Annotated in this window: 45 protein-coding genes (1 of these 45 cut by a window edge); 23 read left to right on the plus strand and 22 right to left on the minus strand. The window is 65.7% G+C overall.

Annotated elements, in window-relative coordinates:
* The 4 genes from phnC to Q0982_RS22325 form a co-directional block, all read right to left on the minus strand.
* On the minus strand, positions 1-264 hold the 5' portion of the coding sequence (gene phnC, locus Q0982_RS22310; RefSeq protein ID WP_299399926.1) for a phosphonate ABC transporter ATP-binding protein. 624 nt of this gene lie to the left of the window's left edge; only the first 264 of its 888 coding nucleotides appear in the window; it begins with the start codon at positions 262-264; its stop codon lies off the left edge, out of view.
* A 415-nt stretch (positions 265-679) separates the two neighbouring features.
* Positions 680-1,402, minus strand: a complete 723-nt coding sequence (locus tag Q0982_RS22315; RefSeq protein ID WP_299399928.1) for a response regulator — start codon at positions 1,400-1,402, stop codon at positions 680-682.
* Between the two features lie 69 nt (positions 1,403-1,471).
* Positions 1,472-5,065 carry a PAS domain S-box protein gene (locus Q0982_RS22320; protein ID WP_299399931.1) on the minus strand — a complete coding sequence of 1,198 codons (3,594 nt, stop codon included), beginning with the start codon at positions 5,063-5,065 and terminating at the stop codon, positions 1,472-1,474.
* Between the two features lie 351 nt (positions 5,066-5,416).
* Positions 5,417-5,719: a DUF1127 domain-containing protein gene (locus Q0982_RS22325; protein WP_299399933.1), complete on the minus strand. Its 303-nt coding sequence runs from the start codon at positions 5,717-5,719 to the stop codon at positions 5,417-5,419.
* Between the two features lie 875 nt (positions 5,720-6,594).
* Between Q0982_RS22325 and Q0982_RS22330 the strand changes: the two genes are divergently transcribed.
* The 3 genes from Q0982_RS22330 to Q0982_RS22340 all read left to right on the plus strand — a co-directional run bounded on the left by Q0982_RS22330 (position 6,595) and on the right by Q0982_RS22340 (position 9,245).
* Positions 6,595-7,275 carry a DUF1007 family protein gene (locus Q0982_RS22330; RefSeq protein WP_299399935.1) on the plus strand — a complete coding sequence of 227 codons (681 nt, stop codon included), beginning with the start codon at positions 6,595-6,597 and terminating at the stop codon, positions 7,273-7,275.
* A gap of 46 nt (positions 7,276-7,321) precedes the next feature.
* Positions 7,322-8,314 carry a nickel/cobalt transporter gene (locus Q0982_RS22335; protein ID WP_299399936.1) on the plus strand — a complete coding sequence of 331 codons (993 nt, stop codon included), beginning with the start codon at positions 7,322-7,324 and terminating at the stop codon, positions 8,312-8,314.
* A 205-nt stretch (positions 8,315-8,519) separates the two neighbouring features.
* Positions 8,520-9,245, plus strand: a complete 726-nt coding sequence (locus Q0982_RS22340) for a response regulator transcription factor (protein WP_299399939.1) — start codon at positions 8,520-8,522, stop codon at positions 9,243-9,245.
* Positions 9,246-9,457: 212 nt separating this feature from the next.
* Here the strand turns inward: Q0982_RS22340 and Q0982_RS22345 are convergent, their stop codons facing one another.
* Entirely contained in the window at positions 9,458-9,982 is a 525-nt protein-coding gene (locus tag Q0982_RS22345; protein WP_299399941.1) for a hypothetical protein, read from the minus strand.
* A 158-nt stretch (positions 9,983-10,140) separates the two neighbouring features.
* Complete coding sequence (locus Q0982_RS22350; RefSeq protein ID WP_299399942.1) at positions 10,141-10,926, minus strand: LuxR C-terminal-related transcriptional regulator; 786 nt, start codon at positions 10,924-10,926, stop codon at positions 10,141-10,143.
* A 332-nt stretch (positions 10,927-11,258) separates the two neighbouring features.
* Between Q0982_RS22350 and Q0982_RS22355 the strand changes: the two genes are divergently transcribed.
* The 3 genes from Q0982_RS22355 (at position 11,259) to Q0982_RS22365 (ending at position 13,775) form a co-directional block, all read left to right on the plus strand.
* Positions 11,259-12,089, plus strand: coding sequence for a CsgG/HfaB family protein (locus Q0982_RS22355; protein WP_299399944.1), 831 nt, complete (start codon positions 11,259-11,261; stop codon positions 12,087-12,089).
* Positions 12,076-13,212: a hypothetical protein gene (locus Q0982_RS22360; protein ID WP_299399946.1), complete on the plus strand. Its 1,137-nt coding sequence runs from the start codon at positions 12,076-12,078 to the stop codon at positions 13,210-13,212. The genes Q0982_RS22355 and Q0982_RS22360 overlap by 14 nt, the downstream gene beginning before the upstream one ends.
* 122 nt (positions 13,213-13,334) lie before the next feature.
* A complete protein-coding gene (locus Q0982_RS22365; protein WP_299399948.1) occupies positions 13,335-13,775 on the plus strand; it encodes a hypothetical protein in 441 nt (146 codons plus the stop codon).
* A 146-nt stretch (positions 13,776-13,921) separates the two neighbouring features.
* Here Q0982_RS22365 and Q0982_RS22370 read toward each other — a convergent pair whose 3' ends face one another.
* The 4 genes from Q0982_RS22370 to Q0982_RS22385 all read right to left on the minus strand — a co-directional run bounded on the left by Q0982_RS22370 (position 13,922) and on the right by Q0982_RS22385 (position 16,384).
* The gene (locus tag Q0982_RS22370) at positions 13,922-14,347 is read right to left on the minus strand and encodes a hypothetical protein (RefSeq protein ID WP_299399950.1); all 426 of its coding nucleotides are present in this window, start codon (positions 14,345-14,347) and stop codon (positions 13,922-13,924) included.
* Between the two features lie 10 nt (positions 14,348-14,357).
* Complete coding sequence (locus Q0982_RS22375) at positions 14,358-14,780, minus strand: cytochrome c (RefSeq protein ID WP_299399952.1); 423 nt, start codon at positions 14,778-14,780, stop codon at positions 14,358-14,360.
* Positions 14,758-15,252: an invasion associated locus B family protein gene (locus tag Q0982_RS22380; RefSeq protein ID WP_299399954.1), complete on the minus strand. Its 495-nt coding sequence runs from the start codon at positions 15,250-15,252 to the stop codon at positions 14,758-14,760. The genes Q0982_RS22375 and Q0982_RS22380 overlap by 23 nt, the downstream gene beginning before the upstream one ends.
* A 415-nt stretch (positions 15,253-15,667) precedes the next feature.
* Positions 15,668-16,384, minus strand: coding sequence for a Crp/Fnr family transcriptional regulator (locus Q0982_RS22385; protein ID WP_299399956.1), 717 nt, complete (start codon positions 16,382-16,384; stop codon positions 15,668-15,670).
* A gap of 346 nt (positions 16,385-16,730) precedes the next feature.
* Between Q0982_RS22385 and Q0982_RS22390 the strand changes: the two genes are divergently transcribed.
* Positions 16,731-17,954: an AGE family epimerase/isomerase gene (locus Q0982_RS22390; protein ID WP_299399957.1), complete on the plus strand. Its 1,224-nt coding sequence runs from the start codon at positions 16,731-16,733 to the stop codon at positions 17,952-17,954.
* Here Q0982_RS22390 and Q0982_RS22395 read toward each other — a convergent pair.
* The 6 genes from Q0982_RS22395 to Q0982_RS22420 all read right to left on the minus strand — a co-directional run bounded on the left by Q0982_RS22395 (position 17,951) and on the right by Q0982_RS22420 (position 24,550).
* Positions 17,951-19,438 (minus strand): mannitol dehydrogenase family protein, encoded by a 1,488-nt coding sequence (locus tag Q0982_RS22395; protein WP_299399959.1) that lies wholly within the window; start codon positions 19,436-19,438, stop codon positions 17,951-17,953. The genes Q0982_RS22390 and Q0982_RS22395 overlap by 4 nt on opposite strands.
* Positions 19,435-20,718 (minus strand): TRAP transporter large permease, encoded by a 1,284-nt coding sequence (locus Q0982_RS22400; protein ID WP_299399961.1) that lies wholly within the window; start codon positions 20,716-20,718, stop codon positions 19,435-19,437. Before Q0982_RS22400 ends, Q0982_RS22395 begins: the two co-directional genes overlap by 4 nt.
* Entirely contained in the window at positions 20,715-21,230 is a 516-nt protein-coding gene (locus tag Q0982_RS22405; protein WP_299399963.1) for a TRAP transporter small permease, read from the minus strand. Before Q0982_RS22405 ends, Q0982_RS22400 begins: the two co-directional genes overlap by 4 nt.
* A gap of 123 nt (positions 21,231-21,353) precedes the next feature.
* The gene (locus tag Q0982_RS22410; protein WP_299399965.1) at positions 21,354-22,334 is read right to left on the minus strand and encodes a TRAP transporter substrate-binding protein; all 981 of its coding nucleotides are present in this window, start codon (positions 22,332-22,334) and stop codon (positions 21,354-21,356) included.
* A 69-nt stretch (positions 22,335-22,403) separates the two neighbouring features.
* The gene (uxaC, locus tag Q0982_RS22415; protein WP_299399967.1) at positions 22,404-23,819 is read right to left on the minus strand and encodes a glucuronate isomerase; all 1,416 of its coding nucleotides are present in this window, start codon (positions 23,817-23,819) and stop codon (positions 22,404-22,406) included.
* 23 nt (positions 23,820-23,842) lie between these two features.
* Positions 23,843-24,550 (minus strand): FadR/GntR family transcriptional regulator, encoded by a 708-nt coding sequence (locus tag Q0982_RS22420; RefSeq protein WP_299399970.1) that lies wholly within the window; start codon positions 24,548-24,550, stop codon positions 23,843-23,845.
* A 229-nt stretch (positions 24,551-24,779) separates the two neighbouring features.
* Here Q0982_RS22420 and Q0982_RS22425 point away from each other — a divergent pair, with 229 nt between their 5' ends.
* The 4 genes from Q0982_RS22425 to Q0982_RS22440 are packed head-to-tail and all read left to right on the plus strand — an operon-like array spanning position 24,780 to position 27,513.
* Positions 24,780-25,475, plus strand: a complete 696-nt coding sequence (locus Q0982_RS22425; RefSeq protein ID WP_299399971.1) for a MarR family winged helix-turn-helix transcriptional regulator — start codon at positions 24,780-24,782, stop codon at positions 25,473-25,475.
* A gap of 18 nt (positions 25,476-25,493) precedes the next feature.
* Positions 25,494-26,168: a protoglobin domain-containing protein gene (locus Q0982_RS22430; RefSeq protein ID WP_299399974.1), complete on the plus strand. Its 675-nt coding sequence runs from the start codon at positions 25,494-25,496 to the stop codon at positions 26,166-26,168.
* Positions 26,168-26,806, plus strand: coding sequence for a TlpA disulfide reductase family protein (locus tag Q0982_RS22435; protein WP_299399976.1), 639 nt, complete (start codon positions 26,168-26,170; stop codon positions 26,804-26,806). The genes Q0982_RS22430 and Q0982_RS22435 overlap by 1 nt, the downstream gene beginning before the upstream one ends.
* Positions 26,803-27,513: a glutamine amidotransferase gene (locus tag Q0982_RS22440; protein WP_299399978.1), complete on the plus strand. Its 711-nt coding sequence runs from the start codon at positions 26,803-26,805 to the stop codon at positions 27,511-27,513. The genes Q0982_RS22435 and Q0982_RS22440 overlap by 4 nt, the downstream gene beginning before the upstream one ends.
* A gap of 30 nt (positions 27,514-27,543) precedes the next feature.
* Here Q0982_RS22440 and Q0982_RS22445 read toward each other — a convergent pair whose 3' ends face one another.
* Positions 27,544-27,864 (minus strand): hypothetical protein, encoded by a 321-nt coding sequence (locus Q0982_RS22445; RefSeq protein ID WP_299399980.1) that lies wholly within the window; start codon positions 27,862-27,864, stop codon positions 27,544-27,546.
* 154 nt (positions 27,865-28,018) lie between these two features.
* On the opposite strand from Q0982_RS22445, the gene Q0982_RS22450 reads away from it, so the two are divergent.
* Positions 28,019-28,255 (plus strand): DUF2061 domain-containing protein, encoded by a 237-nt coding sequence (locus tag Q0982_RS22450; protein WP_299399982.1) that lies wholly within the window; start codon positions 28,019-28,021, stop codon positions 28,253-28,255.
* 105 nt (positions 28,256-28,360) lie between these two features.
* On the opposite strand, the gene Q0982_RS22455 is transcribed toward Q0982_RS22450, so the two are convergent.
* The 4 genes from Q0982_RS22455 to Q0982_RS22470 form a co-directional block, all read right to left on the minus strand.
* On the minus strand, positions 28,361-28,621 hold the full coding sequence (locus tag Q0982_RS22455; protein ID WP_299399984.1) for a hypothetical protein: 261 nt from the start codon (positions 28,619-28,621) through the stop codon (positions 28,361-28,363).
* Positions 28,622-28,732: 111 nt separating this feature from the next.
* Entirely contained in the window at positions 28,733-29,857 is a 1,125-nt protein-coding gene (locus Q0982_RS22460) for an Ldh family oxidoreductase (RefSeq protein WP_299399986.1), read from the minus strand.
* Positions 29,854-31,419: a UxaA family hydrolase gene (locus tag Q0982_RS22465; protein ID WP_299399988.1), complete on the minus strand. Its 1,566-nt coding sequence runs from the start codon at positions 31,417-31,419 to the stop codon at positions 29,854-29,856. Before Q0982_RS22465 ends, Q0982_RS22460 begins: the two co-directional genes overlap by 4 nt.
* A 33-nt stretch (positions 31,420-31,452) precedes the next feature.
* A complete protein-coding gene (locus Q0982_RS22470) occupies positions 31,453-32,244 on the minus strand; it encodes a FadR/GntR family transcriptional regulator (RefSeq protein ID WP_299399990.1) in 792 nt (263 codons plus the stop codon).
* A gap of 221 nt (positions 32,245-32,465) precedes the next feature.
* On the opposite strand from Q0982_RS22470, the gene Q0982_RS22475 reads away from it, so the two are divergent.
* The 4 genes from Q0982_RS22475 to Q0982_RS22490 all read left to right on the plus strand — a co-directional run bounded on the left by Q0982_RS22475 (position 32,466) and on the right by Q0982_RS22490 (position 36,592).
* The gene (locus tag Q0982_RS22475) at positions 32,466-33,461 is read left to right on the plus strand and encodes a sialic acid TRAP transporter substrate-binding protein SiaP (protein WP_299399992.1); all 996 of its coding nucleotides are present in this window, start codon (positions 32,466-32,468) and stop codon (positions 33,459-33,461) included.
* A gap of 22 nt (positions 33,462-33,483) precedes the next feature.
* Positions 33,484-34,080: a TRAP transporter small permease gene (locus tag Q0982_RS22480; RefSeq protein ID WP_299399994.1), complete on the plus strand. Its 597-nt coding sequence runs from the start codon at positions 33,484-33,486 to the stop codon at positions 34,078-34,080.
* Between the two features lie 86 nt (positions 34,081-34,166).
* A complete protein-coding gene (locus Q0982_RS22485) occupies positions 34,167-35,441 on the plus strand; it encodes a TRAP transporter large permease (RefSeq protein ID WP_322097090.1) in 1,275 nt (424 codons plus the stop codon).
* A 173-nt stretch (positions 35,442-35,614) separates the two neighbouring features.
* Positions 35,615-36,592, plus strand: a complete 978-nt coding sequence (locus Q0982_RS22490; RefSeq protein WP_299400015.1) for a zinc-dependent alcohol dehydrogenase family protein — start codon at positions 35,615-35,617, stop codon at positions 36,590-36,592.
* A gap of 7 nt (positions 36,593-36,599) precedes the next feature.
* On the opposite strand, the gene Q0982_RS22495 is transcribed toward Q0982_RS22490, so the two are convergent.
* Complete coding sequence (locus tag Q0982_RS22495) at positions 36,600-37,157, minus strand: TetR/AcrR family transcriptional regulator (protein ID WP_299399999.1); 558 nt, start codon at positions 37,155-37,157, stop codon at positions 36,600-36,602.
* Between the two features lie 383 nt (positions 37,158-37,540).
* On the opposite strand from Q0982_RS22495, the gene Q0982_RS22500 reads away from it, so the two are divergent.
* The 7 genes from Q0982_RS22500 to Q0982_RS22530 all read left to right on the plus strand — a co-directional run bounded on the left by Q0982_RS22500 (position 37,541) and on the right by Q0982_RS22530 (position 47,685).
* Positions 37,541-38,368 carry a MipA/OmpV family protein gene (locus Q0982_RS22500; RefSeq protein WP_299400001.1) on the plus strand — a complete coding sequence of 276 codons (828 nt, stop codon included), beginning with the start codon at positions 37,541-37,543 and terminating at the stop codon, positions 38,366-38,368.
* Positions 38,369-38,402: 34 nt separating this feature from the next.
* Positions 38,403-39,620 carry a fumarylacetoacetate hydrolase family protein gene (locus tag Q0982_RS22505; protein ID WP_299400003.1) on the plus strand — a complete coding sequence of 406 codons (1,218 nt, stop codon included), beginning with the start codon at positions 38,403-38,405 and terminating at the stop codon, positions 39,618-39,620.
* 376 nt (positions 39,621-39,996) lie between these two features.
* Positions 39,997-41,748, plus strand: a complete 1,752-nt coding sequence (locus tag Q0982_RS22510) for a long-chain fatty acid--CoA ligase (protein WP_299400005.1) — start codon at positions 39,997-39,999, stop codon at positions 41,746-41,748.
* Positions 41,745-42,143: a MerR family DNA-binding transcriptional regulator gene (locus Q0982_RS22515; protein ID WP_299400007.1), complete on the plus strand. Its 399-nt coding sequence runs from the start codon at positions 41,745-41,747 to the stop codon at positions 42,141-42,143. Before Q0982_RS22510 ends, Q0982_RS22515 begins: the two co-directional genes overlap by 4 nt.
* Before the next feature lie 66 nt (positions 42,144-42,209).
* Positions 42,210-43,349, plus strand: a complete 1,140-nt coding sequence (locus Q0982_RS22520; RefSeq protein WP_299400009.1) for a thiolase family protein — start codon at positions 42,210-42,212, stop codon at positions 43,347-43,349.
* Positions 43,349-45,679 carry a 3-hydroxyacyl-CoA dehydrogenase/enoyl-CoA hydratase family protein gene (locus tag Q0982_RS22525; protein WP_299400011.1) on the plus strand — a complete coding sequence of 777 codons (2,331 nt, stop codon included), beginning with the start codon at positions 43,349-43,351 and terminating at the stop codon, positions 45,677-45,679. The genes Q0982_RS22520 and Q0982_RS22525 overlap by 1 nt, the downstream gene beginning before the upstream one ends.
* Positions 45,680-45,897: 218 nt before the next feature.
* The gene (locus tag Q0982_RS22530; protein WP_299400013.1) at positions 45,898-47,685 is read left to right on the plus strand and encodes an acyl-CoA dehydrogenase C-terminal domain-containing protein; all 1,788 of its coding nucleotides are present in this window, start codon (positions 45,898-45,900) and stop codon (positions 47,683-47,685) included.
* The last annotated feature ends 184 nt before the right edge of the window (positions 47,686-47,869 follow it).

The following is a 47,869-nucleotide window of genomic DNA, read 5'->3' on the forward strand; positions in this document are numbered from 1 at the left end:
GTTGAACTGCTGAAAGATCATCGCGCAGTCGGCGCGCCAGGCCAGCAGCTCCCGCCCTCTCAGCGCCGTGATCTCGCTTCCGCCGCAACGGATGGTCCCTTTGCTGGGCTCCAGCAACCTGTTCAGCAGGCGCAGCAATGTGGACTTGCCCGCACCGGAGCGGCCGATGATCCCCACCATCTGGCCCTCCGGTATCTCGAGGTTTACCCCTTTGACGGCCGTGATCTGGCCAAAGCTCTTTGAAAGACCAGTGATTTCCAGCATCCCCGCCCCTCGCTTCCGCAACCAGCCTCTGGTCGACAGTTTCTCCAAGAGATCCGGTTGTCTAGACCAATCGGATCCTCGACAATCTGCGTGAGGACAAGCCCCCCGTTCGCGGCCTTTTCATTTTGCGTTTAAGCCGCTTCGACACCTTGCCTTTGCCGGGCGCTGCGGTTTTCTCCGGCCAGCACCCTATCGCGCAAAGTCTATTCAGTTTCGTTAGCGGCCTAAGCTTACCAAGCTGGCGATGACACCTATGTGACGCCCCGGTCACGCTTCTGGGTCATTCCTGTGCCAGTGGCCTGTGCCAGTGGCCTGTGCCAGTGGCCTGTGCCAGTGGCCCGGTGTCATTGGCCCGGTGCCGGCGACGTTTGGCCGTGGCGAGCAACCGGAAGATGGAAAGGAGGGTCTGGCGTGCCTATGCCTTGGCTGTCGAGAAGATGTATCCGGCTCCGCGCACGGTCTTGATGACCTGTGGCTTGGCCGGATCGCTCTCGATCTTGCGGCGGATGCGGGCAATGCGGATGTCGATCGAGCGGTCGAAAGGCTCCCAGTCGCGGTTGTGCGCCAGGTTCAGTAGCTGATCGCGAGTCAGCACGCGGTTGGGATGGTCGGCAAAGGCCTTCAACAGGTCGAATTCCATGCTGGTCAGCGGCACTTCGGCGCCGGAGGCTTCAAAAAGCTTGTGAGAGTCCAGGTTGAGGGTGAATTCGCCGAAGCGCACCACCCTGGTCGGACCGCTGCTGTCTTCCGCGACGGGGTCGCCGTCGTGCCCGGCGCGGCGCAGCACGGCCTTGATGCGCGCCAGCAACTCACGCAGATCGACCGGTTTTGCGAGATAGTCGTCGGCGCCCATTTCCAGCCCGACAATCCGGTCGACCACTTCGCCGGCTGCGGTCAGCATGATGATTCCGACCTTTGTGCTTTCGCGCAGGTAGCGGGCCAGGGAAAGGCCGTCTTCGCCGGGCATCCGGATATCGAGCAGGACCAGATCCACGTCCTGACCGTCGATAACCTCACGCAGTTCCTCGCCGCCGCCAACGGCCGTGACCTGGAAATCGTGCAGCTCCAGGTACTCCTCGATGGTCTCCCGGATTCCCGGCTCGTCGTCGACGACCACTATGTGTTTGCGGCCCTGCATCTCAAAGGCTCCCTTACCCGCTCTCTCAATGGCACCCAGCGGCGCCTTGTTCTCAATGCCGTTCACGGTTCACTGTCGCTCCGGTGCTGCGGCCTGGTTGCCGGCCTCCTCCGAGACCGTGGTGTCGTCTTCCGCGTTGTTCTCCGGGTCATTCTCGCGCCCGAGAATCTGGTCGACAAGCGCGCGCACCTCTTCCAGCGTGAAGGGCTTTTCGAGGAAGGGGCGGTGCACGCGCTGCAGGAACACGCGGGCCGAGGGGCTCAGCGTGTCGCCGGAGACAAAGGCCGTGCGCTGCAGCAGTGCCGGATCACGGCGTTCCAATGCGGCGTAGAGACTGGGGCCGTCGAGGTGCGGCATGCGCACGTCGCTGAGGATCACATCGAAGCTGCTGCTGCTGAGCAGTTGAAGCGCCTTCTCTCCGGAGTCCGCCGTCTCCACCTCGTGTCCCTCGGCAAGCATGATATCGCCCAGCATCTGGGCGACTTCCGGCTCGTCGTCGATGATCAGGATGCGGGCCGTGGCGCCAGGCTGGTGCCGCCCGGTGCGGGTGGCCCTGGGCCGCTCTTCCGCCTGTTCCCTGGTGGCAGGCAGGGTGACGGTGAAGATCGCACCCTCGCCGACCTGGCTGTCGACACGGATCTGGCCGTGGTGGGCTTCGACGATGCGGTGGCTCACCGCGAGGCCGATGCCGGTGCCTTCACCGATGTCCTTGGTCGTGAAGAAGGGGTCGAAGATGCGGCCACGAATTTCCTCTGGAATGCCCGGCCCGGTATCGGCGAGTTCCAGGACGATCTCCTGGCGGTGATCGTCGTAGCGCGCTGCGATGCTCAGCTTGCGCGCGCCCTGGCTTTCCATCATCGCCTGCTGGGCATTGACCACGAGGTTGGTCACCACCTGGTTGAGCTGGTCCGGATCGGCCCAGATGGGCGGAACCGCCGGGTCGATGCGCAGGGAAACCTCGATGTTCGCCGTGCGCAGCGAATAGCCGGTCACATCCAGGGTCGCCTGCACGATGTCGGCGAGATCGACGGCGCGGCGCTCCGGCGGCCGCTGCCGCGCCATCGCCAGGAAGGACTTGACGATGCGCGAGCAGCGGTCGGCGGCGTTGCCGATCTTCGTCGCCCGTTCGACGGTGCGGGCATCGGCTGCGGTTTCCTTCAGCAGCTGCGCGTGGCCGACGACCACGGAGAGCGGGTTGTTCAGTTCGTGCGCCACCCCGGCCAGGAGCGAGCCGAGGGCGCTCAGCTTTTCGCTCTGGTAAAGGGCTTCGCGGTGGCGGGCCATCTCCGCCTCGACCGCACGCCGTTCGGTCAGGTCGTAGGCGCTTGCCACCACCATCTCTTCGCCCTGGTACTCGATCAGGCTCGCTGTCAGCGACACCCAGATATGGGATCCGTCGGCCTTGCGGAACTCCACCTCGAAGCCTTCCAGAGTGCCGCGTTCGCGCAGCAGGTTGAGATAGCGCTGGCGGTCGCGCGGATCGACATAGAGGTCGCGCACATAGGACGGCTCGCCGGACTGCTGCATCTGGCCGAAGAGCTTCCGCGAGGAGGGGCTTTCGTAGATGATCAGACCGTCGCTGACGCGGGTCATTGCAACGGGGACCGGCGAGGCCTCCAGAATGCTGCGCACCAGGGTTTCGCTTTCCCGCAGCGCCCGCTCCATCTCCTTGCGGTTGGTGATGTCCATGCGGGTGACGACGATGCCGCCCTGTCGGGTGGGCTGGTTGGCGAACTGGAACCAGCGGCCGTCGGCCTGCTGGAACTCCATGTCGGTACCGAACTGGAGCCGCAGGCGCTTGCGCTCCTCCAGCCACTCTTCGACCCGGCCTTCCGCGCCCACGTACTGGCCGCGCTCGGCACCGGTGCGGATGAAGTCGATCCAGGGCACGCCGGGCTTCAGCACGTCGACGCTCATCTTGTTGAAGTCGCGGTAGCGCTGATTGCAGGTGACGAGGCGGTCCTCCGCATCGTAGAGCGCAAAGCCCAGCGGCAGGGACTCGACGGCGTCCTGCAGGGTGTCCTGCATCTGCCGCAACTGGGTCTCCTTCTCGCGCTGTTCGGTCAGGTCGATGACGCCGCCGATTGCGATGGTCCGGCCGTCATACTCGCCGAGCCGGGAGAACACCGCTCCCCAGAAGGCGCTGCCGTCGGCCCTGCGCAGCAGCGTTTCCCGGCCGTCCAGACGTCCCTTCTCCAGCAACTCGTTGGTGCAGTGGACGCGGTCTTCCGGGTCCGCGTAGGAGAGGCGGGATTCGTAGTGCTCGGTGATGGGCCATTCATAGCCCAGGATCGCCGCGGCCTGGGGGCTGTGGTAGAGAACGATCCCGGTTTCGACGTCGGTCAGCCAAAGCGGGAAGGGATTGTTCTCCACGAGGCTGCGGAACTTCCGCTCGCTCTCGCGCAGGGAGATTTCCGCTTCCTTCAGTTTGGTGATGTCGGTGCGCACGTAGACCCTGCCGCCGCCGCGCAGTGGGTGTGTGGTGGTCTGTTTCCACTCACCGCTCCTAAGCCGAAACTCGACCGGCTCGTATTCTGACTTGTGGACGTTGATCTGCCAGTTCTCGGGCGTGACCGGCACGTTCTCCGGCGAGTCGCCGCTGTAGTCGGTCAGCAGCGGCAGTGCGCGCTGATAGTTTTCGTAAGACGAGGAACCGAGCATCGACTCCGGCGTCTCGCCATAGATCGATGCATAGGAGGTGTTGCAGAGCTCCAGGTTGCCATCGGCATCGTAGATGGCAAAGCCGTTGGGAATGGCCTCGACCGCTTCTTGCATCAGCGCCCAGAGGCGGTTCAGGGCCGCTTCGGCAGAAACCTGTTCGCTGATGTCGCGCAGCTCGACGATAACCGTGCGGTTTTGGCCCAGGTTCACCGCTGACAGCATCACCTCGACAGGCACTGCGCGGCCATCGCTTTGACGTGCTGTCAGGATCAGTGGTTCGGCCCTGGCCTGCTCGCCCTTGCGGGCCACCAGATCGGCCATCGCTTCGTCGAACTGCAGTCTGCAGGCCGCGTCGAAGAGTCCGTTAGCGCGCGGGCGAGCCATGTCCTCGGGCCAAACAGCGAAGAACTGCTCGCGCGCCGCTGTGTTGAGGTCGCCGACGGTGCCGTCCGCATTGCAGACCACGATGGGGTGCGGCGCCTGATCGATCATGGCTTTGCGTTGCGCCTGCAGGACGCCGGGGCCGCTGGTGTTCGCCGCTCCGGCGGCGATGTCGCGAATGCACCCGTTGACGATCGGGTCGCCGGTCGAAGGATGATCGGTGCTGGGCGCAAGGCAGAGTTCGTCGCGGCGCCAGACGTAGCCGTCCTCTTCCGCCGCAGTCTCCGGCCCCTGGGCGTGCTCGGACGGCAGGGCGATCCGGTAGTCTATCGTGGCTTCACCCGCTTCCAGGACAGCCTCGAGCGCTGCCGTGTAGCGCTGCCGATCCTCGGGGTGCAGAAGGGGGAGCAGTGGGTTTGGCGCCGCAGAAAGCTCAGCCGGGGTCTTGCCGACCAGTTCTTCGCTGCCGGGGCTGACGTAGTCGAAGGAGAGGTCACCGGCTTCAAGGCGGCCGCGGTACAGAACCACCGACAGCCGGCTGGCCATCATCTCCAGCAGCTGGCCTTCCGCCTCGGGGGGCAGGGCATGAGAGCGGGAGCTGGCGGGTTTTGCCCGCGCCATGGCGAGCCCTCCTGTCACGGACGTCTGCTGCCCGGAAGCCGCAGCAGAACGAACCGTTTCCCTGTTCTCCAGGCCGCAGGCAGGCAGCGAGAGTAGCCGAGGGGCACACCAGAGAAAAGAAGTGATGGAGGCGGTTGTTGTCGCCGCGGCCTTGCCTTTGCGCGGAGGGTTTCCGACCGCTGGTTCTTGTGATGGTCCCGCCATCTACTGTTCCCACCCCAGTACCTGTGATCTGTGTACTTGTGACCCGTATTCATGACCAGAATGAACCGCCATCTTCGTCGACGTTGCCCAACTCAACGTCGACCGGACCGGTGTGTCTCCCAACACACCGATCCGATGACCTAGCGGTTACATGCCATAGTCGTGATCTCGACCATGGAGCTTCCGTTCGACTTCATGCGCCGCACTGATGATCGACGCGCGGTTCAGGCCAATGTCGCGCAGCATGTGATCATCCAGCTGCGACAGTTCCAAAACCGTCCTGCGCACCCGCGTACGGCTCATGAGCGGTCCGAAAAACTGCTCCATGACTTCCTTCACACTGCGGACCAGCTTTTCTCGAAAAGAAGGCCGCGGGGCTGCGCCGAAAGGGCTGGCCGGTCGAACACCGGGCAGAATCATCGGCGAGCCGAACAAGTCTGAATTGCTCATTTTCTCTACCAAGCTCCTAAGGATTGAATCGGTTTTACTTGTTCATTTGGTTCGCCCATCGGACGGGCCGCTGCCGATACACGTCCTTGGTGCGTGCGACATGGCCGATCCGCATGGATGGCAGATATAGGGGCCCCCTGTTTCCCGGCGATTTCGCGGCGCGGGCGATTTGGTATCAATTGTTCGCAGGTGCAGCGGATGTTCGCTCGCACCTGCATCTCGAAACAGTTCGACCGCCGGTGCTTCAGCGGCAGCCCAATACAGCCAGAGGTCGATTTATCTTCTTTTTATTATCAAGAGCTTAACCCCGCGCGCTTGGAGTGTCGGGGCGGCTCGGGCAGCGCTTCGGCTGTAGCGGGCGGGGGGCTGATGCAGAAACAATTGAAACATCGCGGCGCCTTGCCAGACCTGCAGTGGCCGCGCGTGCCGCGCCTGCGCGGACCGGACTCTTGCGTTTCGGCAACCATGGCAAGAGAAAGACAGATAAAAATCGCCTCATATAGGTCATTTGCATGCGGCGTCGGGGGACCGCTAGGTTCCATTGAAGAACATGGGTATTGAAGAACATGGGTATTGAAGAACATGGGTATTGAAGAACATGGGTAACGTCATGCAGGCGTCATGTTTCAGGCGTCGCCGTGTCCTTCTTTCCGCTTCGCGGGGGCCGGGGGAATCCGGACCCGCGACGAACCGCCGCCAGCGCGCCGGCGCCGCAACCTTCGAGGCAACTGCAGTGACCTTTCCCGGGCCGAGCCGCCAAAACCCTCGCAGCGCCCGTTAACCAGTTGTAGGGTGCATCGTGCTTTCATATCTCTGATCTGCAGGCCGACGGTCTGCGGAAAACAAGGGATTCCGCCGTTTCGAGGGAGACACAGGTGCCGCGAGTCGACGCACGACTGACCGCACTTCTTTGCGCCGCCGCCGCACTGGGCACGGCTCTGCTCCCGACTGCCGAGCCGGCGTGGGCGCATCCCCATGTCTGGATCGAATCCAAGACGAAAATCCTCTTTGATGCGGATCAGCGTGTTCGGGGGCTCGAGGTCGAGTGGCGCTTTGACGAGTTCTACAGCGTCTTCGCAGTCGAGGGCCTGGATGCCAACGGCGACGGTCGCTTCGACGAACAGGAACTGCAGCCGCTGGCGGAGGTGAACGTGACGTCGTTGAGGGACTATCGCTACTTTGTCTATGTGAGTGTCGGTGGCCGGGACGCCGAATATGGCAAGGTCGTGGACTTCGGATCGACCTTTGAGGATGGTCTCCTCAGCCTGCGCTTTGTCCTGCCGCTTGCTCAGCCGGTGGATCCGCGCATAGAGAGCGTAGACTTCACCAGCTACGACCCCAGTTTCTACATCTCCATCGACGCGGCGGACGACCGTGGTGTGACTGTCGCCGGGTCGGCGCCGGCGGAATGCGATCTTCGGATGGAACGGGGTGGCGAGACGGAAAGTCTCAACATTGCCGAAACCGACATCTTTGATCCCGCAGGGCTCAGTATCGCGGCGCAGTTCGCGACGCAGGTGACCCTGGACTGCCCGCCTGCGGTGGCCACCCAGTAACGTTTCAGGACCGATGATCATTCTGCCGACGACTCTTTCAGGACCCATGATCGCGTCCGGCCCCTGCGCAGCGGCCGGCCGCTGGATGCTGGCGATCGCGCTGGCCCTGGCCCTGTTGGTGGCGCTTTCCTCTGCGGCCGACGCCCAGAGCGCCCTGGTGCCGGCGCCGCAGACCGCCGCCCAAGAGACTGGGGGAGGGCCTTGGCAGACGGCGCTTCAGTATCTGCATCAAAAACAGGGCGAGCTGCACCGCCGCCTGGCTTCAGCGGTCCGGGGGCTGAAAGGCGAAGGCAGTCAGCAGGCCTTGCTTTTTCTCCTTACCCTCAGCTTTCTCTACGGTGTCTTCCATGCTGTCGGCCCCGGTCACGGAAAGGCGGTGATTTCCACCTATCTCTTGGCGAACGAGCGTGCCGTACGCCGCGGGATTGCCCTGGCTTTTCTGGCCTCCTTCGTCCAAGGCCTGACCGCCATCGCGCTGGTCGCCCTTCTTGCCGTGCTCCTCGACATGAGCGGTCTGCGGGTGACGGCCGCCGTGGGGATGCTGGAGTCCGCCAGCTATGCGCTGGTTGCCGCTGTGGGCTTCTGGCTCCTGTGGTCGGTCCTGCGCCAGCGCAGATCGGCCAAGGGTACCGCGGCAGGGCATGAGGCGGGCTGCTGCGGTCACAATCACCACCCCGACCCGTCGCTGCTGTCGGGCAAGGGCCTGCTTTCCAAAGCCGGTGGCATCATCGCCGCTGTCGGCATCCGGCCCTGCAGCGGGGCTGTGCTGGTTCTGCTCTTCGCCTTGTTCCATGGCGTCTTCGTCGCCGGCGTGGCGGCGACAGCGGCGATGTCCCTGGGCACCGCGGCATCGGTTTCCCTGCTGGCCCTGGCAACCCTCTACTCCAAGCGACTCGCCTTTGCGGCGCTGGGGGACAAGAGCCGCTGGGTCGATGCGACCTATCACCTGCTGGGCCTGGGCGGTGCGGTTATGCTCATCCTGCTGGGGCTTGGCCTGTTTGCCACTTCGCTGGGCCCCGCGCCGCCGCTGTCACCCTAGTCGCTTTGATCAAGTGATTGTTCTGGCAGCATAAACTGCGAATTCCTCCTTCTGTGGTAATCCTCACAGACCCTTCCGCCGCCGACTCTTAAGGTTTTGTTCAAGAGACGTTGGTCCTCGCTGCCGAGGGGGCAGACCGATGGACCCGGGAGACCTTTGTCAAGCCAAGGGGTTGGTAGACAAAAGGGAAGGGAGAGCAACCGTTATGTCTGAGACAAGCACGCTGTTGGTGGGGCGTAACCGCCTGTTCCTAGAAGGTCTTAAGAGCCTGCTGAAGGGCAGCTCTTTCGAAGTCTGCGGTGAGGTTTCGGGCGTTGCCGACATCGAGGATGTCGTCGACGGCTCTGATCCGGATCTCATCCTGATCGAACTGCGCGGCGAAGTCGCGCTCCTGGTCGAGGATCTGCGTCAGCTTCAGGACGACATGCCCGATGTGCCGGTCGTCGTGCTGACCGACGAGCGCGATCCGCGGACTTTGGCAGCCTGCCTGAACGCCGGCGCCGACGCCTTTCTGCTGAAGGATATCTCGCTGGAGGCCCTGATCCATTCGCTGAAGCTGGCGATGATGGGCCAGAAGGTCATGCCTACCGATCTTGCGGCCGCCCTGATCAACGGCGCCGTCGGCGTGGCACCGGCCAGCTGCAAGCGCATCGAGGAATATGGCCTGTCGGATCGCGAGCAGGAGATTCTGCGCTGTCTGGTTTACGGCGATGCCAACAAGGTCATTGCCAACCGCCTGGACATCACCGAGGCGACCGTCAAGGTGCACATGAAAAGCCTGCTCAGGAAGATCAAGGCAGGCAACCGAACCCAAGCTGCGATCTGGGCGCTGAACCACGGTTTGGCACCGGGGCTGCCTTTCGGAGGTGGGGCCGAGCCTATGTTTCCAGCCCCCAGCGGGGCGCCGGCCCTCTCACAGCTGACCGGGTAGGGCAAAGGGCCCCAAACGGAGCCCAATCCCAACCGCTCTCCCCCCGTTTGCGAGGCCTGGCTGCAGCCGCAGCCAGGCCTCGCTGCATTTGCAGCGGGTTCCTGCGGCAGGCCTTCGCCTAGAGCAGATCCGGGTTTGATGGAATCGCGGAAGCGATCCATCAAACCCGGTGAATCTGCTCTAAGTCTTCAGTGTAGAGCGGATTCACATGTCTAGCCGCCCACCAGTGCGGTCCAGGCGTCGATCGAACTGCCGCTGCCGGGATAGATCACGACAGCGCCGCGGCCAGAGCCGGCGGAGACCATATTGGTCCAGGACGCAATGGTGGCCGAGGTCTTGAGGCTGCTGAGGAAGCTCGGCGTGCTGGAACCGCCGGACCTGGGCGCGAAGAAGGGGTTGAAGATTCCCGCTCCATCGGCGGCGCTGCGCCGGAAGCTGCTGCCGCGCGGGGCGAAGCCGGGCAGGAAGGGGCTTGCCTGGCCTTGCACGATGGCGGTCGACCCGGGCCCTTCCGTGACGTCAACGAGAGCGCCGTTGGAACCGCGCAGCAGGTTGTCGGGCCGGATTCCCAGGATCTCTTCCTGCAGGATTGCCTGGCGGCCGGCAAAGCTCATGCCGACCCCGCCACCGCTGTTGAAGGAAAAGGGCCGGTTGTTCCACTGCGCTTGTGCTTCAGGCGCGGCGCCGGCGAGGACAAGCCCTGCGACGAACAGGCAGGGCAGCAAACGGAATGCCATTCTGCGAACTCCCATGGTGAGCGAAGAGTTGCGCTGCGTTTCTCCGCGGCGGCCGATCATAGGGCCGCGCAGCGCGGAGAAACGGCGTCTCTACTATCACTTTCGGGGAATGGCGTTCCGGTTCAATGTGCCAGAAGAGGTAATACCCCCATATCGCTTCAGTTCCAGGCCTTAGGACCCTTTGACGGCGTGCCGTTGGTGGTATCGGGGCTCTCGCCCACGCTGTCTCCATCGGCGGCAGAGCCTGACTCGACCTCTGCGATCTGCGCCTCGGCGGCCTGCAGGCTTTCCTGCAGCGGCAGCAGCACAGTGGCCGCCAGCACCGCAGCTTCGGTTCTGTTGCGGCACTCCAGCTTGACCAGGATCGCGCGCACCAGGGATTTGATGCGTGTCTCGCTTTCGCCGAGCCGGGCCGAGATGGCGCGGTTGCTCTCCCCCGTTGCCAGCAGGGCCAGAATCGCCTGCTCGCTTTCGTTCAGGCGGCAGAGCATATCAAGGTGGTTGTAGCTTCCGCTGCCACCGTGGCGGGGGTTCGGCATGACCGAATAGCCTTCGCGCGCCAGGCAGAGGCTCTCCTCAAGATAGTCCAGCCCCGACTCCAGCAGGATGAGGCCGTCCGCGCGCTGCGCCAGGTCGCCAAGAAAAGCGCACTTCGACTCCGGCACCGCCAGCAACACCCGCGTGCGCTCGCCCGACCAACGCTCGATCTGCTGCTCCAGGCGGGTGAGCCTGGTGCCGTCCTCGGCGGCGAGGATGAGGTAGTCGGCCTCGGGCTCGCCCAGCCCGTTGGCCGGAAAGATACAGATGTCTCCTACACGGGTGTTGGGCACCCGTTTGAGCGCGTCCAAAAGAGGGGCGGTATCGATTCCCGATGCCAACAACGCGCAGCGGCGATCGTCGGGCTCTCTCTCAGAGTCGGGTGTCTGCGAGTTGCGATCGAACATTTTCGCGGGTCCTCCAGCAAGCCGGGCCGAGGGGATGATTCGGCCCAATTCCAGTGCATTGCAGCGCTTTGATCCCAGGGAGATTAGCACGGAGAAATCCCACATTCCTCCACGCAGGCATAGTAATACTTTGGTATAGCGTATTAATACTCGCGGAGTTTTCACAGATATAGTTACCTCCATTTGAAAGTATTAATTCGAGTTTATTTCTCAATATACCTTCGCCCGCTTTATTGAATAAATATTTTCGGTACCATCGCCGAACATTGATCCCGCGCAAGTTTTTGCGCTGTCGGGTCGACGCAGACAGATCGATGCATAGGGGATGGATTATGCGAGCAAAGGCGAGCGCCTTCGTAATGGCAGCCGGACTGGCGCTGAGCGCCTGTGCCGGGCCACCGTTTCCGGACACCGGCGTGCCGCCGGTCTTCAGTTTCCCGGTGACCAGCAACCACACGCCCTACAGCCAGTGCCTCAGCAGCCTGGCGGAAGCACCAGGCGCAAATCTGCCTGTCTTCTCGGTTGGCGAGGTCGCCGACAAGACCGGTCAGGTGAACTACGACGACAACGGCCATGCCCTCAGCCAGGGCGTTTCGGAGATGGTGATCTCCGCGCTTTGGAAAACCCGCAAGGCCCGTCTGATCGAGCGCCTCGACCTGCGCATTCCGCTGGCGGAAATGAAACTCTCGGAGCAGGGCCGTCTGGGCCGCGGACTGACGGAGTACGAACTGCCGGCCAGCGACTTCATCGTCGTCGGCGCCCTGACCGAGCTGAACTACAACATCACCTCCGGCGGTGCGCGGCTCTTCGTCAACGGCATCGGCGGCGGCGGGCGCACCGTGGTCATCAACGTCGCGCTGGATCTGCGTGTCGTCAACGCGCGCAACTTCTCGGTTGCCTATGCAACCTCGCTGCAGAAGCAGATCTATGGCTTCGAGGTCGAAGCCAATGTGTTCCGCTTCTTCGGCAATACGCTCATCGAATTTGACGCTGGATTGATTCGCAACGAGCCGTTGCAGCTCGGCGTCAGATCCGTCGTGGAAATGGGTGTCTACCTGCTCATGACGGACTTCCTTGGTCTTCCCGCGATCCAAGGCTGCGATCTCGTGGAGACCGATCACTTCGCTGGATATCTAGAGGAGATGAACGATGAAAGCGAATAAGTCTGTACTGCTTTGCGGGGCGGCCATTGCTGCGCTCGGTCTTGCAGCGTCACCCGCTGCCGCCTTCGACCAGGTCGACTGGCACTGGGATCTCGAGGTCATCGAGCATGTGACCAAGGACGTGGACATCGATGTCGACATCGACCCCGTCGGTCTGGTGCTGCTGGAGGATCTGCAGATCTACATCGGCGACGTTACGGCCGAGTCCTATGTGAACGGCGTCTACAACAACCAGCCGAACGAAGGCGGCGGCATGGCCAGCGGCACGATCGACTTCACGGTCACCCTGGACGGCATGACCGACGACGAGACCGATCCCAGCACCGTTTCCGGTGTTGCCGATCTGGGCGGCGACCTCATGGGGAGCTCCAACGACGTTTCCGGCACCCTCGACGAGGGCACGGACGATCTCGACGTGGTCATGAGCTTCGAGGACATCCCGGTGGAGAACATCGAGATCGAGCCGACCGGCTCCTTCGATGCCCTGACCGAGCTGCCCGAGGTGGTCAGCACCGCGACGGCGATCGCCAACAACGTCAGCATCGACAGCGACGTCATGGTTGAGATCCACGAAGGCCAGTATGTCTTCAACACCGGCGAGTTCGGTGACGATCCCAGCCCCGTTCCGGTGCCGATCGGTCCCAGTGACGGCCCGATCCTGGCGTCGATCGAGGATGGCCAGGACTTCGGCAACAACCGCAACGAGTTCCACGATGCGGCGGCAATCCTGACCCTGGCTGCGCTCGTCGGTGTGATCGAGCCGTCCGAGATCTCGGCCGTGTCGCAGGTGGACGACATCCTCAACGCCTCTGTTGACAGCGCCGCAACTGCGGTCGCCAACAACAAGGCGATCACCGTCGATGCCAAGGTGGCCGACGATGCGGTGGTCATGGGCGACATCACCCAGTTCGCCTATGCCAACACCTCGGCGCTGTCGCAGGTCGGCACCAACTTCTGCGAGTTCGACTGCTTCGGCGCCCAGCCTTACGGCGTTCAGGTCAACAACTACACCAACCTCGGTCAGCTGGACCGTCCGCTGGTGTCGTCTGTTGCCACCGCCGTGGGCAACAACCTGTCCATCACCGTCAGCACACCTGAGATCGGTGGCGGTGGCGGCGAGTAATCGCACAACCGTAGCCTACCAACCCCGGGGAGGGAGCGGCGTTTTCCGCTCCCTCTTCCCCCCGGTTCCCCCGGCCCCCAAAGGTCCTGCCGGGGCTCGATGCGACCTCTAGGAGGCAGAAAATGGAACGGACACTCATGCGGATCGCGGTCGACCTTCTGACGGTCTTCGTCTACACCGCCTTTGCCGTCGCCCTGATGGCACGCCTGGCCGCTGACGCCTCGGCCCAGATGTACGAACAGCCCTGGGGCTTTGCCGCGCGCAGCGGCGGCAGCATGGCCATCTTCATGAAGCAGGTGGATGCCGGCATGCTGGACGGCAACTCCGGCAGCAGCGCCGCCGCCGTGACGGGCAGCACCACCTACCTCGTCTGCGGCGGCGACGGCAGTGCCGGCGCGCGTGGCAATTCGTCCTGCATCATCCTCAACAACTCCGACGGCGCCATCAACACCGGCCAGGAAGCGGTCGGCGATCAGTCGGCCGAGAACACCGTTACCCAGACCCAGAACAACGGGGCCGATGAGGTCAGCGAGATCCTCGACGGCGATGCCGCGGCCCAGTAGGGCCCGGCTCATGGAACCACAACACCAGGGCACCAGGACACCGCCTGGTCTTAGGGAGAGACAGAAACAGCGGCGGCCTTCGGCCGCCGCTTTCCTTTGCGCTTTTTGCTCTCTGCTCGTTGCCGCGCAGGGGGCCGATGCTGGTGTCAGGGAGTGGTGGTCGGGCCCGGCGGGCGCCGGCAGACCATCATTTCGGTGGGGCGCTCAGCCCCCGGCAGGCAGAGCGGCTGCAGGCCGCAGGGCGCGGCTTTGGCGCTGGCGGGATCCTCCGGGACGCCGCCATTGTCTTCTGCCTGGGCATCCAGGTAGGCCTTCAGGCGGCTGCGGCAAAGCGGTGTGACCCGGTCGTCGGTTTGGGCCAGAGCCTGCTGCAGGGCTTCGGGGGAATTGGCGGTCAAAGGCCCGCTGGGCGAACTGCTTTCGCCTCTCCCTCCGCCACCGCTGCCGAGCGCGCCCAGCGCGGCTCCGGCCAGGCCGGTGATGCAGCCGCCGAGACAGAGCGGCAGGGCAAGGGCCAGCGGCAGCAGGCGCAACCCGCCAAGGGACCGGCGGGTGCGGTTTCGCGTCGTCATGCCGATACCTTCAGAATGCCGGTGTCAGCAGCGAGTCGCTCTTCACCGAAGAGAGGAAGCTGCGCAGCGCGTAGATCTCTCCGGAGGTCAGAGCGAAGCGCGGCATCGGCGGATGGTCGGTGGCCAGCCAGGCCTCGAAGCGCAGCGTGGACCAGTCGGTCGTCTGGGCCATCTCGCGCAGTGTCGGGGCCGCCGTCGTGCTGTAGGGGGCGTCGGGGGCGGCATGGCAGCGCAGGCAGTACTGGGCTGCGATGGCCTGGCCGTCGCTGACCTCGTCCCCTTTTGCCGGTGCGATCAGCGGCAGGTGCAGCCAAAACAGGCCGGCAACCAGGCCGGTGCCGAAAAGCACCGGCCAGTTGCGTCGTTCGGCGTGCGGCTCAGGGCGCCGGCGGCGGTGTCCGCCGCGCCGCTTACTGAAGCTGATTGAGCGCATTGCTGAAACCCTTCAGCGAGAAGCGCGCGACCACCGTCTGGTCGCCGACGCGGTACGCGGCCATGCCTTCGAAGTCTTTGCGAAAGCGGGCCAGCACCTCGTCGGTCGCCTCCAGGCCAACAGCGGCCTGGCAGAACAGGTGGTTGCAGGCGGTGGTGCGCAGATGCGCGGTCCAGCCGCTGTCGAGGCGCAGGGCGATGGGCGCGTCGGGGCCGGCCTTGTGGCTGACCCGCAGAATGGCGCGCAGCCGCCGGGTCCCGCGTTCTGGTGCGATGAGGATCTGCAGGCCCGCGGCCTGGTAGTCCGCCAGACAGGCGGACTGGCCGCAGACCACGGTCCAGCGCTCGACCTCGGCCTGCGCCGGCGCGGCGACGGTGCCGGCGGCCAGCAGGGCCCCGGCGAACAAGAGGGTTCTTACGGAGAAAGGCCCGCGCCGACGGGCCAGTCTGGAAGGGCGGGAAACATCGGTCATGACGCATTCTCCCGGAAGTGCTGTGAAGCGATGGTTCCCGAGAGTCTGGCCCGCCGTGCCGTCCGGCGCGAGGGGACAGGCGGAGAGGCGCGTGGCTCTTGCGGCTTAGACCCATGGAAGCGCGCCTACGCCCTAGGAGTGCGGATTTCTGGCCGACCAGGCCTCTTTTGTGCCCGGCGTGTGACAAATCCCACACTGCCTCGGGCGCCGGCTCCCTATGTTTAAATCGTTGTTGTGGAGGTCCTCCCTCAAGCCACGATGACGGACCTTAGGTGAGCCCATGAGAGCCCCGTCCGCCGCCCATCGGACGGGGCTTTCGCTTGTCCGCGTCGAGCGGCGGAGTTTCCGCCCCTTGAGGTCTTCTGTTTTCTGGAAATGTCTAAGCCGCAGTCAGGCTGCCCGCAGCCGGGGCGCTTCAGTCGCCGGAGACCTCGTGGACCATGCGCTCCAGCTCGGCGACGTCGGTGACGATCAGCGTGCGCCCGTCGCGGCGGATCAGGCCGCTCTTGGTCAGATCGTTCAGTTCGCGTGTCACCGCCTCACGGTGGGTCGAGATGCGGCTGGCGATGTCCGCATGAGTCGGCGCCGGCGAGAGACGCGCCGTGTTGTCGTCCCCCAGGTGGTCGCGGGAGAGTCGCAGCAATTCGGAATGGATGCGGTTCTTGACCGCAAGAGTGCTGAACTCGAAGATCCGCTCGCTCAGCGAGCGCACCAGCCGCGTGATGTAGGTCAGCATGGCCATGGAGACCGCGGGGTACTCCATGAGAATGCCGCGGAAAGTTTCGGCCGGGACCGAACCGATCATCACATCGGTCAGGGCGATGACATTGGCCGACCGCGGTTCGCCGTCGATCGCCGCAAACTCGCCGAAGCACTCCCCCGCCGAGATGTCGCGAAAGGCGACCTCTTTGCCGGCGCTGGAAAACAGGATCACCCGGACCGTTCCCGAAACCATGAAATAGACGTCGGTAGAGGCTTCCTGGTGGCCGATGATCTGTTGGTTGGCGGTGTAGTTCCGCCAGTTCATGCGTTGAGAAATGCGCTCGATCTCGCGCGGCTCGAGACCCTTGAAGATCTCGATTCGTTCGAGAGCGTAGCCGCTCCCTCCGGAAAGCCGTTGTTTGGCTGTCATCGACCCCATCTTCTTCTTGGGCCTGCAACTGCTCCGGATCCATGCCGCCGCTGCTGCCAGACCGCATCGCGAGGACTCTTCCGGGCACCCCTCAACTTACCCGGCCTCGGTTCTTTCCGGCTGTCAAAGGCGCCGGAAAGCCTGCGCAATACTACTCCGCAGCGTTTTCGATGCAACCGGCTGATGACAACAGCCCTAAGGCGCAATCGAGTGCTCTTACTCGTCGACGCTGCAGACGCCGCGAGTTCCGGCCCTTGCATGAACCTTGAGCCGAAACTGGCGCCACGCTATTCAGGCCTCGCCCCAAGGTAGAATCCTTCACGGCGCGCCGCGTCAGGAACCAAAAATGTCACAAAATCCCCCTCCCACCGCCGGCCCGATCACGGCCCCCCGCTTGAGGGATTGGCTCGCCGGCACGGTGTTGCCGTTTTGGGAAACCACGGGCTTTGACAGCCGGCATGGCGCTTTTTTCGAGAAGCTGGACCTCGACGGAACCGTCAGTTCCGAGGATTACACACGCCTGCGGGTCCAGGCCCGCCAGATTTATGTCTACGCGCATGCAGGCGTTCTGGGCCTCAGCACCGATGGACTCGCGCGGGCGCATGACGCCTTCGACTTTCTCCGGCGCCATGCCTGGGACGCGCAGCACGGCGGCTGGTTTCACAGGCTGCGGCGGGACGGGCAGCCGCTCGACCGCACCAGGGATTTCTACGACCACGCCTTCATGCTTCTGGCTCTCGCCTGGCTCTACAGGGCGAGCGGCGAGGGTGAGGTCCTGCAGGCGGTGCGAAAAACCACTGCTTTTCTCGACGAGAACCTGCGCCTCGAACGCGGCGGTACCTTCGACGGTTACGCCGAGCAGCGGGGCGAAGAGGCATCGCAGATGCCGACGCGCAGGCGACAGAACCCGCACATGCATCTGTTTGAAGCGCTGCTGGCGCTTCACGAGGCAACCGGCGATGCGGAGTGGATCGAACGGGCGGCCTCCATTCGCGGCCTTTTCGATGCGCACTTCTTTTCCGCGGAAAACGGTCAGCTTGCCGAGTTCTTCGATGCGGACTGGCGGGAGATGCCGGTCGATGGACGCTTCATCCGCGAACCGGGCCATCATTTCGAGTGGGTCTGGTTGCTGCACCGCTATGGCCAACTGAGCGGCGACGACGGCGTGCTGCCGGCCATGGAAGGGCTTTTCGGCTGGGCCTGGGCGCAGGGAATCGACCGCCGTGCCGAGGGCATCTTCGGCGCCTACGACGCCGTCGATCCGGAGGGACAGGTGCTCCAGGGCGGCAGCAAGCGCCTCTGGCCGCAGACCGAAGCCCTGAAGGCCTGCCTGGCGCTTGCCGAACGCAGCGGCCATCCGGCGGCCGCGGCCGGTATCGCCCCTTTGCTGCAGTCCTTCTTCACCCACTTCGTCGGGCTCGACCATGCGCTGTGGCAGGACCAGTTCGACGGCGCGGGCGCGATGATCGCAAAGGCGGTGCCCGCCAGCAGTCTCTACCACCTTTTTCTCGCCATCGCCGAGGTTCTGCGCGTCTGGCCGAGCCTGCCGGCTCAGCGCGGCGCGCCCTAACCCTCGAGCCGTGCGAGCGTGTCCTTGACGGTTGCGGCCGTGCCGCGCTTGAGAACGCCGTCCAATGCGGCGCTCACCGCCGCCGCGAAACGCGGATCGCCGGCAAGCCCGGGGTCGAAGACGTCGGTGATCTTCAGGAAGCCGGCAACGATCTCTGCAGCATTACCCTCGCCGCTTGCAAAGGTCTCTGCAAGCAGTGGCGCCAGGGGATCGCGGACCTCGATACCCTGACCTTGTTCGTCGCGGCCGCCGGTGTAGCGCATCCAGCCGGCCAGGGCGAGCGCCAGCACATCGATCGATGCGTCTGCCTGCAACCTATCGCGTGCCGTGCCTAACAGGCGCTGCGGCAACTTCTGGCTGCCGTCCATGGCGATCTGCCAGGTGCGGTGCTGCAGGCCCGGGTTGGCGAAGCGGGCGATGAGGTCGGTTTTGTAGCCCTCCAGATCTGCGTCCGGCGGCATGGCCAGGGTTGGCCCCGCCTCACGGTCCATGAAGATCTGCGCAAGTCTGCGCAGCGACTCGTCGGCCATGGTTGCGGCGATGGTCTTGTGGCCGCTGAGATAGCCGAGGTAGGCGAGCAGGGAATGGCTGCCGTTGAGCAGGCGCAGCTTCATTTCCTCATAAGGTGCAACGTCGTCCACCAGTTGCGCGCCGGACTCCTCCCAGCGCGGCCGCCCCAAGGCGAAACGGTCCTCAATCACCCACTGCCGGAAAGGCTCGCAGATCACCGCACCCTCGTCACGCAGGCCGAGACGCGCGGCGATGCGGTCGCGGTCGGCATCCGTCGTTGCCGGGACGATGCGGTCGATCATGGTGGCGGGGAAGGGCACCTCCGTTTCGATCCAGCGCGCCAGCACCGGGTCGTTGGCCTCCGCCAATTCCAGCAGCAGGCTGCGCAGGGTCGCCCCGTTGTGCGGCAGGTTATCGCAGCTGAGCGGCGTGAAGGGTGTCAGGCCGGCTGCATGGCGGCGGCGCAGGCCGGCCAGGAGAAAACCCAGGGCGGACTTCGGTCGCTCCGGCTGCTGCAGGTCGTGGCGGATATCCGGATGGTCGTGTTGCAGAGCGCCGCTTGCCGGGTCGTGGCAGTAGCCCTTTTCGGTGACGGTCAGGGATACGATGCGGGTCTCCGGCGCGGCCAGACGCGCCACCAGCGCCGCCGGGTCTTCCGGGGCGACCAGCACCTCCTGCACCGCGCCGATGACGCGCAGGTCCTCGCCGTTCGGGCCGGAGACCGCCTCGGTGTAGAGGCCGTCCTGGGGCGCCAGCTCGTCGTGCACCGCAGGGCTGCGCAGGCTGGCCCCGCAGATCGCCCAGCCGTGCTCCCCCGCCGCCAGCCGCTCGTCGCAGTAGACCGCCTGGTGGGCACGGTGAAACGCACCGATACCCAGATGCACGATCCCGACTGTACAGGCGGCGCGGTCGTAGCCGGGGCGCGGGATCTCGGCAGGCAGGTTCTTCAGCGTCGCCTCGTTCAGCCGTCTCATTGCGCCACCAGGTTCGGCAGGGTCATGGAGACGGCCGGGATGTAGGTCACCAGCACCAGGGCGACCAGGAGTGCGAGGTAGAAGGGCCAGATCGTGCGCACCGTCTCCTCGATGCGGATCTTGGCGACCGCGCAGCCGACGAAGAGCACCGAGCCCACCGGCGGCGTCACCAGGCCGATGCCCAGGTTGATCATCAGCACGATGCCGAACTGCACGGGGTCCATGCCCAGTTGCTGGACCACCGGCAGAAAGATCGGCGTGGTGATCACGATCAGCGGCGACATGTCCATGAAGGTGCCCAGGAACAGCAGGATGATGTTGATGATCAGCAGGATCACCAGGGGATTCTGGGAAATCGCCTGCAGCAGGTCGAAGAGCTGCGCCGGAACCTGGTTCAGCGCCAGCAGCCAGCCGAAGGCGGCGGCGCTGCCGATCACCAGCAGCACCATGGCGGTGGTCCTGACTGCCCCCAGGGTCGCCTTCACGAAGGCCTCCCAGGTCAGGCTGCGATAGCCGATCAGGGTGACGACGATGGCGTAGATCACGGCGATGGCGGAGGACTCGGTGGCGGTGAAGATGCCGGTCAGCACGCCGCCGATGATGATGATCGCTACCAGCAGCCCCGGCAGGGCAACGGCGAAGGTGGTGAGGATCACTGCCAGCGTCTGGCGCGGCTCCGCCGGGTAGCCGCGGCGCCGGGCGACCACGTAGGCGGCCACCATCAGGCAGAGGCCGGTCAGGATACCCGGCACCATGCCGGCCAGGAACAGCGAAGAGACCGAGACCGTGCCGCCGGCGGCGATGGAATAGATGATCATGTTGTGGCTGGGCGGCACCGTCAGGCCGATGGTGGCCGAGGTGACGGTGACGTTCACCGCGTAGTCGGGGTCGTAGCCCTTGCGGCGCATCATCGGAATCAGGGTCGAGCCCAGCGCCGAGGCGTCGGCGACGGCGGAGCCGGAGATTCCGCCGAACAGCATGGAGGCCAGCACGTTGACCAGGCCGAGGCCGCCACGGATATGGCCGATGGCGGCGTTGGCGAGGCGCACGAGGCGGTCGGCGATACCGCCGTGCAGCATCAGCTCGCCGGCGTAGATGAAAAAGGGAATCGCCATCAGGGCAAAGACATTGATGCCGGCGGAGAGACGCTGGAAGACCACCACCGGCGGCAGGTCCATGTAGACCACTGTCGCCAAGGAGGCGATGGCCAGCGTGAAGGCGATGGGCACGCCCAGCAGCAGCAGCACCAGGAAGGTGCCGAAGAGAACGATCAGGGTCATGCTTCGGGGGTTTCCCGTCCGGCAAGGTCGTTCAGGATATGCTCCAGGCTGAACAGGATGATCAGCACCCCCGCGATGGGAAAGGGCAGGTAGGAGATGCCTGTGGGAATGCCCAGCGAAGGGATGCTGTGGGTCCAGGTCGACTGCGTGATCTGCAGACCGTAGACAGTCATGAAGAGACCGAAGCCGCCGATGCAGAGATTGACCGCCACGTCCACCGCGCGGCGGGGGCCGGGCGGCAGGGCATCCTTGAAGAACACGAGGCCCAGGTGGAAACGTTCGCGCACGCCCACCGCCGCCCCGAACATCACGTAGTAGAGCATCAGGAAGAGCGACAGCCGTTCCGACCAGTGGGGCGTGTCGTTCAGCACGTAGCGGCCCCAGACCTGCCAGCCGATGACCGCTGTCATCACGATGAGACCAAGGGCGCTGAACCAGAGGCAGAGGCGCGAGAGGCCCGCGGTGGCTACCGCCAGCCTGTCGAGAAGGGTTCTGCCGGATACGGCGTCCATCGATCCCCCAAGAACAACCCGAAAGAAAAAGGTGGCCGGCGGCTTCGGTGCCTTGCCGCCGGCCCAGTGGGAAGGCTACGCCCGCAAGGGGCGCCCTGCCTAGATCACTCTCACAGGGTCGCCTTACTCGACGGCCTGGATCCGCTGCACCATGTCGGCCAGTTCCGGCGTGCTGGCGAAGCGCTCGTAGACCGGCTGCATGGCGTCGATGAAGGGCTGCTTGTCGATCTCCTCGACCACTTCGTTGCCGGCGGCCATGACCTTGCTCTTGGAGGCGGCGACCCGCTCGTTCCACAGGCGGCGCATCTCCGGCACCGACAGCGCCGCGGCCTTGCGCACCAACTGCTGGTCGCCGGCGCTCAGCTTGTCCCAGGACGCCTTGGACATCACCAGCACCTCCGGCGAGAGCGAATGCTGGTCCAGGGTATAGTGCTTGGCGACCTCGAAGTGGCGTGTCGACTCGTAGGACGGCCAGTTGTTCTCGGCGCCGTCGATGACGCCGGTCTTCAGGGCCTCGTAAACCTGGCCGAATTCCATCGGCGTCGCGTTGGCGCCCAATGCTCCGATCATGGAGACGAAGAGGTCGGAGTTCTGCACCCGGATCTTCATGCCCTTCATGTCGGCCGGCGATGTGATCGGCCGCTGTGTGTTGTAGAAGGAGCGGGCGCCGGAGTCGTAGTAGGCCAGACCGACAAGACCGTGCTGCTCCATGGCGGCCAGAATCTCCTGGCCGATCTCGCCGTCCATCACCTTGTGCATGTGGTCGATGGAGCGGAAGATGTAGGGCAGCGAGGGGATCGCGGTTTCCGGCACGATGTTGTTGAGGGGTGCGAGGTTTACCCGGTTGATGTCGATGGCGCCGAGGATGGTCTGCTCGATGGTGTCCTTTTCCTCGCCGAGCTGGCGTCCCGGAAACATCTTGATGGAGAGGCGGCCGTTGGTCCAACCGGACAGCAGCTCGCCCATGTACTCCACAGCCTCGACGGTGGGATAGCCGTCGGCGTGGGTGTCCGCGGCGCGCAGCTCCTGCGCGGCGGCGGGCGCAGCCAGGCTGAAGGCCAGGGCCAGTCCGGTACCGGCGGTTACCGTTTTCACGAATCTCATTCTTTCCTCCCTTTCACTTTGTTGTTTCGGCCCTGCAGCGTTTCGCCCAGGGGGCCGGTTAACTGAGACTCACAACTTGTAGGCCTGCTTCACCAGGCGGTAGGTAAGGTCCTGGGCAACCTCCAGCGCCTCGTCCTCGTCCAGGCGGTGGGTGCAGACCAGCTCGGCCAGGTAGGCGCAGTCGACGCGGCGGGCGACGTCGTGGCGCGCCGGGATCGAGAGAAAGGCGCGGGTGTCGTCGTTGAAGCCGACAGTGTTGTAGAAGCCCGCCGTCTCGGTCAGCGCGCGGCGGTAGCGCAGCATGCCCTCCGGGCTATCGTAGAACCACCAGGCCGGACCGACCTTGAGCACCGGGTAGTGACCGGCCAGCGGCGCCAGTTCGCGGCTGTAGCTGGTCTCGTCCAGGGTGAAGAGGATGATGGAGAGGCCGCGCTCGTTGCCGAAGCGGTCGAGCAGGGGTTTCAGCGCCTGCACGTAGTCGGTGCGCGCCGGAATGTCCGCCCCCTTGTCGCGCCCGAAGCGTTCGAACAGGCGGGCATTGTGGTTGCGGAAGGAGCCGGGGTGGATCTGCATCACCAGCCCGTCGTCCAGGCTCATGCGCGCCATCTCCGTCAGCATCTGGGCGCGGAAGAGTTCGTGCTCGGCAGCGCTGCCTTCGCCGGTCAGCACCTTGGCGAAGAGGTCCCGGCAGGCGCCGGCGTCCAGGTCCGCCGTTGCGGCGCTCGGGTGGCCGTGATCGGTCGAGGTGGCGCCCATCTCCGCGAAGAACGCGCGGCGCTCGCGCAGGGCTGCCAGATAACCCTCCCAGGTCAGGCAGTCCTCGCCGGTGAGCTCCGCCAGGTCGTCCAGGTTGACGCGGAAGCCTTCGAAATCCGGGTCCACCACCGGGTCCGGCCTGAAGGCGGTGATGACCTTGCCGGCCCAGTTGCTGGCGCGGATCGCCTGGTGGTGGGCGAGATCGTCCAGCGGCGATTCCGTGGTCGCCAGCACTTCGATGTTGAAGCGGTCGAAGAGGGCGCGCGGACGCGTGTCGTCGTCGCGCAGACGCTCTGACAGGCGGTCGTAGATGCGATCCGCGCTCTCTGGCGTCAGTTTCTCCTCGATGCCCAGCACGACGGAAAGCGCGTGGTCGAACCACAGCCGCGACGGCGTGCCGCGGAAGAGGTGATAGTGCTCGGCGAAGCGGCGCCAGATCCTGCGACCGTCGGTTTCCACCGGCCCGCCGTCGCTGCGCGGCACGCCGAGATCCTCCAGCGCCACGCCCTGGCTGTAGAGCATGCGGAAGAGGTAGTGGTCGGGGATGATGAAGAGTTCGGCCGGGTCGCCGAAGGGGGCATCCTCGGCGAACCAGGCCGGGTCGGTGTGGCCGTGCGGCGAGACGATCGGCAGATCCTTGACCTCGGCATAGAGCCGCCGGGCGACAGTGCGCTGCGCCGGATCGGAGGGGAAGAGCCGGTCTTCGTGAAGCTGCAGGGGCTGACCCATGGCCGTACGACTCTCCTTCGTCTCTATTCGCTCAACAGCAGGCTGGCGACGCGATCCAGGTGATCCTGCATGGCCCGGCGCGCGCCGTCGGGGTCTTTAGCGCGCACCTGTTCCAGGATGACCCGGTGCTCGCCCGCGGCGCGTTTGGCGTTGCGCGGCAGTTGCGCGCGGTCGCTGATCGCCGCGAACATCGGCCGGCGCATGCCTTCCCAAAGCTGCTGGACGATGGATTCCATCACCGAGTTGCGCGTCGCCGCCGCCAGGCGCATGTGGAACAGCAGGTCGCCGTCCTCCTGGTTGGAGATCACCTGGGTGCCGGCCTGGATGTCCCGCTCCATCTTGGCGATGGCCTCTTCCAGGCCGGCCAGCTCGGCCGTACCGGCCATGGTCGCGGCCATGGCCGCCGTCTCGCCTTCGATGATCCGCCGGGCGGAGATCAGGTCGAAAGGGCTCGGCCCGGTGTCCAGGTCCGACTGCAGCCAGAGGGAGTGCAGGCCGTTGGCGCTGGCCACGTAGGTGCCGGCGCCGGGGCGGATCTCGACGATGTTGGAAAGCTCCAGCGCGATCATCGCCTCGCGCACCACCGGGCGGCTGACGCCCAGGGTGCCGGCCAGGTCGCGTTCCGGCGGCAGCCGTTCGCCCAGGCCCCACTCGCCCTGGCGGATCAATTCGGCCAGTTGGGCGGCGACCTGCTGATAGAGTCGCTGCGGCTCTATGGCGCGAAGCGGCATGGCCTCCCTCTTTGCATCCCGCCGAACCGCGTGGGTTCGGCTGTCCCGGTCTCTTGCGGACCGCTGGCGTCACTATGGCAGAGCGCGGTCAGGGGGTAAAGTGGCCTGACCAATTTGGTGGATGATCGGGACGGAGAGCCGGAGGAGACCTGGGCGTCCGGGGCGGCAGCCCCTTGACAGAGGAGAGCGGATCGCTATTTAGTTAGGAGTCCAAACAATAGAGGCTGCCATGAGCCGGAACCCTTTCGACAAGGAACGCGCGATCCTCGATCAGAAGATCGGGACGGGCCTCAGCAAGCTGGGCCAGGCGATCCGCAGCCAGGCCTGGAAAGGGGCAGGCAGCCAGGGCCTGACCCCGACCCAGGGCCAGGCGCTCGCGGCGCTGGCTGCTGCGCCGGGCAACGCGGGGCTGCGTCTCGCCGAGGTGGCCGAGGCGCTGGGCGTGACCCGGCCGACCGCCAGCGAGGCCGTGACCGCCCTGGTGCGCAAAGGCCTGGTGGTGAAGCAGCCGGACCCGACCGACAGTCGTGCTGTCGCCCTCAGCCTGACGGAGGCGGGACGCGCGCAGGCCGGCAAGGCTGCGCTCTGGCCCGACTTTCTGCATGCCGCCGTCGAGAGTCTCGAGCCGGCCGAGCGGCAGGTCTTCTATCGCGCGCTGATCAAGATGATCCGCAGCCTGCAGCAGCGCGGGCAGATCCCGGTCTCGCAGATGTGCGTCACCTGCCGCTACTTCCGGCCGGGCGTGCATGACGACCCCGAACGTCCGCACCACTGCGCCTTTGTCGATGCCGCTTTCGGTGAGCCGGAGCTGCGCCTCGACTGTCCCGATCACGTCGCCGCCGAAGCCGCGCTCCAGGACGAGAACTGGAGCCGTTTTCTGGAGCAGGTCGTTCCCCCCTTGAACGACCCCCAGAGCAGCCCGTAGAGCAAAAGGAGAGTCCCCATGTCCGCTTTGAAAGCGGGGATCGCCGCGCTGGCGATGTCCCTGAACGTCACCGCTTTGTCTGCCGTCAGCCTGCCCGCCGCCGCGGCGGAGAGCGTTCCCGGATACACGTTTGGCAGTGCCGATTTGCCGCGCTCGCCGGTCAGCCTGGAGGACCTCGACCTCCTGAAGCAGACCCTGCTGTTCACTGACGAGGATACGGCGCACCTGAACCTCGCCGGCGAGGTCCTGGCGGATCAGATCGAGGACGTCCTGGATGTCTGGTACGGCTATGTCGGCGCCAATCCCCATCTCATCTACTACTTCACCAACAAGGCCAGCGGCCAACCCGACATGGAATACCTCGGCCGCGTGCGCCAGCGCTTCGCCCAGTGGATCCGCGACACCACCGCGGCCGACTACGACCAGGCCTGGCTCGATTACCAGCACGAGATCGGCCGCCGCCATCACCGCATCGGCAAGAACGAGGTGGATGCCGCGCCTTCTGTCGACCACATCCACTTCCGCTATCTGGTCGCCTTCATCTACCCGATCTCGGCAACCGTGAAGCCCTTCCTCGCCAACAAGGGCCACGATGCCGAGACGGTGGAGAAGATGCACGCCGCCTGGACCAAAGCCGTGGTGCTGCAGACCATCCTCTGGAGCCACCCCTACATCCGCGAAGGGGACTTCTGATGGCGCCCGTGGAAACGGCTGCACCGGCGGAGAGCAATGCGGGGGCGCCACCCCCGCCTCTTTTGCCGGACTGGTCGGTGGAGCCCTGGTTCAATACGCCGCGGCCGCTCGGCCTCGCCGACTTCCGTGGCAGGGTGGTCATGCTGCACAGCTTCCAGATGCTCTGCCCCGGCTGCGTCGCCCAGGCTCTGCCGCAGGCCCAGACGGTGCAGGACGAACTGGCCGGCGACGCCCTCGCCGTGGTCGGCCTGCACACGGTCTTCGAGCATCACGATGCCATGGGACCGCCGGCCCTGGCGGCCTTTATCCATGAGTACCGGCTCACCTTTCCCATCGGCGTCGACCGCCCCCAAAAGGACAGTCCACTGCCCGAGACCATGTCCCGTTACGGCCTGCGGGGCACCCCCAGCCTCTTGCTGGTGGACCGCCATGGCCGTTTGCGGCACCATCACTTCGGCCGGCTGGCGGATCTGCACCTGGGCGTGCTCCTCAGCCGGCTGATTGCAGAAGACCCAAACCAGAACGAACCAGACCAGAACGGCCCAAGACGTATCGACCCACTGTCGCCGCAGACAGCGAAGTCGTCGGATTCGGTTCCGGGATCCGCCGGCTGTGACACGGGAGTCTGTCCTTTATGACCAAGCTGGCGCTCGCCATTCGGCATGTTCACTTCGAAGATCTCGGATCGTTCCGCCCGGCGCTGGAAACGCTGGGCTACCGCATCGGTTACCGGGAGGCGGGGCTCGACTCCTTTGCCGATCCCGCGCTGATGGACGCCGACTTGCTGGTCGTGCTGGGCGGGCCCATCGGTGCCTACGAGGAAGCGTCCTATCCCTTTCTCAGCGACGAGATCGCGGTCATCGAAAGGCGCCTGGCCGAGCGCCGCCCGATCATCGGCATCTGCCTGGGTGCCCAGCTCATGGCCCGGGCTCTGGGTGCCCGGGTCTATCCCGGCGGCGTGAAGGAGATCGGCTACGGCCGGTTGACCTATACCCTGGAGGGCGAGCAGGTGCTGGCCCCGGTGGCGGAGGCCGGGGCCGCCGTCCTCCACTGGCATGGCGACACCTTCGATCTCCCGACCGGCGCCGTGCGCCTGGCCTCCAACACGCACTACGAAAACCAGGCCTTCGCCCTGGGCGACTATGCGCTGGCCACCCAGTTCCATATCGAGGCGACGGCGGCGGGCCTGGAGCGCTGGTTCATCGGCCACACCCTGGAGATCGCCACGACCGAGGGCGTCGATGTGCCGGCCCTGCGCGCCCAGGCCGCCCAGGAGGGCCCGGCGCTGGAATCGGCCGCGGGCGAAACCCTGAAGCAATGGCTGCGGGTCGGCGCGCCGGTCTGACCAGCCACTAGGGGCGCTGCAGGGCCTCGTTCAGGATCCTGGTGATCCGGCCGTGGCCGACGATCCAGTTGGCTTCCTGCCCCTTTTGGCTTCCTGCACTGTGAAGCGGAACCCCACATACAGGCGGCCCTCCTGGTACTGCGGGGCCAGGAAGGACATCCGGGTCGTCACGGTTTCGCCTGGAAGGACCTCTTTGACCCCCGGAAAGACATGCAGGGCGTCGGTCAGCGTGCCGTCCAGCCCGAAGTTATGGGTCGTCCGGTAGCCTGACCGGCAGGGCTGGCTCTTGCCGCCTTCTTCTGTCGCGAGAAACCGCACTTCCGCTTCGATATCCGGATCCGGGGTGCGCAAGGCCTTGGATTTCCTCAGTTATGAGCTTTGGAGCATGCCATGGCGATGAGGCCGGGCGGAGCGTTTTCTTGCGCCACGGGCCTTGACTTCAGCCTCGCTTATCTTTAAATGATAATAATTCGCAATTAGAATAATTCTAAAGAAAGGATGAGCCATGACCCGGGATCTGGCAAAGACCGCCTCCTTCGCGGTTGTGCACTTCGCCGTCGGCTTCGGCGTGACCTACGCTTTGACGGGCTCGGTGGTGATTGCCACCGGCGTCGCGCTCATCGAGCCGGCGGTGAACACGGTGGCGTTCTTCTTTCACGAGCGCGCCTGGGAGCGATGGGGCCGCCGCCCGGCCGCCCGCGCTGGGACCACAGTCTCTGGGACTGTCGCGGCAGCGGCCTAGAGCGGATCCGGCAAACCCGGCGACGCCGTTCCAACACCGGCAAACAGAGCGGACCTGCGTGGTCAGAGGGAAGCGCAAGCTGCCTCCCTCCGGCCACGATCCGCGCTAGCGCAGGCTCGAGAGGTTTGCGATCAGGGCTTGGTTCGAGCGCTCGATCTCGTCGGCGATCTTGTGCGCCATGTCCTTGTCGTGACTGCAGCAGGCAACGGCCGCCTCGCCGGACTGCTGCGCGGTTTCCCGCATCGCGTCGGCCATGGCGGCTTCGATGACCTCGGAAAGAGCCGCCTTCTGCTCTTCCGACAGCTCGGCGCCCAGAACCTTGCGCGCGGCCTGCACGGCTTCCTGTGAACGGTCCTTCAGATTCATGCCCGACCTCTTCTCCCAAAAGAAGTGTTCAGCGACCCTGGGAGGTGTTGTGCCACAGAACCCTGCGCAAGGCGACCGTCGGAAGGGCCGTGTCCTTAGAGGGCGGCCCTCTCACAGGACTGCCAGGGGCTCCAGGGAGAAACGCTCGGCGAGCCCGGCGAAGACCTGCCAGTTGTGGGCGTCGAGCGGGATGCCGCGGGCGCTGCGTTCGTCCTCGACCGCCCATTCCCGATCTCCGGCCGCCATCACGCTCTCGCCTTCCAGACTCGGCTGGTTGCGCAGTGCGTCCAGATAGGCGGCCATGCGTTCCTGGTAGTCCGCAGAGGGCAGAAAGACCTCGGGCTTGAGGGCGAGGAAGAACTGGCCCATGTCCCGCGGCTTCGACCAGTCGGACTCGATCATGCTGGGGATCTCGTGGCTGAGGCGCATGCCGGTGAGGGCGGCGGAGAGGATTTCCACCAGGCCGGCGAGGCCTGCACCCTTGTAGCCGTAGGTGCTGCCGCCCAACGGCAGCAGGGCGGTTGCCGCTTCGGAATCCTGGGTGACCTTGCCCTCAGCATCGACCGCCACCTCGGCCGGCAGCCGCTGGCCGAGCGCGCGGAACTGCAGCACCCGATTGAAGGGGATCGACGAGGTCGCCATGTCCAGCAGGTAGGGACGCTGACCCGCAACAGGCGCCGCCAGGCTGATCGGATTGGTGCCGTGAAACTTGGCCTGGCCGCTGTGGGCGAAGACGGCGGAGTCGCTGTTGCAGACGCAAAGTCCCAGGCAACCGGCTTCCGCCGCGGCCAGGCTGTAAGCGCCGGCGGCGCCGAAGTGCGAGGAGTTCAGAACCGAAACGGCGCCGACGCCGGCGTCTTCGGCCAGGCGCACGGCCTCCTCCATGGCGCGGTAGCCGGCGAAGTGGCCGAGCGCGTTGTCGGCATCCAGCACGCCGACGGCGGCGGCGCGCTTGTCGAAGCGCATCTGCGGGCGGCCCTTTACCCGTCCGCCCTCCAACACCTTCACGTAGTGCGGCAGCAGCCGCACGCCGTGGCTGTCGACCCCGCGGAGGGAGGCGCCGACCAGCGCGCGCACCGCGGCATCGGCCGAGGGCGCGTCGGCTCCGGCGCCGCGCAACACAGCGCCGACGAAGCTCTCCAGCGCTGCCGCCGCGACGCGGTGAGACGCCGTCAGGTCCTGCTGAGACTGCTCCGCCACCGTGTTGTCCAGGGTCGTGTCCGGAGCCTCACTCACATCACCGCTCCGATCTGCCAGGGAATGAACTCGGCATCGCCGAAGCCAAGCGCTTCGGACTTGGAGGGGGTGCCGCTGGCCACCGCCAGGATGCGCTCGAAGATCTGCTGGCCGACCTCCGCCACCGTCGCCTCGCCGTCGGCGATGCCGCCGCAGTTGATGTCCATGTCCTCCTCCATGCGCCGGTACATGGCGCTGTTGGTGGCCAGTTTGATGGAGGGCGAAGGCTTGAAGCCGAAGACCGAGCCGCGCCCGGTGGTGAAGCAGACCACGTTGGCGCCAGAGGCCACCTGGCCGGTCACAGAGCAAGGGTCGTAGCCCGGGCTGTCCATAAAGGCGAAGCCCTTGGCGGTCACCGCTTCGGCATACTTGTAGACGCCGGTCAGGTTGGTGGTGCCGCCCTTGGCCGCGGCCCCCAGGGACTTTTCCAGGATGGTGGTGAGGCCGCCGGCCTTGTTGCCGGGGGAGGGATTGTTGTTCATCTCCCCGCCGTTGCGCTTGGTGTAGTCCTCCCACCAGCGGATGCGCTCGATCAGCTTTTCGCCAACCGCGCGGTCGACGGCGCGGCGGGTCAGCAGATGTTCGGCGCCATAGATCTCCGGCGTTTCGCTGAGAATTGCCGTGCCGCCATGGCGCACCAGCAGGTCCGCCGCCGCGCCGAGGGCCGGGTTGGCGGTGATGCCGGAGTAGCCGTCCGAGCCGCCGCACTGCAGGGCGAGGGTCAGTTCGCTGGCCGGCACCGTCTCGCGGCGCGCGGCGTTGGCGGCGGGCAGCATGGCCGTGATGCGCGCGATGGCCTCGTCCACCGTGCGCCTTGTGCCGCCGCTCTGCTGAATGGTGAGGGTCTGGAAGTTTTCGCCCTGCGTCAGCCCGTAAGCGTCCAGCAGGAAGGGGATCTGGTTCACCTCGCAACCGAGACCCACCATCAGCACCCCGGCGAAGTTGGGGTGGCGCGCATAGCCCCAGAGCGTACGCTGCAGCGCCTCGTAGCCGTCGCCGCTGTCGGCCATGCCGCAGCCGGTGGAGTGCACGAAGGCGGCGACCCCGTCGACGTTCGGATAGTCGTCCAGGATGCCGGTCTTGTTGAAGGCCTCGGCAATGTAGCGCGCCACGGTCGCCGAGCAGTTCACCGACGTGAGGATGCCGATGTAGTTGCGCGTGCCCGCGCGCCCGTCGGCGCGGCGGTAGCCCTGGAAGGTTGCGCGCTGATCCTCGGGGAAGAAGTCGGTCGCCTTGGCCGCCTCGCAGAAGGCGTAGTCGCGCTCGAAATCGCCCATGGAGCAGTTGTGCACATGCACGTGCTCGCCGGCTGCGATCGGCTTGGCGGCAAAGCCGATGACCTGATCGTACTTCACAATCGCCGCGCCCTTTTCGATGGCGCGGACGGCAAGCTTATGCCCGGTGGGGATGCGGTTGATGGTGGTGACACCTTCGCCCGGCACCTCCGTGCGCTCCAGGATGTCGGCGCGGCTCACCACCACGTTGTCCTTGGGGCTGAGCCGGATGGTCAGGCCGGCTGCCTGTCCTCTGGCGGTCTCGCCGCCGTGGTCCGGTGCTGTCATGGCTTTGACTCTGTGTCCTGTGTGTTTCGGTTTCTAGCGCCCGACCGCCCGCTGGCCGCGGCGGCGCTCTTCATCGTCGACCTCGCCGGCAAACTCCGCCTCGGAGATCCGCAGGAGGTCGTCGGCGACGCGGCAGAGGTGGGCGTCCATGGTTTCCCTTGCGAGAACCGGATCGCCCGCCCGCAGGGCCTCCAGCACGCGCAGGTGGTCGTCCAGCGAGGCCGGGCGGACCTGGGCGGCGCGCACCCGTTCGTGCAGCTTGGCCCAAAGCGGCGAGGCTTCGCGCAGGTCCCACAGCAGTTCCACCATCTTGATCAACGCGTTGTTGCGGGTTGCCCGCGCGATGGCGACATGAAAGCGCCGGTCGCCGTTTTCCGTTTGGAAGCCCGAGCGGTGCTCCTCCGCCATCAGGTTCAGGCTCGCCTCCAGGGCGTCGAAATCGCTCTTCTGAATCTGCTGGGCGGCAAGGTAGGCGACCTGACCTTCGATCAGCCGCCGTGCTTCGATCAGTTCGAAGGGGCCGAGACCGAGATCGGGAATGGAGTCGCCTCCATCAGACCCTGCAGCGGTCGCCGGGGCCGCCCCGCTGCGCCGGGTGGCGACGACGAACACGCCCGAACCGACCCGCACCTCGACAAGGCCGGAAAGCTCCAGCGCGATCATGGCCTCGCGGACCGTCGCCCGGCTCACGCCAAGCTGCCGCGCCAGGTCGCGCTCCGCCGGCAGGCGTTCCCCGATTGGAAACTCTCCGCTGGCGATCAGCTTCGCAAGCTGCTCGAAGACCTGCTGGAACAGGCGCTTGGTCTGAATCGCCTCGACCGGCATGACGCTGGGCTTTCCTCCTTTATCGGCGCCAGGCTGCGATGACTCCCGCTGCTGGCCCGAAGGCTACAGGGTTCCTGGCGCCGATGCGCGCTGATTCCCTCTGGTCACAAGGTGCAAAGGAATGGTAGGAAGGTCAAGCTATCAGGTGGTCAGACCAATTTATAGCACCCCGCACATCCCCAGGATGTGACGGCTTAACAAAGAACCATCGGGAGGAAACGATGCGGACTTCGTGGAAGTCATCAGCTCTGGTTGTTGCCGCTGCCGTTGCTGCGGCAACCGTCCTTGGCAGCCCTTCGGGCCCCGCCGCGGCGGCCCAGACCTTCAAGTGGGCCCATGTCTATGAAACCGGCTCGCCCTATCACAAGTGGGCCGAGTGGGCCGCCGAGGAGATGAAGAAGCGCTCCGACGGCCGCTACGAGATCGAGGTCTTCCCGGCGTCCTCGCTGGGTAAGGAGGTCGACATCAATGAAGGTCTGACGCTCGGCACCGTCGATATCATCTATACCGGCCAGCTCTTCGCGGGCCGTTCCTACGGCCCGATCGCCATCGGCGGATCGCCTTACATGTTCCGCGATTACGCGCACTGGGCGGCCTACCGCGACAGTGACCTGTTTCAGGAGATGGTCACCGGCTACCGCGACAGCACCGGTAACGAGGTCATCACCCTGACCTACTACGGGCAGCGCCACGTGACCTCGAACAAGGAGATCAAGGCGCCGGCCGACATGAACAACCTGAAGATCCGCGTGCCCAACGCGCCGCTCTACAAGATGTTCCCCGAAGCCGTCGGCGCCAACCCGACGCCGATCGCCTTTGCGGAGGTCTACCTGGCGCTGCAGCAGGGCGTGGTGGACGCGCAGGAGAATCCGCTGCCGACCATTCAGTTCAAGAAGTTCTACGAGGTCCAGGACTACATCACGCTCACCGGCCACATCACCGATGCGCTGATGACCATCGTGTCCGGGTCGACCTGGAACGGCCTTTCCGACGACGACAAGGCGATGCTGAACGGTGTTCTGAGGGAAGCCGCGCAGGGGGCCACCGACGAGATTATCGAGGCGGAGCAGACCCTGGTGGCCTGGTTCCGTGACCAGGGCAAGACGGTCAACGAGGTCGACCGCGCTGCCTTCCGCGCAGCGGTGGTGCCGCTGCACAACGGGCCGGCGGCAACCTGGGATCAGACGACCTACGACAAGCTCCAGGCCATCCAGTAGCCGGCCCGGGCCCGAGCGCTGCATGCCCGAGCAAGATAACCGGGAGGGACGAAGGGAGGCGCCGTCGGCGCCTCCCGCCCCGCCGTCGGCCAAAGACCCTCTGTCCGAAGAGGGCGACAAGGCCATCGACCTGAGCGACATCAGGCCGGAGGACGGGCTCGTTCTCGTGATCTTCTGGGTGCTGGCGGGGGTCGTCTTTCTGCAGTTCTTCTCCCGCTACGTCCTGAACGATTCCATCGGCTGGACGGAGGAGATCGCGCGCTACCTTCTGATCGGAGTCACCTTCGTCGGGGCCGGCCTTGCAGTGCGCAAGAACAGCCACATCGCGGTGGAGTTCTTCTATCGCTACCTGCCCGGCGCATGGGGACGGGCCGTCTCGACCTTTGTCGACGTTCTGCGGGTCGTCTTCTTTGCCGCTTGCGCCTGGATCACCGTCAAGCTGGCGCTCAGAACCAACCAGAAAATGGCGTCCATCGAGTTGGGCAAGGACGTCGTCTACTGGGTGGTTTTCGTCGCCTTCCTGGCGATGACCTTTTACGCAGTGCGCGTGGCCTGGCGTCACTGGCGCCAGGGCTATTCCGCGCTGACGCGGCCCGGCGAGCGCCAGATGATCGATTGACCCCATGATCGATTGACCCCGTGATCGATTGACCAGGCGATCGATTGACCAGATGACCGTTTGACCGGGACCTCTTTGCGATGCTGATGGCGCTTCTTTTCATCATGGTCTTCGTGCTGCTGGTGCTCGGGGTGCCGATCGCCATTGCGCTGGCCTTTTCGTCGCTGGTCTTCATCCTGCTGTCGGGCCAGGTGCCCGATCTGGTGGTGATCCACCGCATGGTGAACGGCGTCGACTCTTTTCCCCTGCTGGCGGTGCCCTTTTTCATCCTGGCCGGCAACCTGATGAACACTGCCGGCATCACCAACCGCATCTTTGATTTCGCCAAGGCCTGCGTCGGCTGGATGCGCGGCGGGCTGGGCCACGTCAACGTCGGCGCCAGCGTGGTCTTTGCCGGCATGTCCGGCGCGGCGGTGGCCGACGCCGGCGGGCTCGGCACCATCGAGATCAAAGCGATGCGCGATGCCGGCTACGATGCGGACTTCGCCGTCGGCGTGACCGCGGCCTCCTCGACCATCGGGCCGATCATTCCGCCCTCGCTGCCGATGGTGATCTACGGCGTCGTCGCCTCGGCCTCGATCGGCCAGCTCTTCGCCGCCGGGTTCATTCCCGGGCTGCTGATGGCCGCCGCGTTGATGGTCATGGTCGCCTGGTACGCACGCAGGCGGAACTATCCGCGCGATGCCCGCTTCGCCTGGGGCCTGCTGCTCGGCAGCCTGCGCCGCGCCTTCCTCTCGCTGCTGACGCCGGTGATCATTGTCGGCGGCATCCTGGGCGGCGTCTTCACCCCGACGGAGGCGGCCATTGCCGCGTCGGCCTATGCCCTGCTGCTCGGCCTGGTGGTTTACCGCACCCTGACGATCCGCCGCCTGCTGCGGGTCAGCTTCGACACCATCGAGACCACGGCCATCGTCATGTTTATCGTTGCCGCAGCCTCGATCTTCGCCTGGATCCTCACCAGCAACCGGGTGACCGAACTCTTCGCCGACCTCATCCTGCAGGTAACGGAGAACCCGATTCTGATCCTGCTGATGATCAACATCATCCTGCTGATTGTCGGCTGCTTCATGGAGACCATCGCCGCCATCACCATTCTGGTGCCGGTGCTGCTGCCGATCGTCGTCAAGCTCGGCATCGATCCCGTGCACTTCGGCGTGGTGATGGTGCTGAACCTGATGATCGGCCTGCTGACGCCCCCGGTCGGCATGGTGATCTACGTGCTTTCGCGGGTTTCCGGCGTGCCTTTCGAGCGCTGCGTCGCCTCCACCGTGCCCTTTCTCGTCCCGCTCGTCGCCGTCCTGCTGCTGATCACCTTCGTGCCGGGCATCTCCATGTTCCTGCCGACCCTGATCTATCGTTGAGCCGGGGCGCTTGCTAGAGCGGATCATGTTTGGACGGAAACACTTTGGGTCTCCGTCCAAACATGTGAATCCGCTCTATTTCAAAGTGTTGGAGCAGATTCACCGGCTTGATGGATCGCCTGCCGCGATTCCATCAAACGCGGATCTGCTCTAGGCTGAGGCCCATGCGAGCGATGGTTCTGCGGACAAAGGCGGCCGGGCACCTGGAGGCGGCGGAACTGGATGTTCCCGATCCCGGGCCGGGACAGATCCGCCTAAAGGTCGGGGCCTGCGGTGTCTGCCGCACCGACCTGCATGTCGTCGACGGCGAACTGCCGGAGCCCAAGCTGCCGATCGTTCTCGGCCATGAAATCGTCGGGATTGTCGAGGCGTTGGGGACGGGTGTCGAGACCTTCGAAGTCGGACAGCGGGTCGGCGTGCCCTGGCTCGGCTTTTCCTGCGGCGTCTGCGATTACTGCGTGACGGGGCGGGAGAACCTCTGCGGCGAAGCACGCTATACCGGCTATCAGATCGACGGCGGCTATGCCGAGCACTGCCTGGCCGACGCACGCTATGCCTTCGCCCTGCCGGAAGGTTACAGCGATTCCGAGGCGGCGCCGCTGCTCTGCGCCGGCCTGATCGGTCACCGCGCCTATCGCATGGCGGGGGAGGCGAGGCGCCTCGGCGTCTACGGCTTCGGCGCCGCCGCCCACATCATGATCCAGGTCGCACTCTGGGAGGAGCGGGAAGTCTTCGCCTTCACCCGCCCCGGCGACGAAGAGGCCCAGGCCTTCGCCCGCGGCCTCGGCGCCGTCTGGGCCGGTGCCTCCGGCGAGGCGCCGCCCGAGGAACTCGACGCCGCCATCCTCTTCGCGCCGGTCGGCGCCCTGGTGCCGGAAGCGCTGAGACGCACCGCGCGCGGCGGCACCGTGGTCTGCGCGGGCATTCACATGAGCGACATCCCCAGCTTCCCCTATCGCATCCTCTGGGAGGAGCGGACGCTGCGCTCCGTCGCCAATCTGACGCGCCGGGATGCCGAGGAGTTTCTCGCCCTCGCGCCCAGGGTGCCGGTCAGGACCCACACCCGCGACTATCCCCTCGCCGAGGCCAACCGGGCGCTGGACGACCTGCGCGCCGGGCGGCTTCAGGGCGCCGCCGTCTTGCGGCCCTGAACGCGGTTCATCGAGTCAGGTAGCCAACCACCGCCGCGGTCAGTTCGTCTTCGACCTTTTGGGCATCCACCGCCGGTCCCTGCCCGAGAACGGCGGCATGGCAGCAGGACTCCACCATGTTCAGGATGATGAAGGCGGCGGTGTCGAAATCCGTCACCGTCACTTCAGGGCGGTGGCTCATCAGCCAGCCGCGGATCTGGGCGTGAATGCCGTTGAGCAGCGTTTTGCGGGTCTCCGGGTTGACCGAGGCCGGCACGGTTTCCGAGAGCGTGCGGTGCAGGTCCGGGTCCAGCAGGTGGGAGTCCAGGCTGGCCCGAATCAGCAGCCGGGTGGCGACCGCCAACGGTTGCCCGGCGGCCTCGGCGAAGGCGGCGGCCATGACCGCGCTGAGGTCGGCATGGTGGCGCCGCTGTACGGCGGCGACGATGGCGTCCTTGTTGGGGAAGTACTGGTAGAGGGAGCCGACGCTGGTGCCGGCCCGCTCGGCGATGCGGTTGGTGCTGGCCGCGGCATAGCCCTCTTCCGCCAGCACTTTCCAGGTCGCCTCGACGATGGCATCCACCATCGCGCGGGAGCGTTCCTGGCGTGGTTGGCGCCGCACCTTGGCCGGGCGGCAGACCCCGGTTTGACGTGAGGATTTGCTCATATTGACGGCAGGTTAGCCCGCTTCCGCGGCGCCGTCGACCGCGCTGGGCCGTGCAAAACGCGAGTAGCGCATCCCGGAGGGTCTGCTACTAGCCCCCTGAAAATGCTTATATAAAGCGGCTTTCGTGGCGTCTCGGCGCCCGCGCGGTCCGGTTCTGCTGCACTGCGGAATGCGAGTTTCCAGAACGTAAGCTCTTACTCACACTACTACCGAAATCGCCGCCGGCACCGGCCCGCGGCACGATCGGCTCTCAAGGGGCCGATCCGCTCTCAAGTGGAAAATTGAAGAGGAGTTTCTGGAACGTGCAGCAGCACCATGCGCCTTTCCGTCTTTTGCTGCCGGCCCTTGCCGGCGGTGCCATGCTGTTTCCCGCCGCAACCCTGGCCCAGGATGGCCAGCCTGAAGACAGCGACGGCGGGGTGAGCGGTTTCATCGCGCTCGGCCCCGCCCTCTCGCCGGAGTACGAGGGCGCCTCCGACTACGAGGCCGTGCCGCTCATCATCAGCCGGATCGAGGGCTACGGGCTGGGTCTGGAGATCGACGGCCTCGATGCCCGTCTCAACCTGCGCAACCGGCCGGGGCTGCAGTTCGGCCCCTCCTTCACCTATCGTCCGGGACGCGACGACGTGAGCAGCAATGCCGTCGACCGCCTGTCGGAGATCGACGACGCCATCGAGCTGGGCGGCTTTCTGCGCTACCAGTTCGTCGAGGTCCTGCGGCCGCAGGACGAACTGGAACTTGGCATCGAGGTCCTGGCCGATGTCACCGGCACCCATGACGGCCTGACCGTCGGTCTCGGCGGCGGCTATGCAACCTTCTTCGCGGAGCGCTGGCGCTTCGGTTTCGATGCCGGCCTCACCTTCGCCAGCGACGACTATGCCGAGACCTACTTTGGAATCGACGGGGCCGACTCCGCCCGCAGCGGTCTCTCGGCCTTCGACGCCGAAGGCGGCCTGAAGGACGTCGTGGCGGAGGTTTCGCTCGGCTACGCGATCTCAGAACGCTGGGGCGTCGTCGGCCGTCTCGAATACACGCGCCTCGTCGGCGATGCCGCCGACAGTCCGGTCGTCGATGACGAGGGCTCGCCGGATCAGGTCTTCGCCGGCCTCGCTGTTTCTTTCTCCTTTTGATGCCGAGCGGGCTGACACCAAACGGGAGTCCATCATGACCATCAGCAAGAAACGCTGCGCTCTTCTGGTTTCGGCGGTGATCGTCACTGCGGTCTATGCCGGTTACTTCCTGGTCTGTGCATCGCCGTCCGGGCCAATCGAGGCGGCGGAGGTCGGCCCGCAGCCCGCCGGGTCGATCGCACCCTTCGAGGAGGCACTGACCTTCGCCCGGCTGGGCGCCGCCGGGGGGTCCGAAACGCTGCTGCTGGTGACCGGCGAGGCCGAGGACGCGGTGGTCGGCATCGATCTCGCGCCGCTGCTGGACGGGCAGGCCGGCGATGCCTTCGACGCCATCCGCAGGCTCGGCCGCCCGGCGCTGGTCGAACTGGCCCGCAACCCGGCGGGCATGGCCCGGCGCTACGGCTTCGAACAACTGATGCCGGCGGCGCAGGGGGAAGACCATATCGCCTTCGGCACCAACTTCGCCGACCATGGCGAGGAGGTGAACAACGAAGGCGTCTTCGCCTTTCCGAAGTTCGCCCGCCCGACGGCTGCCCTTGGCGCCTTTGGCGTCGATGCCGAGGCCGGGCTCTTCGACTACGAGGTCGAACTTTGCATGCGCTTCGACCGCGACATTCGCAGCATCGGTGACTTCGATGCCGCCCTGAAAGGGGTCTTTCTCTGCGGCGACTTTACCGACCGCGCGGCCCTGCTGCGCAACCTTCCCGATGAAGACCAACTGAGCGGCCTCGGCTTCAGCGACGCGAAAAGCGGCCAGGGCCGCATGCCGACCGGGCCCTACCTGGTGGTGCCCGAAGACTGGCGCCGCTTTGTCGCGGAGGAGGCGATCGCCACCGTCCGGAACGGCACGCCCATGCAGTCCAGCTCCGGTGCGGAGATGATCCTCGATTTTCGCCAGATGGCCGGCTTCGTGTTGGAGGCCGGCGATGCCGCACGCTGGGTGTTCGAGGGCCGCCCCGTGCCCCTGACCGCCGACGGTGTGATCCGCGAGGGTACGGTGCTGCTGTCCGGCACCCCGGCGGGCATCCTGTTCCGTCCGCCGACGGAGCGGGAGATCGGCTGCGGGGCGGTTGCCTATGTCTGCCTTGCCGGTTTCCTCTCCGTCGCCTCGCCGCGCGACTATGTGATCGAGCGCGCCATCGAGCGGGACCTGGAAAGCCGGCGCTTCCTGCAGCCGGGCGACCGGGTGGAACACAGCAGCAGCCGGCTCGGGCGGATTGCCATCGCCATGATCGCCGCGCCCCGCGAATAGCCGCAGCCAATCCCAAGCCTGCGCGGGCTGCCGGCCCGGCCCCTCCCTTCCCCGGGGGCCGGCCCGGCGCATTTTTCGCCATTCCCGTCAGCATCTCATCCTGACACACTTCCAGGTGGCAATCGGCGATGCCGCAAGGTGACCGAATTTGACACAAGGTCCGGTGCTTCACGTATACGTCATCTTATTGACGCTTTGTGGAAAATGATTACATCTATAGAGGTTCGTAATCACTTGGTCGGACACTTGTGGGCCGGCGGGTTCTGTGGCGGGCCTCGGACAGGTCGCCCTCGCCGGAACCCGGTCACTGGGTGCGGCGGCGCCGGACAGCAACCGCCCCAAACGACAACCGCCTGCGACAACCACGTGGTGAGACATGGCCCTAGACCAATCCAGTATCGGTGATCCCGGGCTGCCCTGGGACAAGAGCTATCCGCCCGGCGTCGCGTGGGACGGCCCGGTGCTCCAGGAACCGCTGTACCTGGCCTTCGACCGGGCCGTGGCCGGATACGGCGGCCAGCCCTGTCTCGACTTCCTGGGCAAGCGCTACAGCTACCAGCAGGTCAGCGATCTGGTCGACCGCGCGGCGCGCGGCTTCCAGGACCTGGGGGTCAGGAAGCGCACCCGGGTCGCGCTCTTCCTGCCCAACACGCCCTACTATGTGGTCTGCTATTTCGCGCTGATGAAGCTGGGCGCCATCGTCGTCAACGTGAACCCGCTCTATGCCGAGGAGGAGGTGCTCGACCTGCTGGCGGACTCCGGCGCCGAAGTGGCGGTCACGTTGGATCTGAAGCTGCTGCTGCCCAAGCTGGTTGACGCCTTCAGGAAGACGGCCCTGAAGAAGATCGTGGTCTGCGCCATGGGCGATGTCCTGCGCTTTCCCAAGCGCCAGCTGTTCGCCATCGCCAAGCGCGGCGAACTGGCGAAGATGCCGAAGGACGAGGGCTATGTTGCCTTCGCCCGCATGATCGACAACGACGGCCGTTTCGAGCCGGCGGAGGTGACCGTCGAGGACGTCGCGGTGCTGCAATACACCGGCGGCACGACGGGCACGCCCAAGGGCGCGATGCTGACCCATGGCAACCTCTCCGCCAACACCAGCCAGCTTTGGACCTGGTTCATCGGCGCCGAGATGGGCAAGGAACGCATGATGGCGGTGCTGCCGCTGTTCCATGTCTTTGCCATGACGGTGATCATGCATCTGGGCATCCGCGGCGCGGCGGAGATCGTTCTGCTGCCGCGCTTCGAGATCACCATGCTGCTGAAGGCGATTGCGCGCACCAAGCCGACCTGCTTTCCCGGCGTGCCCACGCTCTACAACGCCATCATTCACTATCCGAAGCTGGCGCGTTACGACCTCTCCTGCATCAACTACTGCCTCTCCGGCGGTGCCTCCCTGCCGCAGGAAGTGCGCGAGGGCTTCCAGACCCTTACCGGCTGCAACGTGCTGGAGGGCTACGGACTCAGCGAGACCTCCCCGGTGGCGACCTGCAACCCGCTGATCGGCACGCAGAAAGACGGCTCCATCGGCCTGCCGATGCCCGGCACGACCATCGAGATCCGCTCCCTGGACGATCCCGACAAGCTGATGCCGCTGGGCGAGGTGGGTGAGATCTGCATCCGCGGCCCCCAGGTGATGGCCGGTTACTGGCAGCGCCCCGAGGAAACCGCACAGACTTTGCGCGCCGGCAGCGTCCACACCGGCGACGTCGGCTACATGGACGAGGAGGGCTATACCTTCCTCATCGACCGCCTCAAGGAGGTGATCATCTCCGGCGGTTACAACGTCTATCCGCGGCATATCGAGGAAGCGATCTACCGGCATCCGCTGGTGGCGGAGGTCACGGTCATCGGCGTGCCGGACGACTATCGCGGCGAGGTGCCCAAGGCCTTTATCCGCCTGAAGGAGGGCGAGCACCTGACGCTCGAAGCGCTTCAGGACTTTCTCAAGGACAAGCTCTCGCCCATGGAGATGCCGCGCCAGGCGGAGTTCCGCGAGGAGCTGCCGAAGACCATGATCGGCAAGCTCTCCAAGAAAGAACTGATCGCCGAGGAGCGCGCCAAGCACGCCGCTGCAGCATCGCCGCAAGAGGCGGAGTCCGTGGGTCAGGGGCAGGAGCCTTCATGACCAAGCTCTACTCGGTGACCGAGCTGGCGCAGGAGCTTGACGTCACGCCGCGGGCGCTGCGCTTTTACGAAGACAAGGGTCTGATCGCGCCGCAGCGCGCCGGCAAGACCCGCGTCTACACGCACCGCGACCGCGGGCGCATGATTTTGATCCTGCGCGGCAAGCGCCTCGGGTTTTCGCTGCGGGAGATCGCCGAGTGGCTCGATCTCTACGACAGCGACCCGGGGCAGGTCGAACAGATGCGCCTGACTCTCAACAAGGCCCGTGATCGCATCGAGACCCTGGAGGCGCAGCATCGCGATCTGCAGCAAACCCTCGACGAATTGCGCAGCATTGCCTCCGATGTGGAGGATTTTCTGAGGTCCAAGGGCGCCAGTACCGAGGCCGCCGAGTAACAGTCTTACCCTCCGCCGCCGGCATCCGCGCTGCGGCCAGGAGATCAACGCCGAAAGGTCCGACCCATGCACAAGAACGTTGTTATCGCAGGCTACGCCCGTTCCCCCTTTCACTTCGCCAACAAGGGGGACCTGGTGAAGGTTCGTCCCGACGAGATGGCGGCCCAGGTGGTGCGCGGTCTGCTCGGAAAGACCGGGGTCGACCCCAAGGATATCGAGGACCTGATCGTCGGCTGCGCCTTCCCCGAAGGCGAGCAGGGCCTCAACGTCGCGCGGCTGATCGGTTTTCTCGCGGATCTGCCGATCTCGGTCGCCGGGACCACCGTGAACCGGTTCTGCGGGTCCTCCATGCAGTCGATCCACATGGCCGCCGGCAACATTCAGATGGACGCGGGCGAGGCCTTTATCTGTGCCGGCATCGAGTCCATGAGCCGGGTGCCGATGGCAGGTTTCAATCCGCTGCTGCACCCGGGCCTCGCCGAGCGTTTCCCCCAGGCCTACATCTCCATGGGCGAGACGGCGGAGAACGTCGCGCAGAAGCATCAGATCCCGCGCGGCCGGCAGGAGGAGTTTGCCGTCTCCAGTCACGTCAAGGCTGCGGCGGCACAGACCGCCGGCAAGCTGAGCGACGAGATCGTCCCGATCCAGGCCAACGGCGCGACGGTGGAGGCCGACGGTTGCATCCGCCCCGACACCTCCGCTGAAGCCCTGGCCGAGCTGAAGCCGGCCTTCTCGACCGACGGCAGCGTCACCGCCGGCACCGCCTCGCCGCTCACCGACGGTGCCTCCGCCGTGCTGGTGACATCGGAGGATTATGCCAAGGCCCACGGACTGCAACCGCTGGCCAGGCTGCGCTCGATCGCCGTGGCCGGCTGCGATCCGGAAGTCATGGGCATCGGCCCGGTGGCCGCCAGCCGCAAGGCGCTGGAGCGCGCCGGCATCGGCGTCGGCGACCTCGACATCATCGAGTTGAACGAGGCCTTCGCCTCCCAGGCGCTGGCCTGCGCCGACGAACTGGGTCTCGACCTCGAGAAGACCAACATCGACGGCGGTGCCATCGCCCTCGGCCATCCCCTGGGGGCGACCGGCGCGCGCATCACCGGCAAGGCCGCGCAGCTTCTGAAGCGCGAAGGCAAGCAGCTCGCCCTTTCGACCCAGTGCATCGGCGGCGGTCAGGGCATCGCCACGGTTCTGGAGGCGGCCTGATGACCATCGCATCCGCTGCCGTCATCGGCGCCGGCGTGATGGGGGCGGGCATCGCCGCCCATCTCGCCAACGCGGGCGTGCCCGTGCTGCTTCTGGACGTCGTGCCCAAGGAGGGCGGCAGTCGCAACGCTCTTGCCGAAGGGGCCATCGCCAGGATGCTGAAGGCCGACCCGGCACCCTTCATGTCCAAGCGCCTGGCCAAGCTCGTCACCCCCGGCAATGTCGAGGACGACCTGGAGAAGCTCGCCGGGGTCGACTGGATCGTCGAGGCGGTGATCGAGGACCCGCAGATCAAGGGCGCCCTCTACGAGAAAATCGAGGCGGTGCGCAAGGACGGCTCCATCGTTTCCTCCAACACCTCGACCCTGCCGTTGTCACTCCTGACGCAGGATATGCCGGCCCGCTTCCAGGGCGATTTCCTGATCACCCACTTCTTCAATCCGCCGCGCTACATGCCGCTGCTGGAACTGGTGGTGGGCAAGGAGACCCGGCCCGAGGTGCCGGAGACCATGACCGCCTTCGCCGACCATCAGCTCGGCAAGGGCGTGGTGCTCTGCCACGACACCCCGGGCTTTGTCGCCAACCGCATCGGCACCTTCTGGCTGCAGTGCGCGGTGGTGGAGACGCGCGAACGCGGCCTCACGGTCGAGGAGGCCGACGCCGTCATGGGCCGGCCCATCGGCGTGCCCAAGACCGGCGTCTTCGCGCTGCTGGATCTGGTCGGCCTCGACCTCATGCCCAAGGTGGATGCCTCGCTGGCCGCCACCCTGGCCCCGGACGACGCCTACCAGGGCCTGCGGCAGCCCTTTCCCCTTCTGGAGAAGATGATCGCCGAAGGCTATACGGGCCGCAAAGGCAAGGGCGGTTTCTACCGCCTGAACAAGGCCAACGGTGCGCGGGTGAAGGAGGCCATAGACCTGGGGAGCGGCGACTACGCGCCGGCGCAGAAACCGTCCCTCGCCAGCGTCTCGGCCAGCCGCCGCGGCGGCCCCAAGGCGCTGGTGGCGCATGACGACAAGGGTGGCCAGTTCGCCTGGGCCGTGCTGTCCCAGACGCTGGGCTATGCCGCCGCCCTGGTACCGGAGATCGCCGACGACGTGCCCTCCGTCGACCGCGCCATGCGTCTCGGCTACAACTGGAAATTCGGGCCCTTCGAACTGATCGACAAGCTGGGCGCCGCCGACTTCGCCGAACGGCTGAAGGCCGAGGGCCGCCCGGTCCCGCCGCTGCTGGAAAAGGCTGCAGCGGCTGAGGGCTTCTACCGGGTCCAGGACGGCCGCCTGCAGCACCTGACCGTCGAGGGCGGCTATGCCGATGTGGAGCGCGGCGACGGCGTGCTGCTGCTGTCCGACGTGAAGCTCGGCAGCGAGCCCCTGGCGAAGAACGGTTCGGCCTCCCTCTGGGACATCGGCGACGGCGTCGTCTGCCTGGAGATTCACACCAAGCTCAACACCATCGATCCCGAGGTCTTCAAGATCATCGGCCAGGCCGTTCAGTTCGTGCCGAAGGAACACAAGGCGCTGGTGATCTACAACGAGGGCAGCCACTTCTCCGCTGGCGCCAACCTGGGCCTGGCGATGTTCGCCGCCAATGTCGGCGCCTGGCCGATGATCGAGGACATGGTGGCCCAGGGCCAGAAGATCTACACGGCCCTCAAGCGTGCGCCCTTCCCGGTGGTGGCCGCGCCCTCCGGCTTGGCGCTGGGCGGCGGCTGCGAGATCCTGCTCGCCTCCGACGCGGTGCAGGCCCACGCCGAGAGCTACATCGGCCTCGTCGAGGCCGGTGTCGGCGTCGTCCCGGCCTGGGGCGGCTGCAAGGAGCTGCTGAGCCGTCTCGCCCGCGACCCCAAGCGCCCCAAGGGGCCGATGCCGCCGGTCGCCAAGGCCTTCGAGACCATCGGCATGGCGCAGGTCGCCAAGTCCGCCTTCGAGGCCAAGGAGCTGGGCTTCCTGCGCGGTGAGGACCACGTCACCTTCAACCGCGAGCGCCTGTTGGCCGACGCCAAGAAAACGGCGCTCTCCCTGGTCGAGGGCTACCAGCCGCCGGAGCCCGTCGAGCTCAGCCTGCCCGGGCCTTCCGGCAAGGCCTCCCTCGCTTTTGCCCTGCGCGATCTCTACGCCAAGGGCGTGGCGACCGAGCACGACATGGTGGTGGCGAGTGAGCTGGCTGATGTTCTGACCGGCGGCGATGGCGCCGACCACACCGAGCCGGTGAGCGAGGACGCGGTCCTGAAGATGGAGCGGGAAGCCTTCATGCGTCTGGTGCGCACACCCGGGACCCTGGCCCGGGTCGAGCACACCCTGGAAACCGGCAAGCCCCTGCGTAACTAGAGGCCTTGCACGTGAAGATGAAAAGAGTCGGCCCAGCGAATGACCCCGTGCTTCGAGACGCCCCCGGACTGTTCCGGGGGCTCCTCGGCATGAGGTCAATCGATCCGCAGCTTTGCCTCACCCTGAGGAGGACCGAAGGTCCGTCTCGAAGGGCGAGGCAAGGCGGGCCAAAGAGTCGTATTGCTGCGCGTTAGAGCAAGACATCGAGGAACCAGACCATGGTCAGCTATTCCGCACCCCTGGATGACATCCGTTTCGTGCTTTACGACCTGCTGGACTACGACGGCAGGGTCGCCAGCCTGCCGGGCTATGAGGAAGCGGGCCGCGAACTGGCGGATGCGGTGATCGAAGAGGGCGCCAAGTTCTGTGAGAACGAGCTCCTGCCGCTTAACCAGCCCGGCGACGAGGAGGGCTGCACCTTCGAAAACGGCGTTGTGCGCACGCCCAAGGGCTTCAAGGAGCTCTACGACGCCTTCTGCGAGGGCGGCTGGAACGGCCTGGCGCTCAGCCCCGACTACGGGGGCCAGGGCCTGCCCAAGACCCTGCAGTTCGTCTTCACCGAGCTGATCTGCTCGACCAACCTCAGCTTCGGCATGTATCCGGGCCTGACCCACGGCGCCTGCAACGCCCTGGAGCTGCACGGCAGCGACGAGCAGAAGGCGGCCTTCCTGCCCAACATGATCCACGGCCGCTGGTCCGGCACCATGTGCCTGACCGAGCCCCATTGCGGCACCGACCTGGGCCTTATCCGCACCAAGGCGGAGCCCAACGGCAACGGCAGCTACAAGATCACCGGCACCAAGATCTTCATCTCCGCCGGCGAACATGATCTCAGCGAAAACATCGTTCACCTGGTGCTGGCCAAGCTGCCGGACGCGCCGGAAGGCTCCAAGGGGATCTCGCTGTTCATCGTGCCCAAGTTCCTGGTGAAGGACGACGGCTCGGTCGGCCCGCGCAACGGCGTTGCCTGCGGGTCCATCGAGCACAAGATGGGCATCAAGGCCTCCTCCACCTGCGTCATGAACTTCGACGAGGCGGAGGGCTATCTGGTGGGCGAACCCCACACCGGCATGGCCAAGATGTTCACCATGATGAACGTGGCGCGCCTGGATGTCGGCATGCAGGGCCTGGGCCTGGCCGAGACCGCCTATCAGTCGGCCGCTGCCTACGCCAGGGAGCGGCTGCAGGGCCGCTCGCTGGCCGGGCCGCAGCATCCGGACAAGCCCGCCGACCCTATCATCGTGCACCCGGACGTGCGCAAGAACCTGCTGACCATGAAGGCCTACAACGAGGGCTCGCGCGCGCTCGCCCTCTGGGTCGCCATGGCCGTCGACGTCGCCGAGAAGCATCCCGACCAAGCGGTGCGCCAGGAGGCGGATGATCTGGTCGCCCTGATGACGCCGATCATCAAATCCTTCTTCACCGACCACGGCTTCGAGGCCACCAACACCGGCATGCAGGTCTTCGGCGGCCACGGCTACATCCGCGAGTGGGGTATGGAGCAGCTGGTGCGCGACGCCCGCATCGCCCAGATCTACGAGGGCGCCAACGGCATCCAGGCGCTCGACCTGGTGGGCCGCAAGCTGGGCCAGAACATGGGCCGCCTGCTGCGCCGTTTTTTCCATCCGGTCCAGGCCTTCATCGAAGAGCACCAGACCGACCCGCAGATGGCGGAGTTCGTGGCCCCCCTCGCCAAGGTGCTCAGCCGCCTGCAACAGTCCACCCTGTGGATCGCCCAGCAGGGCCTGAAGGACCCGGAGGAGGCCGGCGCTGCCGCCACCGACTACCTGAACCTCTTCGCGCTCACCGCTCTGGCTTACGTCTGGGCGCGCATGGTGAAGGTGAGTCTCGACAAGTCCAACGGCGAGATGCCGGCGTTCCACGAGGCGAAGCTCGCCACCGCGCGCTTCTTCTTCCAGCGTCTTTTGCCCAGAAGCTCCGGCCTCTTCGCCGCCATCATGGCCGGCAAGGCGCCGCTGATGGAGATGAAGGAAGCCGCGTTTTAGCTCCCCCGCAATTGATGTTGGTGCGGTCGCGCCCGACCCGATAGTCTCCTTCGCGGGGTGGGACCCATCGTTCCCGGGGGGACAGCGTGGACGCAGCCGCGGACCGACAGCGGACGGCCTTTCCTGAGTTCCGCTTTACCGGCACCTGGCGCAGCTATCAGGCGCGGGTGCTGCATGAGCTGGA

This window comes from Pelagibius sp., assembly GCF_028281305.1.
Classification (GTDB): domain Bacteria; phylum Pseudomonadota; class Alphaproteobacteria; order Kiloniellales; family Kiloniellaceae; genus Pelagibius.

Excerpts from the sequence above, each read along its gene's own strand:
- Q0982_RS22510 (WP_299400005.1), top strand. The coding sequence starts at position 39,997 with ATGGCCCTAGACCAATCCAGTATCGGTGATCCCGGGCTGCCCTGGGAC.
- Q0982_RS22320 (WP_299399931.1), bottom strand. The coding sequence starts at position 5,065 with ATGGCGCGGGCAAAACCCGCCAGCTCCCGCTCTCATGCCCTGCCCCCC.
- Q0982_RS22495 (WP_299399999.1), bottom strand. The coding sequence starts at position 37,157 with ATGGTGGATGCCATCGTCGAGGCGACCTGGAAAGTGCTGGCGGAAGAG.
- Q0982_RS22525 (WP_299400011.1), top strand. The coding sequence starts at position 43,349 with ATGACCATCGCATCCGCTGCCGTCATCGGCGCCGGCGTGATGGGGGCG.
- Q0982_RS22325 (WP_299399933.1), bottom strand. The coding sequence starts at position 5,719 with ATGAGCAATTCAGACTTGTTCGGCTCGCCGATGATTCTGCCCGGTGTT.
- Q0982_RS22380 (WP_299399954.1), bottom strand. The coding sequence starts at position 15,252 with ATGACCGATGTTTCCCGCCCTTCCAGACTGGCCCGTCGGCGCGGGCCT.
- Q0982_RS22335 (WP_299399936.1), top strand. The coding sequence starts at position 7,322 with ATGATCGCGTCCGGCCCCTGCGCAGCGGCCGGCCGCTGGATGCTGGCG.
- Q0982_RS22475 (WP_299399992.1), top strand. The coding sequence starts at position 32,466 with ATGCGGACTTCGTGGAAGTCATCAGCTCTGGTTGTTGCCGCTGCCGTT.
- Q0982_RS22350 (WP_299399942.1), bottom strand. The coding sequence starts at position 10,926 with ATGTTCGATCGCAACTCGCAGACACCCGACTCTGAGAGAGAGCCCGAC.
- Q0982_RS22480 (WP_299399994.1), top strand. The coding sequence starts at position 33,484 with ATGCCCGAGCAAGATAACCGGGAGGGACGAAGGGAGGCGCCGTCGGCG.
- Q0982_RS22450 (WP_299399982.1), top strand. The coding sequence starts at position 28,019 with ATGACCCGGGATCTGGCAAAGACCGCCTCCTTCGCGGTTGTGCACTTC.
- Q0982_RS22420 (WP_299399970.1), bottom strand. The coding sequence starts at position 24,550 with ATGCCGCTTCGCGCCATAGAGCCGCAGCGACTCTATCAGCAGGTCGCC.
- Q0982_RS22435 (WP_299399976.1), top strand. The coding sequence starts at position 26,168 with ATGGCGCCCGTGGAAACGGCTGCACCGGCGGAGAGCAATGCGGGGGCG.
- Q0982_RS22340 (WP_299399939.1), top strand. The coding sequence starts at position 8,520 with ATGTCTGAGACAAGCACGCTGTTGGTGGGGCGTAACCGCCTGTTCCTA.
- Q0982_RS22390 (WP_299399957.1), top strand. The coding sequence starts at position 16,731 with ATGTCACAAAATCCCCCTCCCACCGCCGGCCCGATCACGGCCCCCCGC.
- Q0982_RS22430 (WP_299399974.1), top strand. The coding sequence starts at position 25,494 with ATGTCCGCTTTGAAAGCGGGGATCGCCGCGCTGGCGATGTCCCTGAAC.
- Q0982_RS22425 (WP_299399971.1), top strand. The coding sequence starts at position 24,780 with ATGAGCCGGAACCCTTTCGACAAGGAACGCGCGATCCTCGATCAGAAG.
- Q0982_RS22365 (WP_299399948.1), top strand. The coding sequence starts at position 13,335 with ATGGAACGGACACTCATGCGGATCGCGGTCGACCTTCTGACGGTCTTC.
- Q0982_RS22455 (WP_299399984.1), bottom strand. The coding sequence starts at position 28,621 with ATGAATCTGAAGGACCGTTCACAGGAAGCCGTGCAGGCCGCGCGCAAG.
- Q0982_RS22410 (WP_299399965.1), bottom strand. The coding sequence starts at position 22,334 with ATGAGATTCGTGAAAACGGTAACCGCCGGTACCGGACTGGCCCTGGCC.
- Q0982_RS22515 (WP_299400007.1), top strand. The coding sequence starts at position 41,745 with ATGACCAAGCTCTACTCGGTGACCGAGCTGGCGCAGGAGCTTGACGTC.
- Q0982_RS22400 (WP_299399961.1), bottom strand. The coding sequence starts at position 20,718 with ATGACCCTGATCGTTCTCTTCGGCACCTTCCTGGTGCTGCTGCTGCTG.
- Q0982_RS22405 (WP_299399963.1), bottom strand. The coding sequence starts at position 21,230 with ATGGACGCCGTATCCGGCAGAACCCTTCTCGACAGGCTGGCGGTAGCC.
- Q0982_RS22315 (WP_299399928.1), bottom strand. The coding sequence starts at position 1,402 with ATGCAGGGCCGCAAACACATAGTGGTCGTCGACGACGAGCCGGGAATC.
- Q0982_RS22465 (WP_299399988.1), bottom strand. The coding sequence starts at position 31,419 with ATGACAGCACCGGACCACGGCGGCGAGACCGCCAGAGGACAGGCAGCC.
- Q0982_RS22385 (WP_299399956.1), bottom strand. The coding sequence starts at position 16,384 with ATGACAGCCAAACAACGGCTTTCCGGAGGGAGCGGCTACGCTCTCGAA.
- Q0982_RS22530 (WP_299400013.1), top strand. The coding sequence starts at position 45,898 with ATGGTCAGCTATTCCGCACCCCTGGATGACATCCGTTTCGTGCTTTAC.
- Q0982_RS22490 (WP_299400015.1), top strand. The coding sequence starts at position 35,615 with ATGGTTCTGCGGACAAAGGCGGCCGGGCACCTGGAGGCGGCGGAACTG.
- Q0982_RS22395 (WP_299399959.1), bottom strand. The coding sequence starts at position 19,438 with ATGAGACGGCTGAACGAGGCGACGCTGAAGAACCTGCCTGCCGAGATC.
- Q0982_RS22375 (WP_299399952.1), bottom strand. The coding sequence starts at position 14,780 with ATGCGCTCAATCAGCTTCAGTAAGCGGCGCGGCGGACACCGCCGCCGG.
- Q0982_RS22485 (WP_322097090.1), top strand. The coding sequence starts at position 34,167 with ATGGCGCTTCTTTTCATCATGGTCTTCGTGCTGCTGGTGCTCGGGGTG.
- Q0982_RS22345 (WP_299399941.1), bottom strand. The coding sequence starts at position 9,982 with ATGGCATTCCGTTTGCTGCCCTGCCTGTTCGTCGCAGGGCTTGTCCTC.
- Q0982_RS22520 (WP_299400009.1), top strand. The coding sequence starts at position 42,210 with ATGCACAAGAACGTTGTTATCGCAGGCTACGCCCGTTCCCCCTTTCAC.
- Q0982_RS22470 (WP_299399990.1), bottom strand. The coding sequence starts at position 32,244 with ATGCCGGTCGAGGCGATTCAGACCAAGCGCCTGTTCCAGCAGGTCTTC.
- Q0982_RS22505 (WP_299400003.1), top strand. The coding sequence starts at position 38,403 with ATGACCATCAGCAAGAAACGCTGCGCTCTTCTGGTTTCGGCGGTGATC.
- Q0982_RS22355 (WP_299399944.1), top strand. The coding sequence starts at position 11,259 with ATGCGAGCAAAGGCGAGCGCCTTCGTAATGGCAGCCGGACTGGCGCTG.
- Q0982_RS22440 (WP_299399978.1), top strand. The coding sequence starts at position 26,803 with ATGACCAAGCTGGCGCTCGCCATTCGGCATGTTCACTTCGAAGATCTC.
- uxaC (WP_299399967.1), bottom strand. The coding sequence starts at position 23,819 with ATGGGTCAGCCCCTGCAGCTTCACGAAGACCGGCTCTTCCCCTCCGAT.
- Q0982_RS22360 (WP_299399946.1), top strand. The coding sequence starts at position 12,076 with ATGAAAGCGAATAAGTCTGTACTGCTTTGCGGGGCGGCCATTGCTGCG.
- Q0982_RS22370 (WP_299399950.1), bottom strand. The coding sequence starts at position 14,347 with ATGACGACGCGAAACCGCACCCGCCGGTCCCTTGGCGGGTTGCGCCTG.